The following is a 54,595-nucleotide window of genomic DNA, read 5'->3' on the forward strand; positions in this document are numbered from 1 at the left end:
ATCTTGCGCATCGCCAACAACCGTCAGCTTGAGGCACTCAGGCTGCGCGCTCCGCATGCTGTCTGCCCCCCCCAACCCCCTACGATCCCCGCAGTGGGGCCGCCTTTGTCGGTGGCTTAACCTTTGCGGCCCTCCGAAACGGGCACCTCCGCAAAACCGACGCGATACAGACGCAATACCGACGCTCCAAATCGGGTTAATTTTGCACTTTCTGCGCAAAACGGAACCCAACTCGACCATTGCGTCTTGGCACCCCTGCCAGTAGCCGTTAACAGGCTCTGTCAAAGAGGTCAGCCAAGATGAAGACACAAGATATGAATCGCGATTGGATTGCCACCGCCCGCACCCTGTCCCAGGCTCTGCCCTACCTTCAGCGCTACACCGGCGCGACGGTTGTGATTAAGCTCGGCGGTCACGCCATGGGCTCTGATGAGGCGATGGATGATTTTGCCCGAGACGTGGTGCTGATGCGTCAGGTCGGCATCAATCCCGTGATCGTGCACGGCGGCGGCCCAATGATCAATGCGATGCTGGAACGGCTTGAAATCAAATCGGAATTTGTGAATGGCAAACGCGTGACGGATGCCGCCACCGTCGAAGTGGTAGAGATGGTGCTTTCCGGTGTTGTGAACAAACGCATCGTCTCCGCGATCAACCGTCAGGGCGGCAAAGCGGTGGGTCTATCGGGCAAAGACGCCAACCTTATGATCTGCGATCAAACCAACGCCGACCTTGGCTTTGTTGGCACCCCGGCAGAAATGAACCCAACGATTCTGCACGAACTTTTCGCCAATGACACCATCCCGGTGATTGCCCCTCTGGGCGTTGGTCGCAATGGCGAAACCTTCAACGTGAACGGCGACACCGCCGCCGGCGCCATCGCCGGCGCCCTCGCCGCCGATCGCCTCCTCCTGCTGACCGACGTAGCTGGGGTGAAAAACGCAGAAGGCGAAGTGCTCACAGAGCTGAAAGCCCAGCAAATTCGGGACCTTGTCGCCAAAGGCGTGATCGCAGGCGGGATGATCCCCAAAACCGAAACTGCGCTGGATGCCATCGCACGCGGCGTCCGTGCTGCGGTCATTCTAGACGGTCGTGCGCCCAATGCATGCCTTCTCGAACTCTTCACAGAGCACGGCGCGGGCTCCATCATCCGAGCGGACTGAACCTTTCAAAGGGCGCGCTGACCCGCGCCCCATTTCTTCGCTTGAGCCAAGCAATCAGCCTGTGCATGCTGATCAGGACCAAACGCCCTGCGCAACGCCGCGCAACGGCAGCAGAACCTGTGGTATTGTCATGCACAAGCTGAACACACCCCGCCAACACATCACAGCGCCATGAGCTACCGCGCCCTTGAAAAAGCCGCACGGAATGCGGGCCTGATCACAATGGGCGCCGCGCATATTCAAAGCCAGACAGGCGTTGCCGATGATCCTGCTACCGTGGTGCTTGTCGGCACTGGCGCGGACTTCTGGCCCATCTTCTCAACCTCAGAGGAAGGTCAGGATGGGCATCCCCACCCCGTCGATCGCTGGTCCAAGCGCATCGTCGGCGCGCTGGCAGATCAGTTTGATGCCACAACCGCTTATCCCTCAGATGGGCCGCCCTACCCGCCCTTCATTTCTTGGGCTCTGAAAACAAATCGCTTTTTCCTCAGCCCCGTGGGCATGATGGTGCATGACACAGTGGGATTGATGATTTCCATGCGCGGCGCGCTGCTGTTTGACACAGAAGTCGCCATCCCCACCGCCGATCTCGCCTCCCCATGCACAGCTTGCAAGGCCCCCTGTACCACCGTCTGCCCCGTGGGCGCACTCTCCGCTGGCGCCGCCTATAACGTTACTGCCTGCCACAGCCACCTTGACACCTCTGAGGGCCAAAGCTGCATGTCTCAAGGCTGCCACGCCCGCCGCGCCTGCCCTATCTCCGCAGGAGCCTGTCGCACAGATGCGCAATCGGCCCTCCATATGAAAGCATTCCACCCATGCGCCACACCTTGATCCTGATGCGCCACGCCAAATCAAGTTGGGGTGAATTCAATCAACCCGACCACGCACGCCCCCTGAACAAGCGCGGCCGCGCGTCGGCGCATGCCCTTGGCAAATGGTTGGCCCAAAAGCACTTATTTCCAGATGAGGTTTTCTGCTCAAGCTCAGAACGCACCCGCGAAACGTTGGATCGGCTGACACTGCCAAGCATCGCAAAGGTCAGCCATCTAGATTCTCTTTACCTCGCCTCCGCCGACACAATGCTGCATCACCTCCGCGAAGCTGAGCCGCCGACGATACTCATGATCGGCCACAACCCCGGCATCGCGCATTTTGCCGAACAGCTTGCCACGCAAACGCCAGATCACCCAAGGTTTCAAGACTACCCCACAGCGGCCACAACCATTTTTCACTTTGACCTAAACCACTGGAAAGACGCTCAATACGGAGCCGGGCAAGTTGTCGACTTCGTCATTCCTCGCGAGCTTATGGCGCGGGATACCGACCTCTAGCAAAAGAAAAAGGCGGGGATGACCCCGCCTTTTCGAATTCATGCCGCTCAGAACTCAGTGGCCCAAAATCTGGCTCAGGAACAGCTGAGTCCGCTCGCTCTTCGGGTTGTTGAAGAACTCTTCCGGCTCGTTTTGCTCCACGATCTGACCTTGGTCCATGAAGATCACACGGTTCGCCACCTGACGGGCAAAGCCCATCTCGTGGGTCACACAAAGCATTGTCATGCCTTCTTCCGCGAGCTCGATCATGGTGTCGAGCACCTCTTTGATCATCTCAGGGTCAAGCGCAGATGTTGGTTCGTCAAACAACATGATGCGCGGCTTCATGCAGAGCGAGCGGGCAATTGCCACACGCTGCTGCTGACCACCGGACAGCTGGCCCGGATACTTCAGCGCCTGATCCGGAATCTTCACCTTCTCAAGGAAGTGCATCGCGATCTCTTCGGCTTCTTTCTTGGGTGTCTTGCGAACCCAGATTGGCGCCAGCGTGCAGTTCTCCAGAATGGTCAGATGCGGAAACAGGTTGAAGTGCTGGAAGCACATCCCCACTTCTGAGCGGATTTTGTCAATGTTTTTTAAGTCATTGGTCAGCTCAGTGCCATCGACAACAATATCGCCCGACTGGTGTTCTTCCAGACGGTTGATACAGCGGATCAGGGTTGATTTGCCGGAGCCCGAAGGCCCCGCAATCACAATCCGCTCGCCTTCATTGACGGTCAGGTTGATGTCTCTCAACACGTGGAAACTGCCGTACCACTTGTTCATGTTGGAGATTTGGATCGCAACCTGATCGCTCACATGCATCTTGGAGCGGTCGATCGCGCGGTCGGTCATAAGTTCAGACATAGGTGAACTCCTTATTTGTGCCCGGTTGCGAGACGACGCTCCAACCACTGTGAGTATTGTGAGATGCCGTAGCAGACGACAAAGAACAGGAAGGCCGCAAAGCCCAAGAGCTCCCAATAAACGCCGTTCCACTCTGTGGACGCGAGGACGGGTCCGCGGATCATGCCAACCAAGTCAAACATCGAAATCACGGAAACCAGCGTGGTGTCCTTGAACAGGCCCACCGCCACGTTCACGATACCTGGGATCGAGATTTTCAACGCTTGCGGAAGAATGATCAGACGCATCGCTTGCGGATAGTCCAAGCCAAGGCTGTCAGCAGCTTCATACTGCCCTTTGGGCAACGCAGCGAGACCACCACGGATCACCTCAGCAATATAGGCTGCCGAGAACATGGTGATCATGATCACCACACGCAGGAACAGGTCCACTGTGCTGTCTGGTGGGAAGAAATATGCCAGCATCACAGATGCCACAAAGAGCAACGTGATGAGAGGCACGCCCCGCACAAACTCAATAAAGACCACACAGATGCCTTTGATCAACGGCATGTCCGACTGACGCCCCAATGCGAGGGCAATGCCCAGCGGAATCGACAGCGACACACAGGTGACACCCAGCATCAGGTTCAACATAAAGCCACCCAGATCGCGGCTCGGCACCGCGGGCAGCAAGGCGTTCTCAGACGCGCCTTCGGGGATCAACGCCCCACCAATAGCCCAGACAACGAAGGCTGCCAGAATGCCGCCAAAGAAACCGACGGCAAAAGTCGACTTGCCAAACTTCTGGAACACGATACCGCCAGCAGCCACACCCAGAAATGCCACGATAGGCGCCATGATGGTGCCGCCCCAGATTAACCAAAAGGCAACGAAGGGATAAACGGCCGTGAACATCAGAAGCTTACGCGGCAGATCGAAGAATAGCACCGGTGCAATCGCCACCAGCAAAAGCACAAACGCGAGGTTTGGACGCCAGTATTCCTCAACCGGATATTTGAAACCATAGATCAACTGGTTCCAACGCTCTGTCAGCACGGAGAAACAAGCACCCGTTTTGCCCTGCAACACTTCGCGACACTCCGCGAGAGACGAAGTTGTCCAGACACCGTTGAAAATCCACGGCAAAATGGCTGCCAGCACCAGATAGATCACGTAGAGAGACAAAATGGTCAATATGCCGTTTGGAATGCTTGAAAACAGGTTCTCCCGCATCCATTTCACGACACCGGTTTCGCGCGCCGGGGGCGGGCTTTCCGGGATCACTTCAGTGGCGACAAAAGCGACAGAGTTGTTTTGAGTATCAGCCATAACTCAGCGCTCCTTCAGCTTCACAGAGGCGTTGTACACATTCATCGCCATGGAAATCAGCAACGATGCGGTGAGATAGAACAGCATCAGCAAAAGCACACATTCAATCGCACGCCCGGTTTGGTTCAGTGTGATCCCCCCAAGCGTCGCTGTGATATCCGCATAGCCAACGGCAATCGCCAGCGATGAGTTCTTGGTGATGTTGAGATACTGAGAAATTAGCGGCGGAATAATCACACGCAGCGCCTGAGGCAGCACCACAAGGTTCATCACTCGGTTCGGACGCAGACCAAGCGCCGAAGCTGCCTCTGTCTGACCTTTGGAGACAGCCTGAATACCTGCACGCACGTTTTCTGCTATGAAAGCGCCGGTGTAAATCGACAACGCAAACCAAAGCGCGATCAACGGCCCACCAATTTTAATGCCACCGGCGAAGTTGAACCCTTTCAGAGCAGGGACGTCGAATGTCAGCCCCATCAGGAACATCAGCGCCGCGAACGGCACAAACCATATCGCAAGCACTGTCCACAGCGTGTTTGGCCGTTGACCGGTTAGCTCTTGCTTCGCGGTCGCAGCCGCATTGACCCGACGTGTCGCAAACCAAGAGCCTGCAAGAACGGCCAGCACCAACACCCAGTTCAGAGACGTCGCTGCAAAGAAACCGCTCTCAAACACAGGGCGCGGGATATAGATACCTCGGTTTGTGAAGGCGAAGAGATCAAACAACATGCTCGATGTGGCATTGTCTCCTCGGAAAGCACGTGGTCCCGGCAGTGCCGCCGTCATGATCGTGAAAATGATGATGATCCAGATCAGAACGGGAATGTTGCGGAAAATTTCAACGTAGAACGCCATCAGCTTTGAGACGAGCCAGTTGTTAGACAGACGCAATACGCCTGCAATGACACCAAAAACCGTAGCGGTGATGCATGCGAGGAACGCTACGAGCAAGGTATTCAGGATACCAACCAGCGCAGCGCGGGCATGAGTGGATTGGCTGTCATATTCAACCAGGCGCTGGTTGATGTCATATCCAGCAGGGTCGCCCAAGAATGTCAGTGAAATGTTCAGTCCGGCTGCGCGCAAGTTCTGAATAAGGTTGTTACCTAGATACCAGATCGCAAGGGCAAGCAAGACCGCGGCTATCGCCTGAAAGGTCAAAGAGCGATACCGGGTGTCGTTGATCAACATCGACAGCCGGAACGACTCCTTGGGGGGGTCGGTCAAAGTGGTCATATGGGATCTTCCCGTTCCTCGGCCGATTGTTTTTTTGGCGTCGCTATGCGCCGTGGCCGATTATTGTTGTTGGTCACATAATGTGAGAAGGGCGCGGAATTCCTCCCGCGCCCTCTTTGTATCAGATCTTAGCGGAAGGGCGGGGAGTAGATCAGGCCGCCGTCAGTCCACTGAGCGTTCAGGCCACGGGCCAGACCGATCGGAGTGGCTTCGCCGATGTTGCCTTCAAACAGCTCACCGTAGTTGCCGCCCGCCATAATGGCGTTCTTGGCCCAGTCAGCGCTCAGACCGAGCATTTCACCCAGAGTGCCTTCGGACCCCAGCAGACGGTTCACCTCAGGATTGTTGGTGCCTGCCGCCATCTCTGCGATGTTTGCGGAGGTCACGCCCAGCTCTTCTGCAGTGATCAGAGCGTTCAGGGACCAGCGTACCACGTCACCCCAGTTGTCGTCGCCGTGGCGAACCAGCGGGCCGAGAGGCTCTTTGGAAATGATTTCTGGCAGCAGAACGTGCGCAGATGGATCTTCAAAGGTCGCACGAGTCGCCGCGAGGCCGGATGCGTCGGTGGTGTACACGTCACATGCGCCAGCCAGATACTGCTGCTGTGCTTCAGCGTTTGTTTCGATTGGAACCGGCTCGTAGCTGATGTTGTTAGAGCGGAAGAAGTCCGCCAGGTTCAGCTCGGTGGTGGTGCCGGTCTGGATACAAACGGTTGCGCCGTCCAGTTCCTTCGCAGAGGACACGCCCAGCTCTTTCGGGACCATGAAGCCCTGACCGTCGTAGTAGTTCACACCTACAAAGGTGAACTTCAGGTCTACGTCACGGCTGAAAGTCCAGGTGGTGTTACGCGCCAGCATGTCGATCTCGCCGGACGCCAGAGCGGTGAAACGGGTTTTGCCGGTGGTTGGCACGAATTCAACCGCGGTTGGATCGCCCAGAACAGCGCCAGCAACCGCACGGCATACGCCGACGTCAAAGCCCTTCCACTCACCGTTTGCGTCTGGTGCAGCAAAGCCAACCAGACCAGTGGTAACGCCACAGTTCAGCTTGCCACGCGCTTTAACATCGTCAAGCGTGCCAGCAGCCGCAGCACCGGCCGCCAGGCCAGCGACAGTGAGCGCACCAAAAACTACGGATTTCTTCATTTTTACCTCTTCCTGTTTACCCACCCTTCGCAGGTGGTGTTGGCCATTCACGGCCTATAACGATGTGTTGAGACAACACCCCCCGCACATCTGCGGTCAGTGTGGTCGCATTCATCGCCAAACGTCAAGAGGCCCATCACGCATTACAATCAATGCTTGCGAGAATGTGAAAGCCGCTTCCAGCAAACCCTTGTCTGATTAGGAATTGCTCAGTTTATAAAACCGGTAAGCGTGTTTAAATGCTGCGAGTTTTTTTGCGGCATCGGCCACCGCTTCTTCGTCTTGGCCCCATTGTTCTTCCTGCCAAATCTCATCGATTCTGGAGAGTTCCCAAAGCGCTTCGATTTCGTGCAAATCATGCGTTGCGGCGAATCCGAGGATCAGAGATCCAGAGATGCCAACAAGATCGTGAAAGGCCGCAAGTTCAAAGTTGTCAAACCTGTGCACTTCTCTGGCCAAAGACGCCAGTGCAACAGGATCTTGCGCCTCAAACATCACGCCAGACACTGGCTTCAGCCGCGCACCAAAGGTCTCCGCAGCCCAATCCAGCAGCGGATCCCACTTGCGGGCCTGCCGATCAATCAATTCCTCTGGCGAGGTGGCGCGGTAACAGAGCAAATCGCTGCCGCCATACTCCGCCAACATATCGGCCACTTCCGCATGCTGGATTGCGACCTTGTCAATCGCAGCATTCGCAGAGCGGGTCACTGGCATGCTATTGGGATCAATCTCACCCTCCTGCGCCTCCCATTCGACTGCCATCGCCTGCGCCATAGCTTGGGTCGGCACCACAAGTGCCGCCTTTGCCGGTGTTTTGACGCCGCGCCCGTCCAAAAATACCCCGAAGCCACCGTCCACAGGCGCAACTGTTGTCTCTTTCCAGAACCGTTTCTTTGCCCATCCGCTCATGGCTGAAGTCCCCAAATCTGTTCCAAAGCGCCATCCAGCGCACCAAAATCATCAAGCATTGCCTGCGCAGCACCCAGACGCTTTGCGGGGTGATACCCCCACTTCACCGCTATGCCTGTGACACCGGCGGCGGCGGCCATTTCCATATCAAAGCTGGTGTCGCCGATCATCACCGTTTCGGCTGCCGTGGCACCGGTTTCCAGCATGGCTGTTTCGATCATGGAAGGGTGCGGTTTGGAAGGATGATCATCCGCCACTTGCGTTGTGACAAAATAGCCTTCCAGCCCATGGCCCGCGATCAGCTTGTCCAGGCCACGACGCGACTTCCCGGTGGCCACCCCCAACAGCACATCCTCACGTGCGCGCAGGCGTGTCAGGGCGTCAAAGGCACCGGGGTAGAAGGGAGATGACTGCGCCGCCCCCTGCGCTGCGCGCAATTGCATATAGGACTGCTTGTACCCATCGACCAAACGCGCACGCTGTGTCTGTTCCAGATCCGGCACCAGCTTAAACACCGCGACATCCAGAGACAGGCCAACGATGCCAAGGATCGATTCTCGCGTAGGCGCTTGCAGCCCCTCTTCTGCAAAGGCAGCGCGCATTGCCGCAAGAATAAGCCCCTGACTGTCAACCAGCGTGCCATCAACGTCAAAAATCACAAGTTTCAAACGCATCGACCTCCTGCGTTGTCATGCTGTTTCAACCCGGACCATTCAGCATGGTCAAGCACCCTCAACGCAGGCTTTCAAACGGGTCCTCTGCTGCCAGATCTTCGGACCATCCAAAGGTTTCCCAAGTGTGCATCATGTGCTCTGGAAGTTTGGCCGTCACAGTCACCTCTTTACGGGTGAGGGGATGCTCAAATGTCATACTCCGCGCATGCAAATGCAGCTTGTTGGAAATGATCCCGCCAAGCTTTGCCCCCCAGCCATCGCCAAGGTTTTCCTGACCAGAACCACCATATTTGCCGTCGCCAATGATCGGGTGGCCAATCTCTGCCATATGTGCCCGCAACTGATGCGTGCGCCCTGTGATCGGCTCCATCGCCACCCAAGCGGCGCGGCCTGCCACACGGTAAAGCGTGGCATATTGCGTGATCGCCCGTTTGGCCCCCGGTGTCCGCTCCACTTCACGCGGATGCACCGCGATCATTTTTTCACCTTCGCCGCGCGCACCATGCCCACCCGCTTTCACGAGTCCGTATTTGATCTCACCAAGGTACGGCGTCGGCACACCGGCAACGACAGCCCAATAGATCTTTCGGGTCTGCTTGTGGCGTATCGCCTCTGTCAATGCCTGCGCAACCTGCCGCGTCCGCGCCAGCAACAAAACGCCAGAAGTATCTTTGTCCAGACGGTGCACAAGGCGTGGCTTTTCCTCAAACCCAAACTTCAGCGCCTCTGCCAGACCATCCACATGGCGGGTCTGTTTGCTGCCGCCTTGCGTCGGCAAGCCCGGGGGTTTGTTCAGGGCAATGATCTGATCATCGCGATAGATCACACAGTTCTGGATCAGCTTTTCATCCGCCGCCGAGACACGTGACTTGGCAGGTGTCGCCGGTTTCTCACCCGGCGCAGGGAGCGGCGGGACGCGCACGGACTGACCTTCTTCGAGACGGGTGTTGGCCTTCACACGGCCACCATCGACGCGGATTTCGCCTTTGCGGCACATCTTCTCAATCTGGCCTTGCGCCACATGGGCGAACTTGCGCTTGAACCACCGATCAAGCCGCTGATCGCCTTCGCCTGCTTCCACAATTAGTGTCTGTACCCGGCTCATGCCAACAGCCCTCTCATCACAATCATCCCCAGCATCAGCGCGCCCACCGCGCCAATCACCGAAACCGTCACATATATGCCTGCGGCGCCATAGTCACCGCGCTCCATCAGGGTCACCGTTTCCAACGAAAACGCCGAAAACGTCGTGAAACCACCCAAGAAGCCCGTCATCACCAAAGGCGACAAATGAGTGAGCCCCCGATGCGCCGCCAACACCACAAAGGCCCCCATCAGGAAAGAGCCGATCACATTGACTGTGATAATCGCCACCGGAAAACCACTCCAAAGGCCCGGCCCGATCAGCCGCACAACGCTCAATCCAACAAGGTAACGCAGTGCGGCGCCAAGCGCGCCGCCAAAAGCCACATATGTCAGGTTTAAAATCATCCGGCGTCTCTCTGCGCTTCCGCGCCCAATGTCAAGAAAACAGGCCTTTCTCACGCCGCAAATGTGCCGGATAGAAGATTCGAAGTCCCCGAGGTGCCGCCCCTCACCCGCCGCGTTGACTGCGCAACTTGGCAAAGTAATCAAGCCGCCGTTTCAGCTCGCGCTCATATCCCCGCTCAACTGGTGCATAGAGTACAGGCCGTTTCAGGCCCTCCGGGAAGTAGTTCTGCCCGGAAAATCCATCTTCGGCGTCATGATCATATTGATACCCCGCGCCATAGCCCTGATCCGCCATCAAAGAGGTTGGTGCATTCAGAATATGCTTGGGGGGTGGCTCTGATCCGGTCTGTTTCGCAAGTGCACGCGCCGCTTTGTAGGCCGCATAGCCTGCGTTGGTCTTTGGCGCGAGCGCGAGATAGATCACCGCCTGCGCCAATGCGAGCTCGCCTTCCGGGCTGCCCAAACGTTCATAAGTTTCCCAGGCATTCAGGCAAACACCCTGTGCCTGCGGATCGGCCAGAGCGATGTCTTCGCACGCCATCCGCGTGATACGCCGTGCCAAAAAGCGTGGATCTTCGCCGCCTTCTAGCATGCGGGCAAACCAATACAGAGCTGCATCCGGATCTGACCCTCGCACCGATTTATGAAGCGCTGATATGAGGTTATAGTGCTCATCGCCGGATTTGTCGTATTTTGCAGCACGCCGCATCAGGCGTGTCGCCAAAGCCTCGCTGTCGAGCTTGCCCTTCACGGTCCACGCCGCCACCTGCTCAATCAGGTTGAGCAACGCACGCCCATCGCCATCCGCCATTTCCAAAAGCGCTTCGCGGGCGTGCCCATCCAGAGGCAAGGCTTTGCCCAGCTCTTGTTCGGCACGCTGGGCGAGACGCTCCAAATCCGCAAGACTCAGGCGCTCAAGCACCAAGACCTGCGACCGGCTCAAAAGCGCAGCGTTGAGTTCAAAGGATGGATTCTCGGTGGTCGCGCCCACCAGAAGGATGGTGCCATCCTCCATATGTGGCAGAAACCCATCCTGCTGCGCTTTGTTGAAGCGGTGGATCTCATCCACAAACAAGAGCGTCCCCTGCCCGTTCTGGCGACGGATCTTGGCCGCCTCAAAGACTTTCCGAAGCTCAGGCACTCCGGTAAAAATCGCGCTGATCTGCACAAAATGCAGATCCGTTTCATCCGCCAAAAGGCGTGCGATTGTGGTTTTGCCGACACCGGGCGGCCCCCAGAACACCAATGAGGACAAAGAGCCGGAGGAGAGCATCACGCCCAATGGCGCCTCAGCCCCCAGCACCTGTTCCTGCCCAATCACATCAGTCAGCGCACGCGGCCGCAACCGATCCGCCAAGGGGCGCGGTGCCTCGACCACAGATGCTGAAGAAATGGTCCCGGCAGGGGAGTCAAAGAGATCGGCCATGGGAGTTTTGTGCCTTTACAGTCGGAACCGCATCACCAGCCGCTGAGTGCCGCGCTGCACCTCTAGCGTAAGCCGATTGCGCGCAGCGCGCAAAGCCTTGTCCGCATCCGCCGTGGTTTCAATGACCTGCCCGTCAATCAAGCGCAATACATCTCCCGCATGCAGGCCAAGGCGCGCACCGATGTCTCCGGGGTTCTCAACAACCACACCCTCTGCACTCAGCGGCAGGCCGTAACTGCTCAGAATCGCTGGGTTGATGTTTGAAATCACAAGATCCGGAATGGCTGCCCGGCGCCCTGTGGTCAGTTGTTCACGAGACGGCTCCTCAGGCGCAATGGTCATCAGAACCATGCGTTCCTCTTCGCGCCCTTCACGCACCATCTCGACAGCAACTTCGCTGCCAAGCCCGGCCACAGACATGCGAAAAATCATTTCTGCAGGCGTGTTGACCGGCTGCCCATCGAGGGCAAGGATCACGTCGCCTGGCTCAAAGCCTGCATTCAGAAACGGGCTCACCGCGTGCATTTCAGTGATCACAATGCCGCCTGCGCGATCCAGCCCCAATCCTTCTGCCATATCGGCATCCACCGGCTGACCAAACATACCGGCCCACGGGCGCTGGAAACTTTCAAACCCCGTGCGCGCCTGGTCAACAAACTGCGCAACCAAACGTGCTGGAATGGCAAAGCCAATACCGTTGGAGCCACCGGAACGTGTGAGAATAGAGGTGTTGATCCCAATCAGGTCTCCGTTCACGTCAACCAACGCACCACCAGAATTGCCCGGGTTGATTGCCGCATCGGTCTGAATGAAATAGCCCCGCGCATTGCCGGTCGCCACGCCCGAGCGCGCAAGCCCTGACACAATGCCACTGGTGACAGTCTGTCCGACACCGAATGGGTTGCCAATCGCCATCACCAGCTCCCCGACATCCACACTGTCACTGTCGCGCAAGGTGAGAAACGGCAGCCCTTCCGCTTCTTTGAGCTTGAGAATCGCCAGATCACTTTCCTCATCAGCGAGCAAAACGTCGGCCGTGTATTCGCTACGGTCGTTCAGCTGCACGCGTATGTCGGTCGACATGCCCACAACGTGGTAATTGGACACCACAATGCCGTCTTCCGTCAGGATCACCCCCGATCCCAGCGAGTTCTCTACACGTGGCTGGGGTGTGCCAAAGTTGCGGAAAAACTGGTCAAAAAACGGATCCCCCGAGAACGGGCTTTGGCGCGCCTGCACCACGCGTTTGGCGAAGATATTCACAACAGCGGGGGCAGCCTGCTTCACCAAAGGTGCAAATCCGAAGGCGATGTCACTCTGCGTTTGCGGAATTTTCGTTTCGGCGACTGCGGTGGTTGAGAGACCAACTGCAAGCGCGATCAAAGCAGCGCGGATCATGCGTCTTCCTTTGTTTGTAATGTGCCCAAGATATGGCCAGCGCCTCTTGAAAATGCAAGGCCGGAAGGTCGCCGCATATGCGACGGCCTAAGCTCCCGAAAGTCCTCGGTCTTAAGGGCGAAAATCGCTTTGATATTGCCCAGTTGGTAGCCCCTGACCGGACACCAGCAAAGCACCAAGGCGCCCAACCTCATCTGCACATTTCGCCCCCGCACCGTTGCCGCCCATCAGGGCAAACACGCGCTCTGTTTGCGGATAGATCAACGGAGCCCCCTTTGGCGTGAAACAAGTCACACAGCTGCCGTGTGAGACGCTTTCAACCCGCAACCCCGGCATCAAATCTCTCAGCTGATCGGAAAGCAGCGCGGCAACCTCTGCATCCCCGCCGCTGCGGAACCACGCCTTCATGTCGTCAACAGTGTGAAGCTCATGATCCTCCGGATCTCCCCCAATTTTGAGGTAGGTTTTACCATCAGGATAGCGCACCGGTGGCAAAACATAGCTGTCGCGGTCCGTACCCGGCGGGACGTAGACAAAGGATGGCATATCCTGCAGCCGCTGTGCTTCTTCCGAGCCAAGCTCAAGGAAGGCAACTGTACGCGCATAGACCCGAAGCGGCACCGGGTCTGGCAGCAGGTCCGGTGCCTTGGAAAATGCGCCACAGGCCACCACAACTTTCTGCCCCGTGACTTCCATACCATCCGCGCAGTGAACGGTGACCACATCAGCCCTTTCGGAAATACGCAAAGCTTCGCTGCGTATCAGCTGCGCGCCACTTTGCGTTGCAAGCGCGATTTCTGCCAAAACGTGTTGGCGCGGATTGATCCAGCCGCCGCCATCCTCCTCATAGAGCGCCGAAGTCCCTTCCGGAAAAGACAAATAGGGAAACCTCTCTGCGAGGGTCCCGCCGGAGAAGGCCTGAAAGGCAAACCCTTCGCTCTGCGCCACCTCCAGCGTTTTGGTCATGAACGCCGATCCGAAACCGCTGGTCGCACCAACCATAAGCGCCCCAACGGGGGCATGAAATTTATGCCCGCTGCGCGCTTCCATATCAGCATAGCGCGCCATCGACGCCTGCGCCAAACGGGACCAATCCCGATCACTGGCCAACCGCCGCGTAATCCGCGCTTCGTCGTAGTGGCTGGAAAAAACACCCCTATGACCGGACGCATCCCTTGGCTCCTCAGGACCCACCAGAACGGTCGACAGCCCCATCTCGCTCAAATGGCGGGCGCAGGCACTGCCCCAAAGCCCAGCACCAACCACAATCACGTCCGCATCCATCGCGCCAGCCCTCCTGCGTGTTGCGACCGCAAGACGCGATCACATAGGTTGCGGGCACATTGCCCCGCAGCGACCCGGAACACCATCACATAAAGCGCAATTTTAGCCGCGCATTCGCACAAAAAAAGACCCCCACCAAAATGGCGGGGGTCCAGTCATTCGGTTGGTCCGAATGTGTATTATTCTTCGGCGGCTTCTTCAGCTGCCACGCGAGCCTTGTCGGCCGCGCCTTTTGCATCAACGTCACGATCCACGAATTCGATGATCGCCATCGGCGCCATGTCACCATAGCGGAAGCCGGCTTTCATGATGCGGATGTAACCACCTTTACGCTCTGCGTAGCGTGGGCCCAGAACGTCGAACAGTTTTGCAACATACTGATCTTCTTTCAGACGTGCAGCCGCCTGACGACGGGCGTGCAGGTCACCGCGCTTTGCAAGCGTGATCAGCTTTTCAACGATTGGACGCAGTTCTTTTGCCTTTGGCAGCGTGGTTTTGATCTGTTCGTGTTCGATCAAAGAACCCGCCATGTTGGCAAACAGAGCTTTACGGTGTTCGTGAGTACGGTTCAGGCGGCGATAGCCACGAGCATGACGCATTTTATTTCTCCTAATTCGCGTTTTGCTTTGTCAGACCAGTGATGCGTGTCACCGGTTCACCTTGGGGCCTTTGGCCCAGCTTTCCCCGGCAGGTCCGGGCATTTGTAAGACGGGCGGGGTCACCCCCGCCCAAAACCTTAGAAGTTGTCTTCGAACTTCTTGGCCAGATCTTCGATGTTGTCTGGTGGCCAGTCCTCGACGTCCATGCCGAGGTGCAGACCCATGCCGGACAGCACTTCTTTGATCTCGTTCAGAGACTTGCGGCCGAAGTTCGGTGTGCGCAGCATCTCTGCTTCGGTTTTCTGGATCAGATCGCCGATGTAAACGATGTTGTCGTTCTTCAGGCAGTTTGCCGAACGTACAGACAGTTCCAGTTCGTCTACTTTCTTCAGCAGAAGTGGGTTGAACTCCAGACCATCATCTTCTTCCTGACGGCCCGCAGATTCTGGCTCGTCAAAGTTCACAAAGATGGACAGCTGATCCTGCAGAATGCGCGCGGCATAGGCCACAGCATCTTCTGGAGTGATCGAACCGTCGGTGTCGATCTTCATGGTCAGCTTGTCATAGTCCAGAACCTGACCTTCGCGGGTTGGCTGAACGTCATAGGACACTTTTTTGACCGGGGAGTAGATCGCATCGATCGGCATCAGGCCGATTGGTGCGTCTTCCGGCTTGTTTTTGTCCGCAGACACATAGCCTTTGCCAGTGTTCACAGTCAGTTCCACGTAAAGGTCTGCACCATCGTCGAGGTGGCAGATCACGTGGTCTTTGTTCAGAACTTCGATGCCAGCGCTGTCGCTGATGTCGCCAGCCGTCACAACACCTGGGCCTTTTGCATTGATGGAAAGACGCTTAGGGCCTTCCACTTCCATGCGCAGGGACACGCCCTTCAGGTTCAGGATGATGTCGGTCACGTCTTCGCGCACACCGGCAACGCTGGAGAACTCATGCAGAACATTGTCGATCTGAACGCTGGTGATGGCCGCGCCTTGCAGGCTGCTCATCAGAACGCGACGCAGCGCGTTGCCCAGTGTCAGACCAAAACCACGCTCCAGCGGCTCTGCCACAACAGTGGCCTGGCGCGCAGGGTCGTTGCCCGGCTTCACTTCAAGCTGGGTTGGCTTGATCAATTCTGCCCAATTCTTGTGGATCATGCGTCCCTCCATTCTTGTCTGGCTCCCATGTTCCAAGAAGAACCAGACGCCCGAGGTTTAAAAATGACGAAATGGGGCCGTGTAAAACACGCGGCCCCAAAGTAGTGAGATATCGCTTAAACGCGGCGACGCTTTGGAGGGCGGCAGCCGTTGTGTGCGATCGGGGTTACATCACGGATAGAGGTGATGTTGAAACCGATAGCGGCCAGCGCGCGCAGTGCGGATTCACGGCCAGAACCTGGACCCTGAACTTCCACTTCCAGCGTCTTAACGCCGTGCTCTTGCGCTTTTTTGCCTGCATCTTCCGCAGCCATCTGAGCAGCATAAGGCGTAGACTTACGGGAGCCCTTGAAGCCCATGGTGCCAGCAGAGGACCAGGAAATCGCGTTGCCCTGAACGTCAGAGATCAGGATCTTGGTGTTGTTGAAAGAGCTGTTTACGTGCGCAACGCCGGAGGCGATGTTCTTACGCTCTTTTTTCTTCGTACGAGTCTTATCGCGTGCCATTGATCAAACCCTCCCTTACTTCTTCTTGCCGGCAATCGGCTTCGCAGGACCTTTGCGGGTACGTGCGTTGGTGTGGGTACGCTGACCGCGGACCGGGAGGTTACGACGGTGGCGCAGACCGCGGTAGCAGCCCAGGTCCATCAGACGCTTGATGTTCATCTGCACTTCACGACGCAGGTCACCTTCAACGGTGTAGGTCGCGTCGATGTGCTCGCGGATTGCCAGAACTTCTGCGTCAGACAGTTCGTTCACACGACGGGTCGCGTCGATGTTCACGGATTCGCAGATTTCTTTGGCGGATGCTGGACCAATGCCAGTGATATAAGTCAGGGCGATCGGGACCCGTTTGTGGGTCGGGATGTTAACGCCGGCGATACGTGCCACGTGTCACTTTCCTTTTCGTTGCGGTTCCGTGGTTCCAGAACCTTTTTTCACAACGTAAGCCCGACGCGGTCTGCGATCGGGCCTCAGCTGATCAGGTGATCTTGCGTATTGGGTGCGACCCAAAAGCAAAGAATTGATTCTCGGTTAAGAGATGAGGTGATGTAGGGGGGAAAGCGCAGGCCGTCAATAGGGGATCTGGCGAAAGACGCGGAGATCCGAACGTCCAGCTCTCAAAGCTTAGATCCTAGATCTGCATTGACTGCAAGGCCTGCCCCAAACGGCGCACAAGACCATCCTCTGTGCCGCCAATCAAAACATAGTCATACGCGCCATCAGACCAGACTGCGGAACTCAACCCTTCCAGTCGCATGGTGGCCAGTGCCTCCTCAGATACGGCCGCCTCTTCGCGGCGCATGATGCAGAGCGCCATCGGCACACCACTGGGTGTTGCAAAGGCCAGCTGGATCAAAGGACGCCCCTGAAAACTCAGCACCTGCCCGCGTTTGTATTCCACGTCTGGCAAAGCGGTCAGTTGCGCCAACTCTATGTCTTTGCCCACTGCCGCAGACACCCGCGCCAGCTCATTCTGCAACTGCTCTGGCGTCTGCTGAATATGATCCAATGTGGCATGGGTATAAAGCGCCTGATAAGCCGCCACATAGCCAACCCAGCCACTTCTTTCAGGCCCGGACGTCCAGTTCCCCAAGCCAAATCCGACAGCGAGAGCAACACAAGCCGCCATAGCCACGGCGGCCATAGGACGTTTCGCTGGCGCCCTGCCCCTCACAGGCAATGCACCCAGCACATCTCGTGACGGCTGCAACAGCTCAAAACTCTCCTGCAGCGCGGTCACATCAAACCGCAATGCTTCGAGCCTCTTGGCCAATGCAGGATCTTCCTGGACCGCAGCCTCAATCTGAGCCATTGGTACGAGCTCAGTTTCACCATCGAGATAGGCCACGAGCTCCTCATCTGAGAAACGTCTATCTTGCACGGCTCATTCCCCTCTGATCCCTGAATTTGCGCCCCAAACTGGCGCGTGCGGTGGCAAGGCGGCTCATCACTGTGGCCAGCGGAATATCAAGTATCTCCGCAGCGGCCTTATAAGAATAGCCCTCAACATACACCAGAACCACAGTCACACGCTGTGCCTCCGGCAGATCCAGCACCGATTTCAAAACCTCTTGGCGATCATAGTCCCGCTCTGGATCTTGCTTAGGGTCTGGAATTTCAGCGGCATCCACCATTGGCATGCCGCCACCTTTACGTACTTTTTCTTTGCGGATCTCACTGATCCAAAGGTTGTGAGTGATCCGAAACATCCACCGGTCCAAGTGGGTGCCGGGCTGGAACTTGCTGGCCTGCTCTATCGCCCGCAAACAGGCAGCTTGCGCCAGATCATCAGCCCCATCTCTGGATCCTGTGAGCGAAAACGCATAGCGCCAAATGCGGGGGAAGACCTTTGGCAAGCCTGCTGCCACCTCTTCTTCTGCGCTATATTTTCTCCAACGGCCCAGCATCAATCTCTCGCGCTCTGATCTCTCATTGATCTGCCAGTTCACTCTGCAAATAGGCCAAAAGGTCGTCAATCTGCTCAGGCTTTCTAAGACCCGCAAATGCCATTGTGGTTCCCGGCACCAGCGCTCTTGGCTTCGTCAGAAACTCTGTAAGCGTTGCCGCGTCCCAGACAATACCCGCCTGCTGCATCGGACCCGAATAGCGAAAGCCCTCCACAGACCCCGAGGTGGCGCCAAACACGCCATAGAGCGTCGGTCCAGCACGGTTGTCATCAGGCTTCAAGCTGTGACAGGACTGACATTTGCGAAAGACCTTTTTGCCAGCTTTCACATCCCCCTCTGAGGCTGCCGCCCCGGCCCATATCGTCAAAGCAACCGCTAAACACGTCAATTGGCGCATCTTTATCTCCTTGCTTGATGCACGGGGCCAAGGCCCCGCACGTCTGGCTCGCGCCGTTACTTCTCAAAAATCATCCGCACAGTCACAGGCGTCACACGGGTGATCCCCTCAAGGCTCGCAAGCTCTTTCAACTTATCGACACCCGCATCAATACCCAGATCATAGGTGGACAGCATGATCATATCCGATGTTGTGACCAAAACACGGTCTTCGCTCAGCCGGGCAACAAACAATTCCGCCTCAACATCTGCGCTCACCCCGACGAGGCTCAGCGCGCCCTCAAACTCCACAACCGTGGTTGCACCGACTTCCAGATCGTGCACCGCATCAAAATCCACAGAACCAGTCAGCTCAGCCCGCGCGTCCGCCGCCTTAAAAATATGCGTGATCATGCGCTCATTGCGAATGTCGATGTTGGTTTCCACAGAGCCAAGCTCGATAGATACCGCAACCTCACCTTTTTCGTTCACCGACCCAGACAGAGCAGCAAATGTATGAACTTCACCGAACTCATTGCTCTTGATCGACCCAAACGCAATTTGGCTGTCTTCATCAACGGTTTTCCAAGTCTCATGCCCGCCGGCTATCGCGGGGCCAGCAAATGCCAAAACAAGTGCAGTGGTTTTCAACAGTGTCTTCATCGGTTCCTCCAAGCCAGGCAAAATCGCCCATTCAGAAGATCAACGCGCCAGCTGGCAAAACTATTCAGAAAAAAATTCATCAAAAAACAAAAAAGCCCCCAGAAACCTGAGGGCTTTCTAGAAAGTCTGTGTTTTGCTTACCCAAGCACGCCTGCAACAGAGGCTTCCACCTCATCCATCGACGCAAGACCGTCGATAGAGGTGAGATTGCCCTTGGCATGGTAGTAGCCGATCAACGGTGACGTCTGTTTGTAATACGCCATCAAGCGCACTTTCAGACTTTCCTCATTGTCGTCTGCACGCGCTTCGCCGCCTGCAGCCACCGCTTCTTTTGCACGGTTGATGATGCGTTCAACAAGAACCTCATCGTTCACCTGCATCTCGATCACGGCATCCAGCTTTTCGCCGCAGTCTTCAAGCAAAGCCGCCAGAGCGTCTGCCTGCGCCAGCGTGCGTGGGAAGCCGTCAAAGATGAAGCCGCCCTTTTTGTCACCCTCGAGTTGTTCACGGATCAAGCCGATCACAATCTCATCCGTCACAAGCTCGCCACGGTCCATGACTTCTGCAACTTTTTTGCCCATCTCAGTGCCAGAGGTCTTTGCCGCACGCAGCATATCCCCTGTGGAGAGTTGGATCATGTCGCGGCTCTCAACGAGACGACTTGCTTGTGTCCCTTTCCCCGCACCTGGCGGGCCAAGCAAAATAATGTTCATCGACGAGCAGCTCCCTTACGTGCGCCGCGCTTTTTGCCTTTACCGCGCAGCTGCGATTTTTCGATCAGCCCTTCATACTGATGGGCCAGCAGATGGTTCTGTACCTGTTGGATGGTGTCCATGGTCACTGACACAACAATAAGAACAGACGTTCCGCCAAAATAGAATGGGATCGCAAACTGGCCACGCAGAATCTCAGGAAGGAGACAAACTGCCGCAAGGTAGGCTGAGCCAAGCACCAGAATACGGTTCACCACATACTCAAGATACTCTGCAGTACGCTTGCCTGGGCGAATACCCGGCACAAACCCGTTCTGGTTTTTCAGATTGTCAGCCACATCATCGGGCTTAAAGCTCACATTGAATGTGTAGAAATACGCAAAGAACACGATCATGGCGACAAAGAACAGCAGATACAGCGGCTGACCTGGGCCGAAGTAAGCAAGCAGTGTCGACATGATTGGGCCGGTCTGGCTGCCAGAGAAGGTCGAGATCGTCGTCGGCAACAGAAGCAGAGAGCTTGCAAAGATTGCCGGGATCACGCCTGCTGGGTTTACCTTGACTGGCAGGTGGCTGGAGCCACCGTCATAGACTTTCATGCCCACCTGACGGCGAGGGTATTGAATGTGGATCTTGCGCAGCGCACGCTCCATGAAGACCACGAAGGCAATGGTTGCAATCACCATCACTATGACGCCCACAATCACAGCTTCGCTGATTGCGCCTGTACGGCCAGACACGAAGAACTGCGCCAGTGCGGCTGGGAGCTCGGCCACAATACCGACAAAGATGATCAAGGATATGCCGTTGCCGATACCGCGTGCGGTGATCTGCTCACCCAGCCACATCAGGAACATGGTGCCACCAACCAGTGTGATCAAGCAGCTGAAGCGGAAGAACATACCCGGATCGGTCACAAGATCCCCTGCCTCAAGGCTCACCGCAAGACCATAAGCCTGCAATGTGGCAAGGAACACCGTGCCGTAGCGGGTGTATTGGTTCATCTTTTTGCGGCCCTGCTCACCCTCTTTCTTGAGTTGCTCAAGCGCGGGCACCATCGAACCCAAGAGCTGGACGATGATCGAGGCCGAAATATAAGGCATGATGCCCAGAGCAAAGATCCCCATACGGCCCAATGCACCGCCGGTGAACATGGACAGGATACCACCAATCCCTGCGCCTGCGCTCTCCATGAATTCACGAAGCGCCACACCATCAATGCCCGGAACCGGGATCCAGGTGCCAAGACGATACACAATCAACAATGCCAGAGTGAACAGGATGCGATTGCGCAGATCGGTCGCTTTGGTCAGCGCGGCCCAGCTTGTGTTGGCCGCCATTTGCTCTGCTGCAGATACCATTTAGGATCTCTCTTAGACTAGAAACGCCGCCAGAACCGTTTCCCGGTTTGGCGGCGTTGGAAAACTTGTCAGATTATGTAAGCGGGTCCGTCCCCGCTCACAACCTCTTATTCAGCCGCTGGCGCGGTTTTGACAGTCAGAGAGCCACCTGCTTTTGCAACAGCGTCAACAGCTGCCTTGGAAGCGCCGGTCACTTCGATGTTCAGCTTGGCGGTGACTTCGCCTTTTGCCAGAACACGGATGCCGTCAAGCTTACGACGGACCAGACCGGATTCGATCAGCGCGTCTTCGGTAATCGCTGCGGATGCGTCCAGTTTCTTGGAGTCGACGAATTTCTGGATCAGGCCCAGGTTTACAACAGCAAATGCCTTGCGGTTTGGCTTGTTGAAGCCACGCTTAGGCAGACGCTGGTACAATGGCATCTGGCCACCTTCGTAGCCGTTGATCGCCACACCCGAACGGGATTTCTGACCTTTGATACCACGGCCACCCATTTTACCTTTACCGGAACCGGGGCCACGGCCAACGCGCATGCGTTTCTTAGTTGCGCCAGGATTGTCGCGCAGTTCGTGCAGTTTCATATCGCTTCTCCTTGCCGGAACTGACCCACGAAGCGTATCGGGCCAAACTCGGCTTTTCTTGATTTTGATTCTGTGGCGCACAGAACGTCACCGGGCGCGTATAGACCCTTGATGCGCAGTTTGCAATGTCCAACCACATCATAGAAGTACATGCCCTGCCGCGGTTGTCACACGCGCCATTGTGGCGTGCCTGCGCTCCAAAGACGCATCTCAAAACCCTATCAATGGCGCCGCACTTCCAATAGCAACGGCCTGTCGAGATCTCAGGAGCGGCAGGACATGTCCTATCCGGAAATATATGTTTTGCGGCACGGTGAAACCGAGTGGAACGTAACGGGCAAATTTCAGGGCCGGCAGGACTCCCCGCTCACAGCGCGAGGGCGCCAGCACGCACAGCGTCAGCGCGAGCTGTTGCAAACACTGACAACGCGGCCTCTGACCGCGTTTTGTAGCCCGCAGGAGCGCGCACGTCACACCGCGCAATTGGCGTTAGGCGGCAGTATGAAACCTGTGTTTGATGATCGCTTGAAGGAAATAGACTTTGGGGACTGGGAAGGCAAAACGCGCCTTGAAATCAAGACCCTGATCGATTGCCCTTTTGAAAGTCACCAATGGTATTTTCATAGCCCAAAGGGCGAATCCTACGCAGACATCTCAAAACGCGTCAAAGCGTTCCTGAACGACCTGGTCCAACCTGCTGTCATCGTCACCCATGGTGTCACGTCCATTGTGTTGCGCGGCCTCTACTTAGGCCTGTCCAAAGACGCCCTACTCCAGCTTCCGAAAGAACAGGGCTGTATCTACCATCTCTCAGATGGTCAGGAGCGGGTTCTCAGGTAAACGCTTCTAAACGCTTCAAACCAAAACGCCCTCAACGGATGTGAGGGCGGTACGGTCGAATTCTCGTGCAGACTTAGCCGTAAACGTGCTTGGTCGCCAGCTCTTCAATGTCATAGCGACTGATGCCGATGTCTGCGAGGTCGCGATCCGTCATCTCAGAAAGTTCGCGTACGGTTGTATTGTATTTCGCCCGCAACGCGCGTGCTTCCTTGAACGCTTCCAGTGCAGCTTCGATACGCGCAACCAAGGAAGATCCAGTGGAAAGAGTGATGTTTGCATTCGCCATTGTCGTGGCTCCTTTTGATCTATGCCGAAACGTATTTTCCGGCGGGCTGTTTTGTTTCTTTCTGTTGTGCCCTTGATATAGAACGCCCCGTTATCGCTAACAATTGACGGTTTGAACTGCCCGCTATGCGCCAGAGGCATGCCGCCTTAACAAAGCTCTAAAACGACAAAAGCCCCGGACATGCATCCGAGGCTAAGTCACAGGGAAGATACTTTAGATCAGAGTGCTTGAGCACCCTGACGCGCCACGCGCTCAATGTCGCCGCGGCTCAGGCCCACATCAGCCAACTCGCGAACTGTCAGCTTGTTCAGCTCTTTCACGGTCTTCCTATAAGAAGACGCGCGTTTCTGATTCAGGCGCCATGTTTCAACCATGCGGGCGAAACGGCCAACGAAATCAACGGCTTCAATGTGCAGAGAGGGTGCATGTTGCATGGGATTAATCCTTAAAACTGCCGGTGCGCCACTTCGGCCAATGCGCGTTACATCTCAGTACGCGTTCACATAATGCCTTCTTTTTCATCGAGGTAGGGGGAGTACAGCATCTCCGTTATGCAGTTTATGCATGACCACAGTCATAATCTCTTAACACACGTAAAAACGCCCCAAGCGTGAACCCGGGGCGTTTTCAAACTTTAAGATCAAAAAGAGCTTAGTCGCGCTCTTCGATGATTTCCACCATGTGGGAAACCTTACGGATCATGCCGCGCACGGAAGGTGTGTCTTCCAGCTCACGTGTGCGGTTCATCTTGTTCAGACCCAGACCGATCAGCGTGGCACGCTGGTCTTGAGGGCGACGGATCGGCGAACCGACCTGCTTTACAACGATGGTTTTTGCCATGTCTCGTTACTCCTTACGCGTCTGCGGCTTCGGCAGGTGCTTCATCCTTGCGCAGGATATCAGCAACTTTCTTGCCACGACGTGCCGCAACCTGACGAGGGCTGGCTTCTTTTTTCAGCCCGTCGATGGTGGCGCGGATCATGTTGTATGGGTTCTGCGAACCAATGGATTTCGAAACAACGTCTTTGACGCCGAGCATTTCGAAAACGGCACGCATTGGACCACCGGCGATGATACCAGTACCTTCAGGTGCGGTACGCATAACCACTTTACCGGCGCCGTGACGGCCTTCCATGTCGTGGTGCAGAGTACGACCTTCGCGCAGAGGCACGCGGATCATTTGACGCTTGGCTTGCTCGGTGGCTTTGCGGATGGCCTCAGGGACCTCTTTCGCTTTACCTTTGCCGAAGCCAACGCGGCCTTTTTGATCGCCCACAACTACCAGAGCAGCGAAGCCAAAGTTCTTACCGCCTTTGGTGGTTTTGGACACGCGGTTGATCGCTACGAGACGATCTGCGAATTCCGGGGTTTCTTCTTCGCGGTTGCGACCGCGGCCCCGACGATTTTCACGTTCTGCCATTTGGCATTCCTTTATCTACTGGCGCGAGGCGCCTGTTACTTCCGATCCCAGTGAACCCTGACGCAAGCGCCAGACCTCCCGGATCATCGGGGGGACGTTGCCGTCCCCCACAAGTGCTTATACTTTCAGGCCACCTTCACGCGCAGCTACGGCCAGAGCCTTCACTTTGCCGTGGAAGAGACGACCGCCGCGATCGAAATAAGCTTCGGTCACGCCAGCTTTGACAGCACGCTCTGCAATCGCCGCGCCCACTTTGGTGGCTGCTTCGATGTTGTTTTTGCCAACCACGCCCAGATCTTTTTCCAGGGAGGAGGCCGCTGCCACGGTCACGCCAGCACGATCGTCGATCAGCTGAACGCTGATGTTCTTGTTGCTGCGGTGAACGGACAGGCGCAGTTTGCTGTCGCCATTGACCTTGCGAAGTTTGTTCCGGACGCGCAGGCGGCGCTTTAGGAACAGTTCCCGTTTGCTGTTTGCCATCTGTCTGGTCCTTACTTCTTCTTACCTTCCTTACGGAAGATATACTCGTCTTTGTACTTGATACCCTTGCCTTTGTAAGGCTCAGGCTTACGCCATTCGCGGATGTTCGCCGCAACTTGGCCAACCAGTTGGCTGTCAGTACCTTCAACGATGATTTCAGTCGGCTTCGGCGCAGTCACGGTGATGCCTGCTGGAACCTCGAAGTTCACCTCGTGGGAGAGACCGAGCGACAGTTTCAGGGTGTTGCCCTGCATCTGCGCACGATAACCAACACCGTTGATTTCGAGTTCTTTTTTGAAGCCAGTGGTCACACCGGTCACCATGTTGGCAACCATAGTGCGGGACATGCCCCACTGCTGGCGAGCACGCTTGGATTTGCCGCGAGGAGTTACCGAAACGGCGTTCTCTTCAACTTCAATCGTCACGTCATCGGTCGCAGTGAAAGACTGAGTGTCCTTCGGACCTTTGATTTCGATGGTCTGGCCGGAGACAGAGGCAGTAACGCCGCTGGGCAGCTCGACCGGTTTTTTACCAATACGAGACATTCTCAGCTCTCCTTAGAAGACCGTGCAGAGCACTTCGCCGCCAACATTGTTGGAGCGTGCGCTTGCGTCAGACATCACACCTTTGGAGGTGGAGACAATCGACACACCCAGGCCCTGACGGACGGTTGGGATGTCATTGACATTCATGTAAACGCGACGACCAGGCTTGGAGACCCGCTTCAGTTCGCGAATGACAGGAGTGCCTTCGTAGTACTTCAGGCTGATTTCGAACGCCGGGTGGCCGTTCTCTTCAATTGCCTCATAGCCGCGGATGTAGCCTTCGTTAGTCAGCACATCCAGAACCCAGCCACGCAACTTGGACGCCGGGGTGGAAACCACGGACTTGCCACGCATCTGGCCGTTGCGGATACGGGTCAGCATATCACCGATAGGATCGTTCATATCGTTCTCTCCTTACCAGCTGGATTTGACCATGCCGGGGATCTGACCAGCAGAACCCAGCTCGCGCAGCGCAATACGGCTGACCTTCAGCTTACGGTAGTAAGCATGTGGACGGCCGGTGAGCTGGCAACGGTTGTGAAGACGGGTCGCCGAGCTGTTGCGCGGCAGTTTCGCCAGTTTCAGACGCGCTTTGAAACGCTCTTCCATTGGCTTGGACTCATCGTTTGCGATCTCTTTGAGCTCCGCGCGCTTGGCAGCGTATTTTGCCACCAGACGCTCGCGCTTCTTCTCGCGCTCGATCATTGCTTTTTTAGCCATGTCGTAATCCTCTCAGCCTTACGCGGTGAACGGCATGTTGAAATGCTTCAACAGGCTCTGCGCTTCGGCGTCGGTTTCAGCAGTGGTGGCGATGACGATATCCATGCCCCAGTTTTCGTCGACTTTATCGAAGTCGATTTCTGGGAACACGATGTGCTCTTTCAGACCGGTGGCGAAGTTGCCACGGCCGTCAAAGCTCGGCTTCACACCACGGAAGTCGCGGATGCGTGGCATCGCAACGGTGATCAGACGATCGAGGAATTCGTACATACGGTCGCCACGCAGGGTCACCTTGGCGCCCATCGGCATGCCTTCACGAACACGGAAGCCAGCGATGGAGTTCTTTGCCACGGTGGTCAGCGCTTTCTGGCCCGCGATTGCGGTCAGATCTGCCTGAGCGGACTTGGCTTTCTTGCTGTCTTTCACGGCTGCACGGCCACAGCCGATGTTCAGCACGATTTTGTCCAGCTTTGGGATCATCATGTCGTTCTTGTAGCCGAACTCTTCTTTCAGAGCGGCGCGGATGGAATCCTTGTAGAGCGACTTCAGACGTGGGGTGTAGTCTGCGGAATCAAGCATCGATCACGTCCCCTGTGGTCTTTGCAAAACGCACCTTCTTGTCGCCTTCCATGCGGAAGCCAACGCGGGTTGCTTTGCCATTTGCGTCCAGGAATGCCAGGTTGGACAGTTCGATCGGCATCGCCTGAGGGATGCGGCCGCCCTGTGCGGTCTGGCTCTGTTTGGTGTGGCGGATGGCGATGTTGATGCCTTCCACGACGGCTTTACCGGCTTTGGGGTCAACAGAGGAGATCGTGCCCTCTTTGCCTTTATCCTTACCGGCCAGAACGACGACCTTGTCGCCTTTTTTCAGCTTAGCAGCCATCTTACAGCACCTCCGGCGCGAGCGAGATGATCTTCATGAAGTTCTTGGCGCGCAGTTCACGAACAACTGGGCCAAAGATACGTGTACCCACCGGCTCGTTGTTGTTGTTCAGAATAACAGCTGCGTTGCGATCGAAACGGATCGCGGTGCCATCTTCACGACGGACTTCTTTAGCGGTGCGCACGACAACGGCCTTACGGACGTCACCTTTTTTAACGCGACCACGTGGAATGGCTTCCTTAACCGAGACAACGATGATGTCGCCTACGGATGCGTATTTACGCTTGGAGCCACCCAGAACCTTGATGCACTGAACTCGGCGAGCGCCGGAGTTGTCAGCAACATCCAGATTGGTTTGCATCTGGATCATGTGGTTTCTCCCGACCTATGGGGCAGCGATGCGTGCTGGTATCCCCCAGGGTTTCGACTAACTGTAAAGTCTAGTCGCCAGGAGTCTCGAGGCGAGACTCTTAGGCTTCCAGAACTTCCCAGCGTTTGGTTTTCGAACGCGGCGCGCATTCGATGATGCGAACAGAGTCACCTACTTTGTAGGCGTTGTTCTCATCGTGAGCCCGGTATTTCTTGGACTTACGAATGGTCTTCTTCAGAACCGGGTGTGTGAAGCGACGCTCAACAGACACGGTAATGGTTTGGGCATTGGCATCGGAGGTCACGGTGCCAGTCAGGATACGTTTGGGCATCTATCTAGCTCCTCTTACTCTGCTGCCGACGCGGCTTTTTCGTTCAGGATCGTCTTCACACGTGCTGCGTTACGACGCGCGGCACGGATCTGAGCAGAGTTTTCCAGCTGGCCAGTGGCCTGTTGGAAACGCAGGTTGAACGATTCTTTCTTAAGATTGGCCAGCTCCTCGCGCAGCTGATCCGGCGTCTTATCACGCAGTTCTTTGGCGTTCATCGCCTTTTCCTTTCTCATACATCAGAGGGCGCCCGAGTATGTGCGGGGTGACCCTTTTGTCTGATGGACATATGACAAACACACGAATCCCGCAGTCACGGAATCCATGAGATGGCGCTCTATACGGGTGCGTGGTCAGGTTGGCAAGGGAAACTTAGCGCGCAAAGCTGGTCGGTCTCAAAGCGACGTCAAAATCAGATGGGTCAAAGAAACGAGCGCAGCGCCAGACCGCACACTGCCACCTTGGTACCACCCGTCTTTCCCATTGAGGCGCGATACCCTCGCGCTAGGATAAACGCGAAACGTGCACCTAAGATAGCGTAATCCTCAGAAGCCTTCGTCCCCCCGCCCCTTCCCTCCCCTTTCCATCTCCCCTACACCTTCTCGACAAACGCGTGCAGCCTTACGGCCACCGCGCACACTTTGGGAGGAGAGACATGATACCCGTAGACGTAATGATCCTGTTCATGGGCGCCGCTGTCGCCCTCGCGCTGGTACCGGGACCAGACAATATCTTTGTGCTCACGCAATCGGCCCTACATGGCCGCTTAGCGGGGCTTACCGTCACATTGGGCCTTGCCAGCGGATTGATTTTTCACACAACAGCCGTGGCGCTCGGCGTGGCCGTAATCTTTCAGACCTCTCAAGTGGCTTTCGCCATTCTGAAATACATCGGTGCAGCCTATCTGGCCTATCTGGCGTTCAAAGCCTTCACCGCTGCGAAATCCAATCTTGATGGCGACGCCCCCGCGCCAGAGACGACCGCCAAACAATATACGCGCGGTCTGATCATGAATATCGCAAACCCAAAGGTGACAATCTTCTTTCTCGCCTTCCTGCCGCAGTTCGTGGACCCCGCAATCGGGCCTATGGTGGCACAGTTTTATCAACTCGGCTTTCTGATGATCATCGCCACACTCTTGGTGTTTGGCTCCGTCGCCCTGGCGGCTGGTTGGCTTGGCGATTGGCTCAAGAATTCGCCCACCGCTCAAATCTGGCTCAACCGTATTGCAGGGGTCGTCTTTATTGCTCTCGCATTAAAACTGGTGACTGCAGAACGCTGAAACGCAAACGCCGCCCACAAGGGGCGGCGTTTTTTCTTTTCTGTCGATCAGATCAGCGACGGCGGCGTTCTCGCACGAGGCCAATCATCACCGACACGCACATCAGCATCAGAACGATGGCAAACGGGAAGCCCGTTGCGATAGATGCCGCCTGCAGTGCGCCAAGTCCGCCTCCCAGAAGCAGCACAATCGCAATCGCGCCTTCCAGAATGCACCAGAACACCCGCTGTGCCGTTGGTGCGTCTGTCTTGCCCCCCGCAGTGATCGTGTCGATCACAAGCGAGCCCGAGTCAGAAGATGTCACAAAGAACACAACCACCAGAACAATGCCGATAAACGACAGCAACCCGGTCATTGGGAAAGCTTCAAACATCTTGAACATCTTCAGCTCCAGCGCCGCATCAGAAAGCGCCTGCGCTGTACCGCTTGCAACTTGCTCCAAAGCCGCCACGCCAAAGACATTCATCCAAAGCGCGCCAACCAAAGTCGGAATGAAGATCACGCAGATGATGAATTCGCGAATGGTCCGACCCCGTGAAATCCGTGCAATGAACATCCCAACGAAAGGCGACCAGGAAATCCACCAAGCCCAATAGAAGGCCGTCCAACCCTGCATGAAGTTGGTATCCTCACGACCGACCCAGTTGGACAGGGCAGGCAACGCCACAGCATAGTCGACAAGCCCAGAGAAAAAGCCGGAGATAATCGCGGCAGTTGGACCCACGATGAGGACCAGTACCAACAAGACAGCCGCCAGGATCATATTGACCTCAGACAGACGCTTAACGCCTTTGTCCAACCCTGCAATCACCGATACCAAAGCAAAGGCTGTGATGGCGATAATCAATAGCACGCTCATGCCATCGCTGATTGGCACATCAAAGAGGTAGTTCAATCCGGCCAGTGCTTGACTTGCCCCCAAACCCAGCGATGTCGCCAGACCAAAGATCGTTGCAAACACAGCAAGAATATCAATGATGTGACCCAATGGCCCCCATGTCCGCTCCCCAAGAAGTGGGTAAAACACCGAGCGCATGGTCAGCGGCAGCCCACGGTTGAAGCTAAAGAACGCCAGCCCCAAAGCCACCACCGCGTAAACCGCCCATGGGTGCAGCCCCCAATGGAAAATGGTTGCGGCCATAGCAAGATCGCGGGCCGCGTCTACGTCGCCAGCCGCGGCACCAAGTGGCGCCCAGTCGGTACGCAAGCCGTTCTCTCCCACGGCTGTCCCCCCAAGGGACGAGCCATAGTGTGAAATCGGCTCCGCAACGCCCCAGAAGACCAGACCAATGCCCATACCAGCTGCGAACAGCATCGCAATCCAGCCCCCGTAACTATAATCCGGTTTGGCGTCCTCTCCACCAAGGCGAATCTTGCCATAAGGCGACACGACCAAGAACAAAGAGAACACAACAAACATGTTGCAAGCGATCATGAAGACCCAGTCGAAATTGCTGGTCAACGTCGGGCGCAGCCAACCGAAAAATGCGGACGCTTGTTCATGAAACACCAAGGAAAAAAAGACGAAAGCAACGATCGTCAATCCTGAAACTGCAAACACAGGATTGTGTACGTCCAACCCCATTATCTGCACATTGTCCTGACCAACCTCGTAGTCGGTTTCTTGTTCTGACATAAAACTCCCCTTTTTGGATGTCACTGCCCAGAGACTCCGCACACACAGCAAAACAAACCCTTGAAAACCGACCATTCGACAGGATGAATCGGCGCACATGCCTGAAACATGCGGCCGGTTCTTCGGCTCTCACACACGCAGTGCAGGGTTATGGGTCTCACCGGAATGCAATCGGGCGCGCTTGTTACACAGATGATGCCGATGCGCCAGCGGAGTCTGCGCGTGGCATCATATGGCTCTGTGCGCGCAAATACCCTGGTGCCTTTCACCTCAAACAGTTCGAGGCGAAAGGCGATATCGCGAAAGACCGACGATCCACTGCCGCGATACAGCTGCAATACCGACATATTACCGACGCAATACCGCAGCCCTTTCTCGGATGAGCGTCATTCCCAAATGTAGTTGAAGCTCACGCTAACCCGTTCTTCTTCCGACATATTCATCGGCACTTCATGGCGCAGCCAGCTTTCCCAAAGAAGCACATCCCCCACATCAGGCTTCACATAAATAAAAGGTCGCAACTCCCGCCGCGCCTCTTTTTCGCGCACGGGGGCCGCCATCATGCGACCTGACCTTGGATCTTCCAACTTCAGCGCGCTCGCGCCTTCTGGCATGGACACATAGGTCGTGCCGCTGATGACTGAGTGGGGATGGATATGAGACGCATGCATTCCGCCCTCTGGCAGAATGTTTATCCAGATATCTTCTAGCTTAAGAGCCCGGCCATCCAAATTAAATTCCAAGTCTTTTGCAAAGGCCGCAACGTGCTGATCAAGCGCTTCAACCACATCCGCAAATATTGGAAACCGCCAAGGCAAATCAGTAAGCGAAGCGTAAGACGTATAACCGGGGTAGGCATTGGCTTCACACCAGTCTTGTCCCGCTTCATCATCTTCAGCGATAGAAAAACAAGAGCTCTCCAACTCATCCGTGTCTATTGGCTTCCCAAACTCTGCGAGACGCGCGCGGTAAAGCCGCGTCACAAACAAAGATTCAATTGTAGACATATTCTCTTTCCTTCTCTGAGTGCACAACCCGCTGGTTTGATTGCACTATCTGAGGCAGCGCGTTGTGGGCTCGCGCTTGGGTACCTTCTGTTAACCAGACATGCCTAATTCTCGCATGGAAACACAAACAAGTAGGCCGCGAACCAATGAAACCTAAAATAACGATCACCGCTGCTATCATTTCGATCATCGTGCTCGCATTGGGCGTTATGGGTGGGCTTGGTGCCACCTCTTACTACTCTCACATCATGCGCGACAAGATGCAGAGCGACTTGGAAGACATTGAAGAGCTCAATATCGCCACTGCCAATCTTCAAGTCGAATTTCTAATGGCAAGGCGCTCCGAAAAAGATCTGCTCCTGCGTGAAGCTGAGAAATATATAGACCGCCACGCGCAAACGATGTTTGCGCTGAAGTCTGACTTCGAGATGATCGAGCAGATTGTGCCTGAAATCCCGGAAATGGCGGAGTTTGCCACCCTTGTTCCTCTGCTTGGCAATGCGATCTCTGCGTATGAACAGTCTTTCCTTGAAATGGTCAGCTTGAAGCAGAAGCTCGGATTGAGTGAAAAAGAAGGCATTCGCAAAACGCTCGCAGATGCAATTGCGGCAGTAGAGGCAGAGGTTGCTGGCGTATCTATCCCAATTTTGCATGCAAAACTGCTTACGATTCAATTGCATGCGCAGCGGTTTAGACTGGAACCGGACGCCGCTGAACTGGCTACAATCAAACAGCTCATCCAAGAGTTCAAAGGATTCCCGGAGTTTTTCTATGACGATCCAGCCGTCATTCCGGACCTACACGAGAAACTTGATATCTATCTGACAAGCTTCACAGAATACGTGAACACGCGCTTGATGGAATCTGAAAAACGTCTCGAAATGTCCGCTCGCTTCGCCGACGCCGAGCCCGTTATGGCGCAATTCAAAGCTGCGGCACACAATGAACTCACCAAAAAGCTGGCCGAGAGTGAGCGCATTAGCGCCTTGGCCCAGCAGGTGACACAATTGGCAGGCATTATCGGCTCTATTGTCTTTGTACTTTTCGCAGTTTTCCTGGCGCGTGCAATCTCTCGCCCACTTAAAAAAACCGATGCAGTACTGAAGAAAATGATGGAAGGGGACTTCACCGCTGAACCTCCAAGGTCATTCATCCGAGAAATCGGTGCGATCGCAAAAGCCGTCACCAATTTCCAAAATGAAGAACGGATCAAACATGACATCACACAGCAGATGTCTCGTGTGATTGACGCCTGCGCAGAAGGTGATTTTTCCGACCGTATTGATATTGGCGACGCTACGGGCACATTTGCGGAACTCGGCAGAGGCGTCAACGCAATTGGCGAAGTAGCGGAGAACGGCCTGGGCGATGTAAAAGACGCGCTGGAAATCCTGTCGACGGGCGATCTGACCCATGAGATGCCTCAAGGTCAGAAAGGCGTGTTCAAGGACATTTCTGAGACGCTCTCCCATCTCACATCAAGCTTGGATGGCATGGTTCGCCAGCTGTCCTCTTCTTCCAACGTCCTGAATCGAACTTCCAAGGAGATCTCTCACTCCGTTGATGATGCATCTCGCCGTGGTGAAATTTCAGCCGCGTCTTTGGAAGAGACGTCTTCGTCACTGCAAACCGTTGCAGAAACCGTCAACAGCACAGCACAAAGCGCTCAAGAAGCGCGTAACCATGTAAACAATGCTCAGAAGAAGGCAGAGGCCACTCGGTCCGTTGCAGATCAAACTGTGGAAGCCATTCAACGTATCAAAGAAAGCTCTGACGCGATTTCACAAATCTCGGGGCTGATTGAAGACGTGGCCTTCCAAACCAACTTGCTGGCGCTTAACGCCGGTGTGGAAGCAGCCCGTGCAGGAGATGCAGGACGTGGCTTTGCAGTGGTGGCTTCTGAGGTGCGCGCCTTGGCACAACGGTCATCTGAAGCGGCCCATGAGATCAACACCCTGATTTCCAGCTCTCAAAGCGAGGTTGTTAACGGCGTAGACCTAATGGATGATACAGGGAAATCGCTTGGTGAAATCCTTCAAGCTGTCGAACAGGTGGTTGGTAAGGTCAATGAGATTGCAGAGAACGCGGTTGATCAGTCCACAGGACTCGCCGAGGTAAACGCTGCCGTCGAAAACTTGGACCGTGACAGCCAAAAGAGCGCGGCCATGCTTGAGGAAACGGCGGCCTCTGGTCAAGTGTTGCTCGGTGAAGCTGAGAACTTGGTGAGAGCAGTGTCCGGGTTCAAGCTAAAAACAGAAACACTTGCGGATGAAGACACACTCGACGCGGAATGGGACGCGGCCTAAAAAGCGCGCTGCAGGGTGGCCATAACGGCCGCGTTGCGCGCTCTCCGTTTGCTTCGCCGCCCCTAGCTCCAAGACGACTTACTGAACAAAGCCCTGCGCACTGCGCGGGGCTTTTTTGATGGTGCAGAGTAAGATTGCTGAAATTTGGAGACCGTTTTTGAAGTCTCTGTGGGGCTCGCAATCGAAAACGAAACCGCACAAAAAGAAACCCCCCGCTGTTTCCAGCGAGGGGTCAATTTAGTGAAGGAGGTGAGCGTCAGCTCACCAATCTCTTACCAGTCTTCGCGAACGACAACGCGGGTTTTGACAGGAAGTTTCATCGCTGCGAGGCGCAGAGCCTCACGTGCGATGTCTTCGTCAACACCGTCGATTTCGAACATCACGCGGCCCGGCTTCACTTTGCAGGCCCAATAGTCCACGGAACCTTTACCTTTACCCATACGGACTTCGGTTGGTTTCGAGGTCACTGGGGTGTCTGGGAAGATACGGATCCAAACACGGCCCTGACGTTTCATGTGACGGGTCATTGCACGACGTGCTGCCTCGATTTGGCGAGCTGTCACGCGTTCCGGTGTGGTTGCCTTCAGGCCGAAAGAGCCGAAGTTCAGGGTGGAGCCACCCTTGGCTTCGCCTTTGATGCGGCCTTTGTGCATCTTGCGGAATTTAGTACGCTTTGGTTGAAGCATTGATCAGTCTCCCTTAGCGACGACCACCGGCACCACGTGGTGCAGGGCCATCCTGGACTTCTTGTGCACGGCGGTCACGCGCCTGTGGATCATGCTCCATGATCTCGCCTTTGAAGATCCAGGTTTTGATACCAATGATCCCGTAAGCGGTGGTCGCTTCCACATGTGCGTAATCGATGTCAGCACGCAGGGTGTGCAGAGGCACACGGCCTTCGCGGTACCATTCGGTACGTGCGATTTCGGCACCACCCAGACGACCTGCGACGTTCACCCGGATACCCAGGGCGCCCATGCGCATTGCGTTCTGAACGGCACGCTTCATCGCGCGACGGAAAGACACACGGCGTTCCAGCTGCTGAGCGATGGACTCGCCAACCAGCTGAGCGTCGAGTTCCGGCTTGCGCACTTCAACGATGTTGAGGTGCAGCTCGGAGTCAGTCATCGTTGCGATCTTCTTACGAAGGGTCTCGATGTCTGCGCCTTTTTTACCGATGATCACGCCAGGACGTGCGGTGTGAACGGTCACGCGGCACTTCTTGTGCGGACGCTCGATGATCACACGTGCAACACCAGCTTGCTTGCACTCTTTTTTGATGAACTCACGGATCTTAATGTCTTCCAGAAGAAGATCACCGTAGTCCTTGGTGTCAGCATACCAGCGGCTGTCCCAGGTGCGGTTCACCTGAAGGCGCATGCCAATCGGATTGACTTTGTTACCCATTAGGCTTGCTCCTCAACTTGACGCACCTTGATGGTGAGCTCAGAGAACGGCTTGATGATCTTGCCGAAACGACCACGGGCGCGCGGACGACCGCGTTTCATGGTCAGGTTCTTGCCCACATAGGCTTCGGCAACGATCAGGCTGTCGACGTCCAGGTTGTGGTTGTTTTCGGCGTTGGCAATTGCGGACTGAAGGCATTTCTTCACGTCTGCTGCAATCCGCTTGTTGGAGAAAGTCAGGTCGGTCAGAGCCTTCTCAACTTTCTTGCCGCGGATCATGCCGGCTACCAGGTTCAGTTTCTGCGGGCTGGTGCGAAGCATGCGAGTTTTCGCCATTGCTTCGTTTTCAGCCACGCGGCGGGGGTTCTTTGCCTTGCCCATGACTTACTTCCGTTTCGCTTTTTTGTCGGCCGCGTGCCCGTAGTAGGTACGGGTAGGCGAATATTCACCGAATTTCTGACCGATCATGTCTTCGGTTACCAGCACAGGAACGTGCTTTTTGCCGTTGTACACACCAAAGGTCAAACCCACGAACTGGGGCAGGATGGTGGAACGACGGGACCAAATCTTGATCACTTCATTACGACCGGATTCGCGAACTGCTTCGGCTTTTTTAAGCACGTAAGCATCCACAAAAGGGCCTTTCCATACAGAGCGAGACATCTATTAACGCCCCTTCTTCTTGGCGTGACGCGAGCGGATGATAAGCTTTTGCGACGCTTTGTTTTTGTTGCGGGTACGCGCACCCTTGGTCGGCTTACCCCATGGTGTCACTGGGTGACGACCACCGGAGGTACGACCTTCACCACCACCGTGAGGGTGATCGATCGGGTTCATCACCACACCACGAACGCTCGGACGCTTGCCTTTGTGGCGCATACGGCCGGCTTTACCGAAGTTCTGGTTAGAGTTGTCAGGGTTAGACACGGCACCAACGGTGGCCATGCATTCCTGACGTACGAGGCGCAGTTCGCCCGAGGACAGGCGGATCTGAGCGTAACCACCGTCACGACCAACAAACTGAGCGTAGGTACCAGCTGCACGGGCGATCTGGCCGCCTTTGCCTGGTTTCAGTTCGATGTTGTGAACGATCGTACCGATCGGCATGCCCGAGAACGGCATTGCGTTGCCCGGCTTGATGTCGGCCTTTGCAGACGCGATCACCTGATCGCCAACTGCCAGACGCTGAGGCGCGAGGATATATGCCTGCTCGCCGTCGTCATATTTGACCAATGCGATGAATGCGGTCCGGTTCGGGTCGTATTCGATCCGCTCAACGGTTGCCGCTACATCAAATTTGTTCCGTTTGAAGTCAACGATCCGGTAAAGGCGTTTCGCCCCACCACCACGACGACGCGAGGTGATCCGTCCGGTGTTGTTCCGGCCGCCCGATTTTGTCAGACCCTCAGTGAGGGCTTTGACAGGACGTCCTTTCCAAAGCTCCGAACGGTCGATCAGCACCAGCCCACGCTGGCCCGGCGTCGTCGGCTTGTACGACTTGAGTGCCATGCTTTCTGTCTTCCGTATAGCGCGCCAGACCTTAGGTTCTTGTCTTTGGTCCAGCTATGTTAAAGCCCCCCGCCCGAAAGTTTCATCAGAAACCCCTACTAGGGTGGCCAAGTTTATAGGGCCCCGAAGGTCCCCGGTTCAAAAACGGTGCAGCCCCAGAACGAATCTGAGGCCACACGACTGGCGCGATGTAACAGGGATCGGAAAGGCTGTCTATAGCAACGGCAGGATTTATTGGGGTTTGCCGCCTGCCCTCAAATCAGATTTCTCCCAAGGAGACTGCGCTTACGAGACGCCTGTCCAACGCAGCATGGTGACATGCGTATCGCCGTACTTTCGCGCATCCAGCATTTCGAAGCCCTCAGGCGCAAGCTGCGGCGCGTTTTCTTCCCACACGATCAGCGCATCCTCCGCCAGCCATCCCTGCTGGGCCGCCTCAGCAAGTGCCCTCTGTCCGAGCGCCTTTCCGTATGGCGGATCCAGAAACACCAATTCACAGGGCGGGGCCTCATTTTTGCGCAGCCGCGTGGCATCCATTTTCAAAAGTTGCGTATCAGCCTTGGCATTCAACCTCTGAATATTGCTTTTAATAAGCTGCCCGGAGACGCGCCCATCATCAACAAACGTCACATACTCGGCGCCACGTGAAAGTGCTTCCAGTCCAAGCGCGCCCGTTCCCGCAAATAGATCAAGCACGCGTGCGCCAGAGATGGGATCGCCAAATTTGCCCCCTTGCAGGACATTGAAAAGACTTTCGCGCACGCGATCCGTTGTGGGGCGCAGATGTTTGCCCGCGTCCCCTTTGCCTACCGCCGCCAGCGCCGTGCCGCGCCATGTCCCCGCAATAATCCTCACAGGCGCATCAGATCCTTGATCTCGACCGCCATGTCCGCAACCATTTCTGCGCTTGGCGATTTGCCACCTTCGATCAGACGTTTGCCAACCATATAGTCCCGCGCAGAATTCATCGCGTCGACAGCCAGCAGCGTCTCACCTCGATAGTACCAGAACGATTTGGCACCATCGCCATTGTCGCGTGTCACCACATGATCAAAGCCCGTGTTCAGACCCGCAATCTGCAACTTAACGTCATATTGATCTGACCAGAACCAAGGTTTGGCAACGTAGGACTTTTCTGCGCCCAGAATGTTTTCAGCGACAACTTCGGCCTGATCAATCGCATTGGGCACGCTCTCAAGACGGATCCGCTCCCCTTTGTAGGGGAACGAGGCACAGTCACCTGCAGACCAAACCCCGGCGACGTCCGTGCGCCCAAACGCATCCGTTTTGATACCATTATCGACAGCGACACCGGCGGCCTTCGCCAAGCCAACGTTCGGCGTCACACCCACGCCAACGATCACAAAATCCACATCTAGCGTAGTCCCGTCAGTCAGTTCCGCACCGGTAACACGATCTTCGCCACTCAAACGCTTGAGACCAACGCTTTCCAAAATCTCGACACCGCGAGACCTGTGTAAGTCGCGAAAGAAATCAGAGGTCTCCGGCGCGGCGACACGCTGAAGAATGCGGTCTGACATCTCCACCAACGTGACAGACAAACCCCTAGACGCTGCAACAGCTGCGGCCTCCAAGCCGATGTAGCCACCGCCGACAATCAATACGCGGCGCCCCTCGACAAACTCCGGTGCCATAGCGTCCACATCCTTAAGATCGCGCACAACATAAACACCATCCATGTCGCCCCCAATCGCAGCAGGCAGCCTATTTGGCGCAGCCCCCGTTGCAAGCACCAGATGATCATAGGACAGGACCTCAGCATCTGCTGTGACAGTTTGCGCCTGCGTGTCGATTGCGCTCACCTGCGTGCCTAGGCGTAAATCAATGTTTTGCTCCGCATAGTAGCTTTCTGGACGCAAATAGAGCCGCTCCAATGTCATCTCGCCGAGCAGATATTTTTTTGAAAGTGGTGGGCGCTGATATGGTGGCACGTTCTCGGCACCAACCAATGTGATTTGCCCTTCAAATCCAAGCGCGCGCAGCTTTGCCACACAGGCCGCACCGGCCTGACCAGCGCCTATCACAACAACGTGCGTCACGTTACACTCCCCTCGCGGCCATTGCGTCCATCGCATGGGAGCCTATATCCGCATTTCAGGGAAACGCAACGAAGAGTATAAGCAATGACAATTTCAGTTGGTGACAAAATTCCAGAAGGCACATTGATGAAGGTTGGGGCTGAGGGTCCGGAACCTGTCGGTGTTGAAGCCCTGACCGCTGGTCGCAAGGTTATTCTGTTTGGCCTGCCCGGTGCATTCACGTCCACATGTTCTTCGGCGCATCTGCCTAGCTTCATGCGCAACATGGACGCGTTCAAAGAGAAAGGCGTCGACGAAGTGATTTGCCTTTCCGTCAACGACCCGTTCGTGATGGACGCATGGGACAAAAACACCCAAGCCGCCGAAGCTGGCGTCACACTGCTCGCCGATCCAAGCGGTGCACTCACAGTGGCTATGGGCCTTGATTTCTCTGTCCCAGAAATTGGCTTCGTCAACCGCTCCAAACGCTACGCCGCGCTTCTCGAAGATGGCATTGTGAAGGTGCTGAATGTGGAAGAGTCCCCCGGCACCTGTGACATCAGCGCAGGTGAAACCATGCTGTCCGCGCTTTAAGCCAAGGACGTTCAAACGGCTCAATCGTTCCTGATTGGGCCGTTTTATTAGAGCGTGTCCATTTTCCGCGCGAGCTTGGCATCCAGCGCTGAAATCCCGCCGACGTCATGGGTCGTCAAAACCACCTCGACACGATTGTAGACATTGAACCATTCTGGATGATGGTTCCACTTCTCTGCCCAAATCGCAGCCCGCGTCATCCAGCCGAATGCCTCGACAAAATTTGTGAATTTGAACGTCTTTTTCAGGGCATCTCGCTCCGCATCAAGCGCCCATCCACTCTCTAGAAGTGGCTCCAACACGGCATCTCTCGCCGCATCGCTCAATCGCTCTGTCATTGGTGATCCTCCTCCGTTGTCTTCTTAAACGGACCCCAGGCGGTCAAAACCTCTACGTCCTGCGATACCGCCTCACGTTCAGCTTCCAGAAACCTGTCAACCGCGTCCCGAAATCCTGCATCTCTAATCCAGTGCAGCGAGTGGGTCGTGACAGGCAAATAGCCTCGCGCCAATTTATGCTCTCCTTGCGCACCAGCCTCCACCGAAGCTAGGCCATTTGAAATCGCCCAGTCCATCGCTTGATAGTAGCACAGCTCAAAGTGCAAACAGGGATGATCCTCCACACAGCCCCAATACCGCCCAAACAGCGCATCACGGCCAATGAAATTCATCGCACCAGCAACAGGCAGCCCGTCGCGGATTGCCAGAACGAGCAAAACATCGTCGCGCATTGTGTCATGCACGACATCAAAAAACGCGCGCGTCAAATACGGCGTGCCCCATTTGCGCGCGCCTGTGTCCTGATAGAACTGCCACATCGCATCCCAATGCTGCGGCTGAATATCGTCGCCAGTTAGAGCGACAATGTCTCCACCAAATTGTTGAGCACGTGCGCGTTCTTTTCTGATGTTCTTGCGTTTGCGGGATGACAACTTGGCGAGAAAATCATCAAAGTCGCCATAATGCTCGTTCAGCCAGTGAAACTGCTGCCCCGTGCGATGCGAAAGGCCCAACTGCTTGCCGGTTTCAGCCTCTTCAGCTGTGCAGAACGTGATATGCGCACTGCTCAGGCCGTTGTCATCTGCGATTTGGACCATAGCCTGTGTCAAGGCGGCCTGTGCATTGCCCTGCCAATCTTTGCGCCCCAAAAAGCGCGGCCCGGTCACGGGGGTAAACGGCACTGCGGACTGAAGCTTGGGGTAATAGCGCCCCCCAGCTTGCTCATAGGCATGTGCCCAGTTGTGATCGAACACATATTCGCCCTGCGAATGCTCTTTCACATAGATTGGCGCGGCAGCTGCGATGCCATCCTCTCCGCGCACTGTCAGATATCTCGGATGCCATCCGGTTCCAGGCCCCACGGATCCGCTCTCCTCCAGCGCAGAAAGGAATCTATGAGTCACAAAGGGATTGGCATTGCGCGCACCGAAGGTGTGTTCCGGATCGGCACAGGCATCCCATTCTTCAGCAGATACATCACGCAGTGTGCTGTGTACTTCAATTTCGACCTGCTTGCTGTCCACGATCAATCTCCGAGATGCTCTCAACAATGGTCACTTAGTAAGCCGGGGCAACGTTCGCCATCTTTGCCAACAATACGAGGCAAGTGTCACCTTCGGGCGTCACTTTTTTCTGATCAGCACCTGCCCAACAAGAAACGCGGCGCATTTACCCTGCGCCGCGCCATAGATTGAGTATTGCTTATGCGATCTGGAAAATCGCCTCGATTTCAACCGCAACGCCAAGTGGCAATGCGCCCGCAGACACTGCAGAGCGCGCGTGGCGCCCTTTGTCACCCAGAGCTTCTACCAAGAAATCAGACGCCCCGTTGATGACTTTTGGCTGTTCCGTGTAGTCCGCTGTGGAATTCACAAAACCCACCAGCTTCACGACACGCACCAAACGATCGATATCCCCACCACATGCAGATTTCAGAGCAGCCAGCAGCCCAATAGCGCAGGTTTTTGCTGCTGCGGCGCCTGCTTCAGTGTCTAAGTCGGCGCCAACTTTGCCCAAAATTAAGCCTTCGGCGTTTTGCGAAATCTGGCCAGACACATACACCATGTCTCCCACGACCACATACGGCACATAGTTTGCAGCAGGCGCCGCAACATCAGGCAATGTGACACCAAGTTCGCTGAGTTTCGCTTCGATCTCGCTCATTATTTTGCTCCCTAAAGGCCAAGATGGCGCGACGCTAACTTCAACAATCTGATTTGGAAAGCGGCTTTCAGATCAGCTCTCGCGGAAGGCTTTCACGAAATAGTCGGTCAGCGGTTTTGTAAGGTATGTCAGAGGCGAACGATCTGATGTTCGCAAAAAAGCATCGACTGGCATCCCCGGAAGCAAAGAAACATCTGAAGGCAGCTTTTCGACTTCACCTTCGGCCAACTCAATCTCCGCTTTATAAAATGACTCACCAGTTTGTTCATTTTGAAATGCATCAGGAGACAGGTGGACAACAAACCCCTCAAGCTCCGGTGTTGTACGCTGGTCAAATGCAGAAAACCGCAACGCCACATCCTGCCCCGGGAAAACCTGATCCACGTGAATGGTGGGCACCTGAACCGCAGCAACCAACGGGCGGTCTTGCGGCACGATAAACATGAGCGGATCCGCAGGTCGGATCACTGACTGCAACGCATAAACACTCAGCCCGTAAACCACGCCAGACACAGGCGCCCGTATCGCAAGCCGATCCAGCTTTTGCTGCAATTGCCTGCGCCGTTCAGCCAGTTCCAGCTCACGGTAACGCAGATCACGCAGCGTCGCGATCGACTCTTCACGGCGCTGTGTCTCCAACTTGATCCGTTCAATCTCGATCTCGGTGATACGGCCTTCGGATTGCGCGCGCTGCGCCAAGAGTTCTCCGACTTCCCCGGCAAGCGATGCCTCTTCCCTTTGCAGCGCCAAGACACGTGTCGCCTGCGCCAAACCCTTTTCCAAGAGCTGTTGCTGATCCGCCAGTTCCACTCTGATCAATTCAAGTTGGCGTCCCAATGCTGTGCTTTGTGCGGAAACACCCTCAATCTGGCTTTCGATCTGCGCGATCCTGCGCCCAAGCTGCTCTAGGTTTTTGTTCAAAGAGTCCGTTCGGGCATGAAACAAGCGCTCCTGCCCTTTCATAAAACCCAGAACATCACCGGATTGCGCCCCCGCATCCATCAACAGAGGATCGAAAATGATTTCACTCGCGCTGTCACGCTCCGCTTCCAGCCGCCCCCGGCGCGCCATGACTTCCCAGAGTTCGCCTTCGGTCACAACCAACTCAGAAAGGAGGTCCGCATCATCAAGGCGCAGGAGCAGCTGACCCTGCTCAACACGGTCGCCTTCATCCACTGCGATCTCGGTGATCACGCCGCCGTCAATGTGTTGTACAACTTGTCGGTTGCGATCTACCTCGACTCTTCCGGAGGCGACGATTGCCCCCGCGAGTTCTGATCCAACGGCCCACGCACCGAAGCCTCCAACCAACACAAGAAGGGCGATACATCCATAGGTCAGAGGCTTACGTGCTGTCCAGCGCGATTGATTTGTCATCTGACACCTCCTGGCGAGCTCACGCCTTTCACGTCCGAATAGTTTTTCAAAACGTCTTTCAGAACTTCATCGCGCGGCCCAAAGGCGCGGCGCGCTCCATGCTCAAGCACCAGCAGCTTATTACACTCCTGAATAGCTGCGGGCCTGTGCGCCATAATCAAAACAGCCTTGCCTGCGGCCTTTGTGTTGCGGATGGCCGTGTTCAGCGCGTTAGAGCCTTCGTTGTCTAGATTGGAGTTTGGTTCATCCAATACAAGCAATACCGGGTCATCATACATTGCGCGCGCAAGCCCGATACGTTGAATTTGACCGCCAGACAAACGTCCCCCATGAGACGCGACCTGCGTATCATATCCATCCGGCAGCTTCAAAATCATGTCGTGGGCATCCGCTTTCTGCGCGGCCTCAACAACTTTCTTTGGATCTGGTGTTTCGGCCAATCGCGCGATGTTGTCAGCAATCGTTCCATCAAAGAGCTCCACGCGTTGCGGCAAGTACCCAATATAGCGTCCAAGATCTGTCGGATCATATTGATCCAGCGCCGCCCCATCGAGGCGCACTTTGCCACCTGCGGTTTTCCAAACGCCCGTAATGGCTTTCGCCAATGTAGATTTTCCCGCACCCGATGATCCAATCACCCCAACTGCTTCGCCTGGGGCAACGTCAAAGGTGATCATACGCAATGAGGCTTGGCTTTCACCGGGCGGCACAACTGTCACCTGCTGCAAACGCAACCGGGCAGCGGGAACAGGCAACTTGGTACGCGGCGCTTCTGCCGGCACTTCGCCAAGCAGCAAAGCAAGATTGTTCCAGCCGTTACGTGCCCGTTGCACAACAGCCCATTGGTTTATCGCCATCTCAATCGGCGCCAGGGCACGGCCAAGCAAGATCGACCCAGCAATCATAGCCCCGGGAGACACCAGCCCCTTGAGCGCAAGATACGCCCCAAGACCCAGCATCGCGGATTGCAGAAACAGTCGAAACGTCTTGGTGCTGACTGAAAAGAAACCACCGACATCCGCAGCTGCCACCGTCGCTTCGAGCGAGTCGCTGCGCGCCTTGCGCCAACGCCGAAATGCCGCTTCCCGCATGCCAAGGGCGCTGACCATCTCCGCTTCGGCCTGAAGCTGCGTCGACATTTGGGATGCCGCATGTGTCGCCATGTTCACGCGCGCCAGCGGTCGCTTTGACGACCATTGGTTCAAAATCGCCGCTGTGATTAGAATTGCGCCGCCGCCAATCGCCAACATTCCCAGCCATGGATGAAACAACGTGATCCCAATCAAAAACACCGGCGTCCATGGCATATCAAAGAAAGCAGTAAGAACGGGCGAAATGAGGAATCTCTGCACGGACTCCAGATCTGCAAGCGCAGTTTGTGACTCTGGCGACTTCTTGAGCGTTGAACGGCGCAAAGCCGCATCAAAAACCCTTTGATCCAAGTCTTCCTGAAACCGAGCGCCCACGCGCCCCATCACTCGGCCGCGCACATAGTCCAAAACCCCCATCAAAGCGAATAAGAAGGCAACCAGCAATGAAAGTGCCAAAAGGGTTTCTTCAGAACCGCTCCCAAGCACCCGATCATAGACCTGAAGCATATACAGCGGGCCAGTCAGCATCAGCAGGTTCACAAAGAAGCTAAACACCCCTACGGCCCAATACAGCGAACGACTGCGCCGACGGATGCTTCTGAGTTCTTCGTCGCCTTGTTTTTCAGCAGGTGTTCGCATCAACTTAACTCATGTCTTTTTGTCTTTGGGTCGAAGTCCAAACATGTTTCATGTAAGGACGCTTTCAGAATCATCCTGCACGCGACAATTCATACCGTCGATCCGTTGATGAGGCATGGTATGTCTGACGCGTGGACTATATCTTAATGTAAATGTGCCATTGTCGGTAAATAGAAGAGAAAATACACGTGATCCTCCTGCCACAATTCCTTCTTAAAAAACAGCGCAAACTTCTTTGTGTCGCTCTGGCACTGTTGGTGAGCGCTTGCGCAAGCACCTCCAGCCAGCCTCCATCGGCCATTCATGACCCCAACGAAGCCGCCAATCGGCGCATGCACAGCTTCAACAAATCGGTCGACAAAGTGCTGCTGTCACCAGCTTCGACTGGTTATGGCACGATTGTTCCCAAAGGGCTGCGCCGAGGTTTTTCTAACTTTGCGGATCACCTCTCTCTGCCGAACGACTTCATCAACAACTCCCTTCAAGGTGAAGTGGGCAATGCCAGCAACAATGTCGCGCGCTTTGCCGTGAACACTCTGTTTGGGCTCTTTGGATTTATCGACGTTGCCAGCGCAGGCGGCATGGAACGCCATGATACGGACTTCGGTGAAACCTTGCACGTCTGGGGCACCGGCGAAGGTGCGTACACAGAGCTGCCATTCTTTGGGCCATCAACAACCCGTGACGCCTATGGCTTACTCGTTGATATTATTCTCGATCCTTTCTTCGTAGTGACGAGAGAGCCCACACGTTACATCGGCGCCGGCGCGTATGTTGTAAATGTGATGGGCAATCGCTACGACTATGACGAAACGATCGACTCCATTCTTTACGACAGCGCAGACAGCTATGCGCAAGCACGTATTCTTTATCTACAGAACCGCCGCTTCGAACTTGGAAACAAAGATGGAAGCACATATGTCGACCCAGACTTCGACCCGTATGAGGATCCGTATGCCGATTTCTAAGCTTTCCCGTCGCGCGTTTGTTTCACTTGCAGGCGCATCCGTCTTCGCAGGCGCATTCAGCACATCTGCCCTCGCCGTAAATGAGGCGCAGGCCACTGCTCTGATTGAGAAAGCGGTGGCAGACATCAACAAGGTGATTTCGTCTGGGAAGCCCGTAAACGCGATGATCAAAGACTTCGAACGGATCTTTGCGAAATATGCGGACGTGAACATTCTGGCACGATCGGCTTTGGGACCAGATGCGCGCACGGCAAGCAAGAGCCAACTTCGCAACTACACCAAGGCATTTCAGGGCTACATTGCGCGCAAATACGGAAAGCGCTTCAAGGAATTTGAGGGCGGCAAAGTCGACGTGATCGGTGGCCGCGCTGTCAAAAGTTTCTATGAAGTGAAAACACGCGTCACTCTGCGCGGCCAGGCTCCGTTTGAAGTGAATTTTCTTGTCTCCGATAAGTCAGGTCAAAACCGGTTTTTTGACATGATTATCGAAGGCATCAGCTTACGACTTTCGGAGAAAGCTGAAATTGGCGCGATGCTTGATCGCCGCAACGGCAACATCGACCAACTGGCGCAGGATCTAAGCCGAGCTGGCTAACACCGCACGCACGTTTGTTCATCCAGGTGGCACTATTGGTAGCCAACTTTCATTGTCAGCCCTGTAGGTTGGGCTGACAAAAACCAAAAAATGGCAACATCGACGGCCCTGCCCTTACGTCAATTGCCGCCAAAAATATCCCTCAAGATACCATTCACAACGCCCTCAATGCCCGTACGATTTTGGCGCGGGCCGGGGTTAGGGACTGCCTTGGGCTTTGGCACAAATGCCGGCAACGGCGTGGGTGTGATCCCCTCATGGATGCGGGCCATCGCCTCACGCCATATCTCGGCTGGCAAACCTCCGCCAGTAACTCCTGTCAGCGGGGTATTGTCGTCATAGCCCATCCAAACACCTGCAACATATTCGTTGGTGAACCCAATGAACCAAGCGTCGCGTGCTGCTTGTGTTGTTCCCGTTTTACCCGCGACCTGCCAACCCGGAAGCTGCGCACGCGCGCCGGTACCTTCGCTTACAACTTTCTCCATCATCCAAATGAGTTCGCGCGCTGCAGCGTCAGAAATCACCCGTTCTCCTATGCCACCGCCCGATCCCATAAGGGCGTTATCATCGCCTAAGAGCCTCAGTTCCACCAACCCATATGGCGTTACAGACGAGCCACCGTTCAAAATACCCGCGTAAGCACCCGTCATTTCCAGCAGGCTGCTTTCAGAGGCGCCCAATGCCAGAGCAGGCCCAGACGCAAGATCGCTTTCAATCCCAAACATGCTTGCCACGGTTCGCACGTTTTCCCGCCCCGCTTTCTCAGAGACCTTCACGGCTGGAATATTCAACGAGTTCTGCAGAGCAAAAGTAAGCGAGACATCGCCGTAATATTTGCCCGTATAGTTTTTTGGGCACCATTGGCCGGAACCCGGGATGTTCTGGCAATAGGGCTCATCGACGACTGTATCGTCGTAGTGGCCGCCCCGCTCGAGAGCCGTGGCGTAAACAAACGGCTTGAAAGCACTGCCCGTTTGCCGCTTGGCTTGTGTCGCCCGATTGAACGCACCCGAAACCTGTGTTTGGCGGCCACCTACCATAGCGCGCACGGCACCATCTGCGGACATCACCACAATCGCGGCCTGCGCCTTAGACCCTTCACGTACTTTGTTTTCGAAAACCCACTTCAACCCGACTTCTGCGGCGTCCTGTATTCTTGGGTCGAGCGTCGTCTTCAAAATCACGTCTTCGGTCGTATTGCGTGTAAAGAACTCCGGACCAGACGCCATAACCCAATCCGCGAAATACCCTCCGGCTTTAGCTTTGGCCGCTTCAGATAGTGTCGCAGGGTTCGACTGATAAAATGCGGTGTCTTTATCGGAGAGGTAGCCTTGCTCATTCATGAGCCGCAAGATGGTGGCGGATCGATCTTGGGAGCGCTGTAGATTGGCCGTCGGCGCCAGCGAAGATGGTGCTGTCAGAAGCCCCGCCAGCATAGCACCCTCAGCAGGCGTCAGATTGGCCGCAGGTTTTCCAAAATAACGCTGTGAGGCCGCTTCTGCGCCGTAAGCCCCACCTCCCATATAGGCTCGATTGAGATACACTGAGAGGATCTCGTTCTTTGTGTATTTCACCTCCATCGCCATGGCATAAATCGCTTCTTTGACTTTTCGCCCCAGCGACCCACGGCGACAGTCTTGCACGTAGGCGGCCTCGCTGTCCCAATCGGCAGGATTATAGGCGACGCCGAGACAAAGCAATTTGGCGGTCTGCTGTGTCAGCGTAGAACCACCGTGCCCAGACAAAGGCCCACGGCCCTCTCTCAGGTTGATGCGAACAGCACTCGCAACCCCGCGCGGGCTAACACCGAAGTGGCGATAGAACCGCTTGTCTTCAGTGGCCACAACAGCGTTTTTGAGATGCTTGGATACCGTGTCCGCCGTAACAACGCCGCCAAACTGATCTCCGCGCCAGGCAAAGACCTTGTCGTCACGATCAAGCAGCGTCACCGAACCACGCGCGCGCCCATCCAACAAATCATCCACTTCAGGCAGCGTCAGGTAAACATATCCGACGGCAAGAGACACCATGAGAGCACTCACAAAGGAAGTGCGCCAAATAAGCGACCAGACCAAACTTAAGATCCACCCAACGACGCGACGGAAAAATGCCACTATAGGGTTCTGCTTGCGCGATGGCTTTCTCTTCCGGGTCGGTTTTCGTTTAGACGCACCCGGCTTTGGTTTTGCTTTTGCAGCTTTGCGAACAGGTGTCTTGGCAACACGGCCGTAGCGTTTCTCTGCCACCAATGGCGGCTTCTTTCGTCTTGAATCACTCATAAGAACCCAACTGCTCAGTTCGCTTTTCGCTCATTTTACCGCGTTGGTGACCACTTGTAAGGCCGAAGTGGGTCCCGATTCAGTTATCATTAAGCGCATTTTTTGTGCGTTCGTGGCATTATGCCTATTTTTTAGCCTCCACCCTTCCAATTTGACCAATTGACGTGCCTTCAGCCTTCGTTTTCGGCGCTCCGCTGCGTTTTTCTGCAAATGCAAAATAAGCGGGGCTCCCCCCGCATCGCCAAAAGGGGAACAAGGTGAAACTGATTATCGCAACGATCAAACCGTTCAAGCTTGAGGAGGTTCGCGAAGCGCTGACCGAAATCGGCGTACGCGGCATGATGGTCACTGAGATCAAGGGCTTCGGCTCCCAATCCGGACACACTGAAATTTATCGCGGTGCGGAATACGCCGTGAACTTTGTGCCGAAAGTCAAACTCGAACTCGTGGTTGCCGCCAACATGGCCGACCAAGTTGTCGAAACCATCACCAAGACCGCCCAAACCGGCAAAATTGGCGACGGGAAAATCTTTGTATTGGACGTGCAGCAAGCAATCCGCGTGCGCACAGGCGAAACGGATGCAGATGCCCTCTAAGGCGTCGCAAGGAAGGAATACACCCATGAAAACTCTGACGAAAATTGCTCTGACCGGTGCGCTGACAGCGCTTCCGACTCTGAGCTTTGCTCAGGAAGCCGCTGCGGCTCCGGGCTTTGACGAAATTGGCCCATACATCATGACCACTTTGCTGTTCTTGGTGGGGGGCTTCCTTGTTTTCTGGATGGCAGCCGGTTTTGCGATGCTTGAAGCGGGCCTAGTACGCTCCAAGAACGTGACCATGCAGCTGACCAAAAACATGGCGCTCTTTTCGATCGCCGCCATCATGTATTGGCTGGTTGGTTTCAACCTGATGTATCCCGGCGACTTTAACGGCTACTTCGCATTCAACTTTGTCCCAACCTCTCTGGAACCTGTCGGCCTCGACGCGGCTGATGCGGCGCTTGACTATGCGTCCGTTGGTTCGGACTTCTTCTTCCAGCTGATGTTTGTTGCGGCAACCGCGTCCATCGTGTCCGGTGCGCTGGCAGAACGCATCAAGCTGTGGCCCTTCCTTGCTTTTGTTGTCGTTCTGACAGGCATTCTGTACCCAATCTCTGGCTCCTGGCAGTGGGGCGGTGGCTGGTTGTCTGAACTCGGCTTCTCCGACTTCGCAGGCTCCACCATCGTGCACTCCGTGGGCGGCTGGGCTGCTCTCGCCGGTGCCATCGTCCTTGGCCCACGTATCGGTAAATACAAAGACGGCCGCACGGTTCCTATGCCGGGCTCAAACCTTGCCCTGGCTACTCTGGGCACATTCATCCTATGGCTCGGCTGGTTCGGCTTTAACGGCGGCTCCCAGCTGGCGATGGGCACCGTGGGTGATGTCACCGACGTATCGCGCATCTTTGCCAACACCAATATGGCTGCTGCTGCCGGTGCTGTTGCCGCACTGATCCTGACACAGATCCTGTACAAAAAGCCGGACCTGACCATGATCTTGAACGGCGCACTGGCGGGCCTCGTGTCCATCACCGCCGAGCCTCTCGCACCTTCTCTGGCAGGCTCTCTGCTGATCGGTGCTGTGGGTGGTGTGATCGTTGTTCTCACAGTGCCACTGCTGGACAAATTCAAAATCGACGACGTTGTTGGCGCGATCCCTGTCCACCTGTTTGCGGGCATCTGGGGCACCATCGCAGTGGTCTTCTCCGGATCCGCAAGCCTCGGCGCTCAGCTGACGGGTATCGTGGCCTACGGTGTCTTCACATTCGTGGCCTCCCTGATCTTGTGGGTCATCCTGAAGGCTGTCATGGGCATCCGCGTCAGCGAAGAAGATGAAATCAACGGTCTCGACATGTCTGAACTGGGCATGGAAGCCTACCCTGACTTCTCCAAGGGCTAAACGCTCAACAAACGAAAACGTGAAGCCCGGGCAAGTGCTCGGGCTTTTTCATTTGCAAGACAACACGCTTGCGTTGTGCTAGGCAAAACTCATGCGATATTTTATTCTCTTTATGACTCTAGTTTTGCCGACATCAGTGTTCGCTGATCCCCCTGAAATTACGAATGTCACAGCAGCATCCGGTGCAAACGGCTGGCGGTTTGATGTGACCATCGCGCATCCTGATACCGGATGGGATCATTATGCAGACGGCTGGCGCATTGAAACCGAAGACGGTCAGGTGCTCGGGACACGAATATTGGCGCATCCTCACGTCAATGAGCAGCCCTTCACCCGCAGTCTCGCAAACGTCTGGATCCCCCCGGAAATCACGACCATTTATCTGCGCAGCAAAGACAACATTGACGGATGGTCAAAAACCGCTGTCGCGTTTGAGCTGCCATAAAACACAAAAAGCGCGCCCAAGGGCGCGCCAGGATTGCTTCATTCTAGTGGCTTCAATGCACAGTGACTGGTGAATAGTTGTGCTGGCGCGCCAGAATAAACGCCAGATTGCGTTCTTTCACCAGTGCCAGCCGTTCGCCGTCGGTGGTGTGGACTGCAAAGAGCGTTTCAGCGCCCTCGGCTTGCTCTTGCACTTCTTCAGGCAATTCCGCGACCAGTACTTCTCGAACGTACACAATGCGGTCATCCATCGACGCGCTGTCAAATTCTGCCTGCATATCGTTATCCTTTCTTGATCTGGATAGTTTGCACAATCGTCTCAGGGCGGGCCTGTGTCAGATCCACATGCAGCAAACCATTTTCCATAACGGCCTCCCCCACTTCCACGCCATCCGCGAGCACAAAGCTGCGCTGGAACTGACGCGCGGCGATCCCGCGGTGTAGGAAGATACGCTCACCGCTGTCTTCAGCCTGTCGCCCACGCACGACAAGCTGGCGATCCTCAACCGTAATACTGAGATCTTGTTCACGGAAACCTGCGACAGCAAGCGTAATGCGATAAGAATAGTCGGAAGTCTGCTCAATGTTGAAGGGCGGATAGCCCTCTCCACCAGACTTTGTTGTCCTCTCCAAGAGGCGCTCGAGCTGCTCAAAGCCCAGAAGATGGGGATATGACCCCAAAGTTAGTTTGGTCATTGACACGTCCTTTTCAAAGCGACCGTCTGCATGTCGATCCCATACTGGCAACCGACTACCACCCAAATATGGGGCAGCACCTGCCCACTCGCAAGTCACGAACCTGTTCAACTGTCATTAATTCCGCACAGCAGGCATACTTTTCAGCCGTTCACAAAGAAGCTATTGTGAGGCTCCGAACCAGATCGAGGACGACCCAATGAATGCGACAACCGATTTGTCCATGAAAACAGATGATGTTCTGCGCGTGGAACTGGAGGTTTTCAAGCAGGAGCACCGCGATCTTGATGAGGCAATCAATGCCCTCGTAGACCGCGGCACGGGGGATCAGTTGACCATTCAACGCTTCAAGAAACAGAAACTGCGCCTCAAAGATATGATCGCCCGCATAGAAGACAGGCTAACCCCTGACATTATCGCCTAAGGGCGCATCGCACATTTAACGCTTCCGCTTGCCTCGCTCGGTTTCAATGTCAAACAGGGTGCGCGGAAAGCTCATGCCGGTGACCACCTCATCCAAGCGCACAGTTGTTTCACCGCCACCAGCATCAAGGATCACCCATTCTGTCAAAGCCACGGGTGCGTCGGAGAACTTCAACTGAATTTGGCCATATTCAGGGTTCTTTGGATCCTGCGCTGTCACGATGGTGTGGGTGCCATCAAAACCATGGCCAACAACCATGTTTGCTGCCGCCAAGTTTACGTTACGCGCCAAAATCAGAGACAAAGGCGTGCGACGCAGCGGATAGGTCTCCGGCGGACCACTGGCACGATCGTCAAAAATGGCCACTGCGTTGTTGCTGGCCAAAACCAGAGCTTTTTGCGGCGGCGCGTATTCAAAGCGCATTTTGCCGGGGCGCTGAATGAACAAACGGCCCTTTTGAACGGACCCATCATCGGATGTTTGCACAAAAGCCGCCTCAGCGGTTTTTAGGTTGTTTAAGTAGGCGCTCAGCGCATTGAGCGAAAGCTTTTCTGCATATGCGGGAATAGCAGAGGCCGCTGTTATCAGCGCTGCAAGTGTGTATTTAAGCATTGTCATGCATCCAATATAGGGGCGCGCGCCAACGATGCGCAGAGGTTGAGCGCAGTTTCGCCTGCACCCAACCGATTTGTCATTGCTCCGGGATCAGTATCTCGCGCTTGCCAACATGATTGGCCGGGCTCACCAGCCCCTCTTCTTCCATCTGTTCAACAAGACGCGCGGCTTTGTTGTAACCAATCGCCAGCTTTCTCTGAATGTAAGAGGTGGAACACTTGCGATCTTGGATCACAATCGCCACTGCAGAATCATAAAGCGCATCTTCGCCATTTGTGTTCCCGCCTGTGTTCAGCCCAAGAACCGCGTCAATATCATCCGCTTTTCCCTCATCGGGGCCTTCAACGACGCCGCCAATGTAATCAGGTGGGCCAAAGCTCTTGAGGTGGTTCACGATCTCCTCGACTTCTTCGTCACTGACAAACGGGCCGTGACACCGGGTGATCTTTGCACCGCCCGCCATATAGAGCATGTCCCCCATGCCCAAAAGCTGCTCAGCACCCATTTCACCAAGGATCGTGCGGCTGTCGACTTTTGACGTCACCTGGAATGAAATCCGTGTCGGGAAGTTCGCTTTGATCGTGCCAGTAATCACATCCACCGATGGGCGCTGCGTGGCCATGATCAGGTGAATACCTGAGGCACGCGCCATCTGTGCCAGACGTTGAATACAGGCCTCAATCTCCTTGCCCGCCACCATCATCAGGTCAGCCATCTCATCGACGATGACCACGATATAGGGCATTTTCTCCGGCACTATTTCTTCGGTTTCAAACACGGGTTCGCCGGTCTCATCGTCAAATCCAGTTTGGACCGTCCGGCTGAATGTCTCATCTTTGGAAAGTGCATCGCTTACACGGCTGTTGTAGCCATCAATATTGCGCACGCCCATTTTTGACATCTTGCGGTAGCGATCTTCCATCTCGCCCACGACCCACTTAAGCGCCACCACCGCCTTTTTAGGATCGGTCACAACAGGGGAGAGCAAATGCGGGATGCCATCATAGACGGATAGTTCGAGCATCTTTGGGTCGATCATGATCAATCGACAATCTTCCGGTGTCAGACGGTAAAGCAACGATAAGATCATCGTATTGATTGCCACCGATTTCCCGGAACCTGTGGTCCCTGCGATCAACAAGTGCGGCATCTTTGCAAGATTGGCGACGACAGGATCCCCACCAATGTCTTTGCCCAGCGCAAGTGGCAGCTTCATGTTGCTGTCGCCAAAATCACGCGCTGCAAGGATCTCTCGCAACACCACCTTCTCGCGGTTCTCATTAGGCAGTTCGATGCCGATCACACTGCGGCCGGGAACTGTTGAAACACGCGCCGACAACGCAGACATCGAGCGCGCGATATCATCAGCCAAACCAATCACACGGCTCGCTTTCAAGCCCGGCGCAGGCTCAAGCTCATACATCGTCACAACCGGACCAGGCCGCACACTGACGATCTCACCTTTGACGCCGTAGTCATCCAACACTGTTTCCAACATCCGCGCATTTTCTTCGAGCGCTTCATCACTCAAATGATGGCGCTTGATGTCCAACGGGTTCTCCAACAGTCCAAGCGGTGGCAACTCGTATTGCGAATGCTGCTCTTCAAACGCCAAGGACGGCTGCGCCTCAGCCTGTGCAC

General features: G+C 55.5%; 67 protein-coding genes (1 of these 67 cut by a window edge). 13 read left to right on the top strand and 54 right to left on the bottom strand.

The window, feature by feature from the left end:
* The first annotated feature begins 299 nt into the window (after positions 1-299).
* From argB to J7413_RS04385, 3 genes are all read left to right on the top strand, one after another.
* Positions 300-1,163, top strand: coding sequence for an acetylglutamate kinase (argB, locus tag J7413_RS04375; RefSeq protein ID WP_209096760.1), 864 nt, complete (start codon positions 300-302; stop codon positions 1,161-1,163).
* A 171-nt stretch (positions 1,164-1,334) separates the two neighbouring features.
* Positions 1,335-1,997, top strand: coding sequence for a ferredoxin (locus J7413_RS04380; protein ID WP_209096761.1), 663 nt, complete (start codon positions 1,335-1,337; stop codon positions 1,995-1,997).
* Complete coding sequence (locus tag J7413_RS04385) at positions 1,982-2,497, top strand: histidine phosphatase family protein (protein ID WP_209096762.1); 516 nt, start codon at positions 1,982-1,984, stop codon at positions 2,495-2,497. The genes J7413_RS04380 and J7413_RS04385 overlap by 16 nt, the downstream gene beginning before the upstream one ends.
* Positions 2,498-2,551: 54 nt before the next feature.
* On the opposite strand, the gene J7413_RS04390 is transcribed toward J7413_RS04385, so the two are convergent.
* The 22 genes from J7413_RS04390 to rplO all read right to left on the bottom strand — a co-directional run bounded on the left by J7413_RS04390 (position 2,552) and on the right by rplO (position 22,072).
* Positions 2,552-3,343: an amino acid ABC transporter ATP-binding protein gene (locus J7413_RS04390; RefSeq protein ID WP_280636497.1), complete on the bottom strand. Its 792-nt coding sequence runs from the start codon at positions 3,341-3,343 to the stop codon at positions 2,552-2,554.
* 11 nt (positions 3,344-3,354) lie between these two features.
* Positions 3,355-4,653 carry an amino acid ABC transporter permease gene (locus tag J7413_RS04395; protein ID WP_209096763.1) on the bottom strand — a complete coding sequence of 433 codons (1,299 nt, stop codon included), beginning with the start codon at positions 4,651-4,653 and terminating at the stop codon, positions 3,355-3,357.
* Positions 4,654-4,656: 3 nt separating this feature from the next.
* Complete coding sequence (locus J7413_RS04400) at positions 4,657-5,889, bottom strand: ABC transporter permease subunit (protein ID WP_209096764.1); 1,233 nt, start codon at positions 5,887-5,889, stop codon at positions 4,657-4,659.
* Between the two features lie 128 nt (positions 5,890-6,017).
* The gene (locus J7413_RS04405) at positions 6,018-7,034 is read right to left on the bottom strand and encodes an amino acid ABC transporter substrate-binding protein (RefSeq protein WP_209096765.1); all 1,017 of its coding nucleotides are present in this window, start codon (positions 7,032-7,034) and stop codon (positions 6,018-6,020) included.
* Between the two features lie 198 nt (positions 7,035-7,232).
* Positions 7,233-7,943, bottom strand: coding sequence for an ATP12 family protein (locus J7413_RS04410; protein ID WP_209096766.1), 711 nt, complete (start codon positions 7,941-7,943; stop codon positions 7,233-7,235).
* Positions 7,940-8,617 carry an HAD-IA family hydrolase gene (locus tag J7413_RS04415; protein WP_209096767.1) on the bottom strand — a complete coding sequence of 226 codons (678 nt, stop codon included), beginning with the start codon at positions 8,615-8,617 and terminating at the stop codon, positions 7,940-7,942. The genes J7413_RS04410 and J7413_RS04415 overlap by 4 nt, the downstream gene beginning before the upstream one ends.
* 58 nt (positions 8,618-8,675) lie before the next feature.
* Positions 8,676-9,722 (bottom strand): RluA family pseudouridine synthase, encoded by a 1,047-nt coding sequence (locus J7413_RS04420; protein ID WP_209096768.1) that lies wholly within the window; start codon positions 9,720-9,722, stop codon positions 8,676-8,678.
* The gene (gene crcB / locus J7413_RS04425) at positions 9,719-10,108 is read right to left on the bottom strand and encodes a fluoride efflux transporter CrcB (RefSeq protein ID WP_209096769.1); all 390 of its coding nucleotides are present in this window, start codon (positions 10,106-10,108) and stop codon (positions 9,719-9,721) included. The genes J7413_RS04420 and crcB overlap by 4 nt, the downstream gene beginning before the upstream one ends.
* A 103-nt stretch (positions 10,109-10,211) precedes the next feature.
* Positions 10,212-11,534 (bottom strand): replication-associated recombination protein A, encoded by a 1,323-nt coding sequence (locus tag J7413_RS04430; RefSeq protein WP_209096770.1) that lies wholly within the window; start codon positions 11,532-11,534, stop codon positions 10,212-10,214.
* Positions 11,535-11,549: 15 nt separating this feature from the next.
* Positions 11,550-12,932: a trypsin-like peptidase domain-containing protein gene (locus J7413_RS04435; RefSeq protein WP_209096771.1), complete on the bottom strand. Its 1,383-nt coding sequence runs from the start codon at positions 12,930-12,932 to the stop codon at positions 11,550-11,552.
* A 111-nt stretch (positions 12,933-13,043) separates the two neighbouring features.
* Positions 13,044-14,216 carry an FAD-dependent oxidoreductase gene (locus tag J7413_RS04440; RefSeq protein WP_209096772.1) on the bottom strand — a complete coding sequence of 391 codons (1,173 nt, stop codon included), beginning with the start codon at positions 14,214-14,216 and terminating at the stop codon, positions 13,044-13,046.
* Between the two features lie 179 nt (positions 14,217-14,395).
* The gene (gene rplQ / locus J7413_RS04445; protein ID WP_209064880.1) at positions 14,396-14,815 is read right to left on the bottom strand and encodes a 50S ribosomal protein L17; all 420 of its coding nucleotides are present in this window, start codon (positions 14,813-14,815) and stop codon (positions 14,396-14,398) included.
* Between the two features lie 137 nt (positions 14,816-14,952).
* Positions 14,953-15,969, bottom strand: a complete 1,017-nt coding sequence (locus tag J7413_RS04450) for a DNA-directed RNA polymerase subunit alpha (RefSeq protein ID WP_209078491.1) — start codon at positions 15,967-15,969, stop codon at positions 14,953-14,955.
* A gap of 116 nt (positions 15,970-16,085) precedes the next feature.
* A complete protein-coding gene (gene rpsK, locus J7413_RS04455) occupies positions 16,086-16,475 on the bottom strand; it encodes a 30S ribosomal protein S11 (protein ID WP_209064875.1) in 390 nt (129 codons plus the stop codon).
* 15 nt (positions 16,476-16,490) lie between these two features.
* Positions 16,491-16,859 (bottom strand): 30S ribosomal protein S13, encoded by a 369-nt coding sequence (rpsM, locus tag J7413_RS04460; RefSeq protein ID WP_209096773.1) that lies wholly within the window; start codon positions 16,857-16,859, stop codon positions 16,491-16,493.
* A 244-nt stretch (positions 16,860-17,103) separates the two neighbouring features.
* The gene (locus J7413_RS04465; RefSeq protein ID WP_209096774.1) at positions 17,104-17,853 is read right to left on the bottom strand and encodes a hypothetical protein; all 750 of its coding nucleotides are present in this window, start codon (positions 17,851-17,853) and stop codon (positions 17,104-17,106) included.
* Positions 17,843-18,379, bottom strand: coding sequence for an RNA polymerase sigma factor (locus J7413_RS04470; protein WP_209096775.1), 537 nt, complete (start codon positions 18,377-18,379; stop codon positions 17,843-17,845). The genes J7413_RS04465 and J7413_RS04470 overlap by 11 nt, the downstream gene beginning before the upstream one ends.
* 22 nt (positions 18,380-18,401) lie before the next feature.
* Positions 18,402-18,776, bottom strand: a complete 375-nt coding sequence (locus J7413_RS04475; protein ID WP_209096776.1) for a cytochrome c family protein — start codon at positions 18,774-18,776, stop codon at positions 18,402-18,404.
* A gap of 56 nt (positions 18,777-18,832) precedes the next feature.
* A complete protein-coding gene (locus J7413_RS04480; RefSeq protein WP_209096777.1) occupies positions 18,833-19,417 on the bottom strand; it encodes a YceI family protein in 585 nt (194 codons plus the stop codon).
* Between the two features lie 137 nt (positions 19,418-19,554).
* Positions 19,555-20,130 (bottom strand): adenylate kinase, encoded by a 576-nt coding sequence (locus J7413_RS04485; protein WP_209096778.1) that lies wholly within the window; start codon positions 20,128-20,130, stop codon positions 19,555-19,557.
* Positions 20,127-21,491, bottom strand: a complete 1,365-nt coding sequence (secY, locus tag J7413_RS04490) for a preprotein translocase subunit SecY (RefSeq protein WP_209096779.1) — start codon at positions 21,489-21,491, stop codon at positions 20,127-20,129. The genes J7413_RS04485 and secY overlap by 4 nt, the downstream gene beginning before the upstream one ends.
* 107 nt (positions 21,492-21,598) lie before the next feature.
* Complete coding sequence (gene rplO / locus J7413_RS04495) at positions 21,599-22,072, bottom strand: 50S ribosomal protein L15 (protein WP_209096780.1); 474 nt, start codon at positions 22,070-22,072, stop codon at positions 21,599-21,601.
* Between the two features lie 279 nt (positions 22,073-22,351).
* Here rplO and J7413_RS04500 point away from each other — a divergent pair, with 279 nt between their 5' ends.
* Positions 22,352-22,912 carry a histidine phosphatase family protein gene (locus tag J7413_RS04500; RefSeq protein WP_209096781.1) on the top strand — a complete coding sequence of 187 codons (561 nt, stop codon included), beginning with the start codon at positions 22,352-22,354 and terminating at the stop codon, positions 22,910-22,912.
* 73 nt (positions 22,913-22,985) lie between these two features.
* Here the strand turns inward: J7413_RS04500 and J7413_RS04505 are convergent, their stop codons facing one another.
* The 13 genes from J7413_RS04505 to rpmC form a co-directional block, all read right to left on the bottom strand.
* Positions 22,986-23,198 (bottom strand): DUF1127 domain-containing protein, encoded by a 213-nt coding sequence (locus J7413_RS04505; RefSeq protein ID WP_209096782.1) that lies wholly within the window; start codon positions 23,196-23,198, stop codon positions 22,986-22,988.
* A gap of 218 nt (positions 23,199-23,416) precedes the next feature.
* Positions 23,417-23,632, bottom strand: a complete 216-nt coding sequence (locus J7413_RS04510; RefSeq protein ID WP_247743339.1) for a DUF1127 domain-containing protein — start codon at positions 23,630-23,632, stop codon at positions 23,417-23,419.
* Between the two features lie 217 nt (positions 23,633-23,849).
* The gene (gene rpmD, locus J7413_RS04515) at positions 23,850-24,038 is read right to left on the bottom strand and encodes a 50S ribosomal protein L30 (RefSeq protein WP_209064855.1); all 189 of its coding nucleotides are present in this window, start codon (positions 24,036-24,038) and stop codon (positions 23,850-23,852) included.
* A gap of 13 nt (positions 24,039-24,051) precedes the next feature.
* On the bottom strand, positions 24,052-24,618 hold the full coding sequence (rpsE, locus tag J7413_RS04520) for a 30S ribosomal protein S5 (protein ID WP_209064853.1): 567 nt from the start codon (positions 24,616-24,618) through the stop codon (positions 24,052-24,054).
* A 117-nt stretch (positions 24,619-24,735) separates the two neighbouring features.
* Entirely contained in the window at positions 24,736-25,098 is a 363-nt protein-coding gene (rplR, locus tag J7413_RS04525; RefSeq protein WP_209096783.1) for a 50S ribosomal protein L18, read from the bottom strand.
* Between the two features lie 11 nt (positions 25,099-25,109).
* On the bottom strand, positions 25,110-25,643 hold the full coding sequence (gene rplF / locus J7413_RS04530; protein WP_209096784.1) for a 50S ribosomal protein L6: 534 nt from the start codon (positions 25,641-25,643) through the stop codon (positions 25,110-25,112).
* Positions 25,644-25,655: 12 nt separating this feature from the next.
* Positions 25,656-26,045 (bottom strand): 30S ribosomal protein S8, encoded by a 390-nt coding sequence (gene rpsH / locus J7413_RS04535; protein WP_209096785.1) that lies wholly within the window; start codon positions 26,043-26,045, stop codon positions 25,656-25,658.
* Between the two features lie 12 nt (positions 26,046-26,057).
* Positions 26,058-26,363 (bottom strand): 30S ribosomal protein S14, encoded by a 306-nt coding sequence (rpsN, locus tag J7413_RS04540; protein ID WP_010437098.1) that lies wholly within the window; start codon positions 26,361-26,363, stop codon positions 26,058-26,060.
* Between the two features lie 18 nt (positions 26,364-26,381).
* Positions 26,382-26,942: a 50S ribosomal protein L5 gene (gene rplE / locus J7413_RS04545; RefSeq protein ID WP_209096786.1), complete on the bottom strand. Its 561-nt coding sequence runs from the start codon at positions 26,940-26,942 to the stop codon at positions 26,382-26,384.
* Positions 26,935-27,246: a 50S ribosomal protein L24 gene (rplX, locus tag J7413_RS04550; RefSeq protein WP_209096787.1), complete on the bottom strand. Its 312-nt coding sequence runs from the start codon at positions 27,244-27,246 to the stop codon at positions 26,935-26,937. Before rplX ends, rplE begins: the two co-directional genes overlap by 8 nt.
* A gap of 1 nt (position 27,247) precedes the next feature.
* A complete protein-coding gene (gene rplN / locus J7413_RS04555; RefSeq protein WP_005621870.1) occupies positions 27,248-27,616 on the bottom strand; it encodes a 50S ribosomal protein L14 in 369 nt (122 codons plus the stop codon).
* Between the two features lie 100 nt (positions 27,617-27,716).
* On the bottom strand, positions 27,717-27,947 hold the full coding sequence (gene rpsQ / locus J7413_RS04560) for a 30S ribosomal protein S17 (protein WP_209064841.1): 231 nt from the start codon (positions 27,945-27,947) through the stop codon (positions 27,717-27,719).
* Positions 27,948-27,961: 14 nt separating this feature from the next.
* Entirely contained in the window at positions 27,962-28,162 is a 201-nt protein-coding gene (gene rpmC / locus J7413_RS04565) for a 50S ribosomal protein L29 (RefSeq protein WP_209096788.1), read from the bottom strand.
* A gap of 437 nt (positions 28,163-28,599) precedes the next feature.
* Between rpmC and J7413_RS04570 the strand changes: the two genes are divergently transcribed.
* The gene (locus J7413_RS04570) at positions 28,600-29,226 is read left to right on the top strand and encodes a LysE family translocator (RefSeq protein WP_209096789.1); all 627 of its coding nucleotides are present in this window, start codon (positions 28,600-28,602) and stop codon (positions 29,224-29,226) included.
* A 52-nt stretch (positions 29,227-29,278) separates the two neighbouring features.
* Here the strand turns inward: J7413_RS04570 and J7413_RS04575 are convergent, their stop codons facing one another.
* Together J7413_RS04575 and J7413_RS04580 are read right to left on the bottom strand one after the other, a co-directional pair.
* The gene (locus tag J7413_RS04575) at positions 29,279-30,862 is read right to left on the bottom strand and encodes a BCCT family transporter (protein WP_209096790.1); all 1,584 of its coding nucleotides are present in this window, start codon (positions 30,860-30,862) and stop codon (positions 29,279-29,281) included.
* A 386-nt stretch (positions 30,863-31,248) separates the two neighbouring features.
* Positions 31,249-31,869: a 2OG-Fe(II) oxygenase family protein gene (locus tag J7413_RS04580; protein ID WP_209096791.1), complete on the bottom strand. Its 621-nt coding sequence runs from the start codon at positions 31,867-31,869 to the stop codon at positions 31,249-31,251.
* 62 nt (positions 31,870-31,931) lie between these two features.
* On the opposite strand from J7413_RS04580, the gene J7413_RS04585 reads away from it, so the two are divergent.
* Positions 31,932-34,175, top strand: coding sequence for a HAMP domain-containing methyl-accepting chemotaxis protein (locus tag J7413_RS04585; RefSeq protein WP_209096792.1), 2,244 nt, complete (start codon positions 31,932-31,934; stop codon positions 34,173-34,175).
* A gap of 272 nt (positions 34,176-34,447) precedes the next feature.
* Here the strand turns inward: J7413_RS04585 and rplP are convergent, their stop codons facing one another.
* From rplP to J7413_RS04620, 7 genes are all read right to left on the bottom strand, one after another.
* The gene (gene rplP, locus J7413_RS04590; RefSeq protein WP_209064820.1) at positions 34,448-34,861 is read right to left on the bottom strand and encodes a 50S ribosomal protein L16; all 414 of its coding nucleotides are present in this window, start codon (positions 34,859-34,861) and stop codon (positions 34,448-34,450) included.
* 13 nt (positions 34,862-34,874) lie between these two features.
* On the bottom strand, positions 34,875-35,582 hold the full coding sequence (rpsC, locus tag J7413_RS04595) for a 30S ribosomal protein S3 (protein WP_209096793.1): 708 nt from the start codon (positions 35,580-35,582) through the stop codon (positions 34,875-34,877).
* Entirely contained in the window at positions 35,582-35,962 is a 381-nt protein-coding gene (gene rplV / locus J7413_RS04600) for a 50S ribosomal protein L22 (RefSeq protein ID WP_209096794.1), read from the bottom strand. The genes rpsC and rplV overlap by 1 nt, the downstream gene beginning before the upstream one ends.
* Before the next feature lie 3 nt (positions 35,963-35,965).
* On the bottom strand, positions 35,966-36,244 hold the full coding sequence (gene rpsS / locus J7413_RS04605; RefSeq protein WP_209064814.1) for a 30S ribosomal protein S19: 279 nt from the start codon (positions 36,242-36,244) through the stop codon (positions 35,966-35,968).
* Positions 36,245-36,247: 3 nt separating this feature from the next.
* Complete coding sequence (gene rplB, locus J7413_RS04610) at positions 36,248-37,090, bottom strand: 50S ribosomal protein L2 (RefSeq protein ID WP_132862190.1); 843 nt, start codon at positions 37,088-37,090, stop codon at positions 36,248-36,250.
* A 285-nt stretch (positions 37,091-37,375) separates the two neighbouring features.
* The gene (rsmD, locus tag J7413_RS04615; protein WP_209096795.1) at positions 37,376-37,945 is read right to left on the bottom strand and encodes a 16S rRNA (guanine(966)-N(2))-methyltransferase RsmD; all 570 of its coding nucleotides are present in this window, start codon (positions 37,943-37,945) and stop codon (positions 37,376-37,378) included.
* Positions 37,942-39,150 (bottom strand): FAD-dependent oxidoreductase, encoded by a 1,209-nt coding sequence (locus J7413_RS04620; protein WP_209096796.1) that lies wholly within the window; start codon positions 39,148-39,150, stop codon positions 37,942-37,944. The genes rsmD and J7413_RS04620 overlap by 4 nt, the downstream gene beginning before the upstream one ends.
* 84 nt (positions 39,151-39,234) lie before the next feature.
* Here J7413_RS04620 and J7413_RS04625 point away from each other — a divergent pair, with 84 nt between their 5' ends.
* On the top strand, positions 39,235-39,723 hold the full coding sequence (locus J7413_RS04625) for a peroxiredoxin (protein WP_209096797.1): 489 nt from the start codon (positions 39,235-39,237) through the stop codon (positions 39,721-39,723).
* 47 nt (positions 39,724-39,770) lie between these two features.
* On the opposite strand, the gene J7413_RS04630 is transcribed toward J7413_RS04625, so the two are convergent.
* The 5 genes from J7413_RS04630 to J7413_RS04650 form a co-directional block, all read right to left on the bottom strand.
* A complete protein-coding gene (locus J7413_RS04630; protein WP_209096798.1) occupies positions 39,771-40,061 on the bottom strand; it encodes a 4a-hydroxytetrahydrobiopterin dehydratase in 291 nt (96 codons plus the stop codon).
* A complete protein-coding gene (locus J7413_RS04635; RefSeq protein WP_209096799.1) occupies positions 40,058-41,245 on the bottom strand; it encodes a GNAT family N-acetyltransferase in 1,188 nt (395 codons plus the stop codon). Before J7413_RS04635 ends, J7413_RS04630 begins: the two co-directional genes overlap by 4 nt.
* Positions 41,246-41,423: 178 nt before the next feature.
* Positions 41,424-41,885, bottom strand: a complete 462-nt coding sequence (locus tag J7413_RS04640; protein WP_209096800.1) for a RidA family protein — start codon at positions 41,883-41,885, stop codon at positions 41,424-41,426.
* A gap of 72 nt (positions 41,886-41,957) precedes the next feature.
* Complete coding sequence (locus J7413_RS04645) at positions 41,958-43,262, bottom strand: HlyD family type I secretion periplasmic adaptor subunit (RefSeq protein ID WP_209096801.1); 1,305 nt, start codon at positions 43,260-43,262, stop codon at positions 41,958-41,960.
* Positions 43,259-44,992, bottom strand: a complete 1,734-nt coding sequence (locus tag J7413_RS04650; RefSeq protein WP_209096802.1) for a type I secretion system permease/ATPase — start codon at positions 44,990-44,992, stop codon at positions 43,259-43,261. Before J7413_RS04650 ends, J7413_RS04645 begins: the two co-directional genes overlap by 4 nt.
* Before the next feature lie 188 nt (positions 44,993-45,180).
* On the opposite strand from J7413_RS04650, the gene J7413_RS04655 reads away from it, so the two are divergent.
* The gene (locus J7413_RS04655) at positions 45,181-45,960 is read left to right on the top strand and encodes a VacJ family lipoprotein (RefSeq protein ID WP_348538722.1); all 780 of its coding nucleotides are present in this window, start codon (positions 45,181-45,183) and stop codon (positions 45,958-45,960) included.
* On the top strand, positions 45,947-46,555 hold the full coding sequence (locus J7413_RS04660; protein ID WP_209096803.1) for an ABC transporter substrate-binding protein: 609 nt from the start codon (positions 45,947-45,949) through the stop codon (positions 46,553-46,555). The genes J7413_RS04655 and J7413_RS04660 overlap by 14 nt, the downstream gene beginning before the upstream one ends.
* 119 nt (positions 46,556-46,674) lie before the next feature.
* Here the strand turns inward: J7413_RS04660 and J7413_RS04665 are convergent, their stop codons facing one another.
* Positions 46,675-48,837, bottom strand: a complete 2,163-nt coding sequence (locus tag J7413_RS04665) for a transglycosylase domain-containing protein (RefSeq protein ID WP_209096804.1) — start codon at positions 48,835-48,837, stop codon at positions 46,675-46,677.
* Between the two features lie 257 nt (positions 48,838-49,094).
* Between J7413_RS04665 and J7413_RS04670 the strand changes: the two genes are divergently transcribed.
* From J7413_RS04670 to J7413_RS04680, 3 genes are all read left to right on the top strand, one after another.
* Positions 49,095-49,433 (top strand): P-II family nitrogen regulator, encoded by a 339-nt coding sequence (locus J7413_RS04670; protein WP_209096805.1) that lies wholly within the window; start codon positions 49,095-49,097, stop codon positions 49,431-49,433.
* A gap of 25 nt (positions 49,434-49,458) precedes the next feature.
* Positions 49,459-50,775: an ammonium transporter gene (locus J7413_RS04675; RefSeq protein ID WP_209096806.1), complete on the top strand. Its 1,317-nt coding sequence runs from the start codon at positions 49,459-49,461 to the stop codon at positions 50,773-50,775.
* A gap of 136 nt (positions 50,776-50,911) precedes the next feature.
* Positions 50,912-51,220, top strand: coding sequence for a hypothetical protein (locus J7413_RS04680; protein WP_348538723.1), 309 nt, complete (start codon positions 50,912-50,914; stop codon positions 51,218-51,220).
* A gap of 52 nt (positions 51,221-51,272) precedes the next feature.
* Here the strand turns inward: J7413_RS04680 and J7413_RS04685 are convergent, their stop codons facing one another.
* Positions 51,273-51,497, bottom strand: a complete 225-nt coding sequence (locus J7413_RS04685) for a DUF1150 family protein (RefSeq protein ID WP_209096808.1) — start codon at positions 51,495-51,497, stop codon at positions 51,273-51,275.
* 4 nt (positions 51,498-51,501) lie between these two features.
* Positions 51,502-51,915 (bottom strand): Hsp20 family protein, encoded by a 414-nt coding sequence (locus tag J7413_RS04690; RefSeq protein WP_209096809.1) that lies wholly within the window; start codon positions 51,913-51,915, stop codon positions 51,502-51,504.
* A 199-nt stretch (positions 51,916-52,114) separates the two neighbouring features.
* On the opposite strand from J7413_RS04690, the gene J7413_RS04695 reads away from it, so the two are divergent.
* Positions 52,115-52,339 carry a DUF465 domain-containing protein gene (locus tag J7413_RS04695; RefSeq protein ID WP_209096810.1) on the top strand — a complete coding sequence of 75 codons (225 nt, stop codon included), beginning with the start codon at positions 52,115-52,117 and terminating at the stop codon, positions 52,337-52,339.
* A gap of 15 nt (positions 52,340-52,354) precedes the next feature.
* On the opposite strand, the gene J7413_RS04700 is transcribed toward J7413_RS04695, so the two are convergent.
* Positions 52,355-52,951 carry an outer membrane lipoprotein carrier protein LolA gene (locus J7413_RS04700; RefSeq protein ID WP_209096811.1) on the bottom strand — a complete coding sequence of 199 codons (597 nt, stop codon included), beginning with the start codon at positions 52,949-52,951 and terminating at the stop codon, positions 52,355-52,357.
* 79 nt (positions 52,952-53,030) lie between these two features.
* Positions 53,031-54,595, bottom strand: the 3' portion of a protein-coding gene (locus J7413_RS04705) for a DNA translocase FtsK (RefSeq protein ID WP_209096812.1). The gene runs 1,357 nt beyond the window's last position; the window shows 1,565 of its 2,922 coding nt (coding positions 1,358-2,922); its start codon lies beyond the right edge, outside the window; it ends in the stop codon at positions 53,031-53,033.

The sequence above is a fragment of the Shimia sp. R10_1 genome, assembly GCF_017744095.1.
Taxonomy (GTDB): Bacteria; Pseudomonadota; Alphaproteobacteria; order Rhodobacterales; family Rhodobacteraceae; genus Shimia.

What these genes read in the sequence shown, in the direction of transcription:
- argB (WP_209096760.1), top strand. Translation starts at nt 300, where the DNA reads ATGAAGACACAAGATATGAATCGCGATTGGATTGCCACCGCCCGCACC.
- J7413_RS04380 (WP_209096761.1), top strand. Translation starts at nt 1,335, where the DNA reads ATGAGCTACCGCGCCCTTGAAAAAGCCGCACGGAATGCGGGCCTGATC.
- J7413_RS04385 (WP_209096762.1), top strand. Translation starts at nt 1,982, where the DNA reads ATGCGCCACACCTTGATCCTGATGCGCCACGCCAAATCAAGTTGGGGT.
- J7413_RS04390 (WP_280636497.1), bottom strand. Translation starts at nt 3,343, where the DNA reads ATGTCTGAACTTATGACCGACCGCGCGATCGACCGCTCCAAGATGCAT.
- J7413_RS04395 (WP_209096763.1), bottom strand. Translation starts at nt 4,653, where the DNA reads ATGGCTGATACTCAAAACAACTCTGTCGCTTTTGTCGCCACTGAAGTG.
- J7413_RS04400 (WP_209096764.1), bottom strand. Translation starts at nt 5,889, where the DNA reads ATGACCACTTTGACCGACCCCCCCAAGGAGTCGTTCCGGCTGTCGATG.
- J7413_RS04405 (WP_209096765.1), bottom strand. Translation starts at nt 7,034, where the DNA reads ATGAAGAAATCCGTAGTTTTTGGTGCGCTCACTGTCGCTGGCCTGGCG.
- J7413_RS04410 (WP_209096766.1), bottom strand. Translation starts at nt 7,943, where the DNA reads ATGAGCGGATGGGCAAAGAAACGGTTCTGGAAAGAGACAACAGTTGCG.
- J7413_RS04415 (WP_209096767.1), bottom strand. Translation starts at nt 8,617, where the DNA reads ATGCGTTTGAAACTTGTGATTTTTGACGTTGATGGCACGCTGGTTGAC.
- J7413_RS04420 (WP_209096768.1), bottom strand. Translation starts at nt 9,722, where the DNA reads ATGAGCCGGGTACAGACACTAATTGTGGAAGCAGGCGAAGGCGATCAG.
- crcB (WP_209096769.1), bottom strand. Translation starts at nt 10,108, where the DNA reads ATGATTTTAAACCTGACATATGTGGCTTTTGGCGGCGCGCTTGGCGCC.
- J7413_RS04430 (WP_209096770.1), bottom strand. Translation starts at nt 11,534, where the DNA reads ATGGCCGATCTCTTTGACTCCCCTGCCGGGACCATTTCTTCAGCATCT.
- J7413_RS04435 (WP_209096771.1), bottom strand. Translation starts at nt 12,932, where the DNA reads ATGATCCGCGCTGCTTTGATCGCGCTTGCAGTTGGTCTCTCAACCACC.
- J7413_RS04440 (WP_209096772.1), bottom strand. Translation starts at nt 14,216, where the DNA reads ATGGATGCGGACGTGATTGTGGTTGGTGCTGGGCTTTGGGGCAGTGCC.
- rplQ (WP_209064880.1), bottom strand. Translation starts at nt 14,815, where the DNA reads ATGCGTCATGCTCGTGGCTATCGCCGCCTGAACCGTACTCACGAACAC.
- J7413_RS04450 (WP_209078491.1), bottom strand. Translation starts at nt 15,969, where the DNA reads ATGATCCACAAGAATTGGGCAGAATTGATCAAGCCAACCCAGCTTGAA.
- rpsK (WP_209064875.1), bottom strand. Translation starts at nt 16,475, where the DNA reads ATGGCACGCGATAAGACTCGTACGAAGAAAAAAGAGCGTAAGAACATC.
- J7413_RS04470 (WP_209096775.1), bottom strand. Translation starts at nt 18,379, where the DNA reads ATGCTGGGCCGTTGGAGAAAATATAGCGCAGAAGAAGAGGTGGCAGCA.
- J7413_RS04475 (WP_209096776.1), bottom strand. Translation starts at nt 18,776, where the DNA reads ATGCGCCAATTGACGTGTTTAGCGGTTGCTTTGACGATATGGGCCGGG.
- J7413_RS04480 (WP_209096777.1), bottom strand. Translation starts at nt 19,417, where the DNA reads ATGAAGACACTGTTGAAAACCACTGCACTTGTTTTGGCATTTGCTGGC.
- J7413_RS04485 (WP_209096778.1), bottom strand. Translation starts at nt 20,130, where the DNA reads ATGAACATTATTTTGCTTGGCCCGCCAGGTGCGGGGAAAGGGACACAA.
- secY (WP_209096779.1), bottom strand. Translation starts at nt 21,491, where the DNA reads ATGGTATCTGCAGCAGAGCAAATGGCGGCCAACACAAGCTGGGCCGCG.
- rplO (WP_209096780.1), bottom strand. Translation starts at nt 22,072, where the DNA reads ATGAAACTGCACGAACTGCGCGACAATCCTGGCGCAACTAAGAAACGC.
- J7413_RS04500 (WP_209096781.1), top strand. Translation starts at nt 22,352, where the DNA reads ATGTCCTATCCGGAAATATATGTTTTGCGGCACGGTGAAACCGAGTGG.
- J7413_RS04505 (WP_209096782.1), bottom strand. Translation starts at nt 23,198, where the DNA reads ATGGCGAATGCAAACATCACTCTTTCCACTGGATCTTCCTTGGTTGCG.
- J7413_RS04510 (WP_247743339.1), bottom strand. Translation starts at nt 23,632, where the DNA reads ATGCAACATGCACCCTCTCTGCACATTGAAGCCGTTGATTTCGTTGGC.
- rpmD (WP_209064855.1), bottom strand. Translation starts at nt 24,038, where the DNA reads ATGGCAAAAACCATCGTTGTAAAGCAGGTCGGTTCGCCGATCCGTCGC.
- rpsE (WP_209064853.1), bottom strand. Translation starts at nt 24,618, where the DNA reads ATGGCAGAACGTGAAAATCGTCGGGGCCGCGGTCGCAACCGCGAAGAA.
- rplR (WP_209096783.1), bottom strand. Translation starts at nt 25,098, where the DNA reads ATGGCAAACAGCAAACGGGAACTGTTCCTAAAGCGCCGCCTGCGCGTC.
- rplF (WP_209096784.1), bottom strand. Translation starts at nt 25,643, where the DNA reads ATGTCTCGTATTGGTAAAAAACCGGTCGAGCTGCCCAGCGGCGTTACT.
- rpsH (WP_209096785.1), bottom strand. Translation starts at nt 26,045, where the DNA reads ATGAACGATCCTATCGGTGATATGCTGACCCGTATCCGCAACGGCCAG.
- rpsN (WP_010437098.1), bottom strand. Translation starts at nt 26,363, where the DNA reads ATGGCTAAAAAAGCAATGATCGAGCGCGAGAAGAAGCGCGAGCGTCTG.
- rplE (WP_209096786.1), bottom strand. Translation starts at nt 26,942, where the DNA reads ATGCTTGATTCCGCAGACTACACCCCACGTCTGAAGTCGCTCTACAAG.
- rplX (WP_209096787.1), bottom strand. Translation starts at nt 27,246, where the DNA reads ATGGCTGCTAAGCTGAAAAAAGGCGACAAGGTCGTCGTTCTGGCCGGT.
- rplN (WP_005621870.1), bottom strand. Translation starts at nt 27,616, where the DNA reads ATGATCCAGATGCAAACCAATCTGGATGTTGCTGACAACTCCGGCGCT.
- rpsQ (WP_209064841.1), bottom strand. Translation starts at nt 27,947, where the DNA reads ATGCCCAAACGTATCCTGACTGGCACCGTGACCTCCGATGCCAATGCC.
- rpmC (WP_209096788.1), bottom strand. Translation starts at nt 28,162, where the DNA reads ATGAACGCCAAAGAACTGCGTGATAAGACGCCGGATCAGCTGCGCGAG.
- J7413_RS04570 (WP_209096789.1), top strand. Translation starts at nt 28,600, where the DNA reads ATGATACCCGTAGACGTAATGATCCTGTTCATGGGCGCCGCTGTCGCC.
- J7413_RS04575 (WP_209096790.1), bottom strand. Translation starts at nt 30,862, where the DNA reads ATGTCAGAACAAGAAACCGACTACGAGGTTGGTCAGGACAATGTGCAG.
- J7413_RS04580 (WP_209096791.1), bottom strand. Translation starts at nt 31,869, where the DNA reads ATGTCTACAATTGAATCTTTGTTTGTGACGCGGCTTTACCGCGCGCGT.
- rplP (WP_209064820.1), bottom strand. Translation starts at nt 34,861, where the DNA reads ATGCTTCAACCAAAGCGTACTAAATTCCGCAAGATGCACAAAGGCCGC.
- rpsC (WP_209096793.1), bottom strand. Translation starts at nt 35,582, where the DNA reads ATGGGTAACAAAGTCAATCCGATTGGCATGCGCCTTCAGGTGAACCGC.
- rplV (WP_209096794.1), bottom strand. Translation starts at nt 35,962, where the DNA reads ATGGGCAAGGCAAAGAACCCCCGCCGCGTGGCTGAAAACGAAGCAATG.
- rpsS (WP_209064814.1), bottom strand. Translation starts at nt 36,244, where the DNA reads ATGTCTCGCTCTGTATGGAAAGGCCCTTTTGTGGATGCTTACGTGCTT.
- rplB (WP_132862190.1), bottom strand. Translation starts at nt 37,090, where the DNA reads ATGGCACTCAAGTCGTACAAGCCGACGACGCCGGGCCAGCGTGGGCTG.
- J7413_RS04625 (WP_209096797.1), top strand. Translation starts at nt 39,235, where the DNA reads ATGACAATTTCAGTTGGTGACAAAATTCCAGAAGGCACATTGATGAAG.
- J7413_RS04630 (WP_209096798.1), bottom strand. Translation starts at nt 40,061, where the DNA reads ATGACAGAGCGATTGAGCGATGCGGCGAGAGATGCCGTGTTGGAGCCA.
- J7413_RS04640 (WP_209096800.1), bottom strand. Translation starts at nt 41,885, where the DNA reads ATGAGCGAGATCGAAGCGAAACTCAGCGAACTTGGTGTCACATTGCCT.
- J7413_RS04645 (WP_209096801.1), bottom strand. Translation starts at nt 43,262, where the DNA reads ATGACAAATCAATCGCGCTGGACAGCACGTAAGCCTCTGACCTATGGA.
- J7413_RS04650 (WP_209096802.1), bottom strand. Translation starts at nt 44,992, where the DNA reads ATGCGAACACCTGCTGAAAAACAAGGCGACGAAGAACTCAGAAGCATC.
- J7413_RS04660 (WP_209096803.1), top strand. Translation starts at nt 45,947, where the DNA reads ATGCCGATTTCTAAGCTTTCCCGTCGCGCGTTTGTTTCACTTGCAGGC.
- J7413_RS04665 (WP_209096804.1), bottom strand. Translation starts at nt 48,837, where the DNA reads ATGAGTGATTCAAGACGAAAGAAGCCGCCATTGGTGGCAGAGAAACGC.
- J7413_RS04675 (WP_209096806.1), top strand. Translation starts at nt 49,459, where the DNA reads ATGAAAACTCTGACGAAAATTGCTCTGACCGGTGCGCTGACAGCGCTT.
- J7413_RS04685 (WP_209096808.1), bottom strand. Translation starts at nt 51,497, where the DNA reads ATGCAGGCAGAATTTGACAGCGCGTCGATGGATGACCGCATTGTGTAC.
- J7413_RS04690 (WP_209096809.1), bottom strand. Translation starts at nt 51,915, where the DNA reads ATGACCAAACTAACTTTGGGGTCATATCCCCATCTTCTGGGCTTTGAG.
- J7413_RS04695 (WP_209096810.1), top strand. Translation starts at nt 52,115, where the DNA reads ATGAATGCGACAACCGATTTGTCCATGAAAACAGATGATGTTCTGCGC.
- J7413_RS04700 (WP_209096811.1), bottom strand. Translation starts at nt 52,951, where the DNA reads ATGCTTAAATACACACTTGCAGCGCTGATAACAGCGGCCTCTGCTATT.